The following is a 57406-nucleotide window of genomic DNA, read 5'->3' as shown; positions in this document are numbered from 1 at the left end:
GCATCCGCATCCTTCGCGGTCCGGCCGGCCTCGTTCGGGAAATGGATCATCAAAAAATTGCCGACGCTCGGCGTGACCTTGAGGCCGAGCGCCTCGATCTCGCGTGTAAGCCAGGCGAGCCAGCGCTCGTTGTGCTCGACGGCCTTCGCGATATGCGCCTCGTCCTGGATCGCCGCGATTCCCGCCGCCATGGCTGGCCCGTTGACGTTGAACGGGCCACGGATGCGGTTGACCGCATCGACGATATGGGGCGGCGCCACCATCCAGCCGAGACGCAGGTTGGCGAGGCCGTAGATCTTCGAGAAGGTGCGCGTCATCACCACGTTCTCGGACGTGGCGACGAGTTCGAGGCCCGACTCGTAATCGTTGCGGCGGACATATTCCGCATAGGCGGCATCGAGCACCAGCACCACATGCGGCGGCAGCGCCGCGTGCAGGCGCTTCACCTCGTCGAACGGGATATAGGTGCCGGTCGGGTTGTTGGGATTGGCGAGGAAGACGATCTTTGTCTTGTCCGTCACACGGCTGAGGATCGCGTCCACATCCGTGCGAAGATCCTTCTCCGGTGCCACGACGGGCGTGCCGCCGGCGGCCAGGACGGCAATGCGATAGACCAGGAAGCCGTGCTCGGTGAAGATGCCCTCGTCGCCCGGACCCACATAGGCATGGGTGATCAGCGCCAGAAGCTCGTCCGAGCCCGCGCCGCAGATGATCCGGTTCGGATCGAGACCGTACTTGCCCGCGATGGCCTCGCGCAGCTTGGTGGCTGTGCCGTCCGGATAAAGCTCGAGATGGTCGAAGGTCCGGATCGCCTCCAAGGCTTTCGGCGATGGCCCGAGCGGGGTCTCGTTCGAGGAAAGCTTATGGACCTTGGCAACCCCTGCGGCCTTGCTCTTGCCTGGCACATAGGCGTCGATCTGCATCACGCCGGGGCGGGGTTGGGGACGAACGGACATCATGACTTCCTAGCAATCAACCAATGGGAGAGGCTCTAGCGCAGCTGCTGACTTATTTCACGTGGAAACGTTCGGCATGGCTGCCGATCTCGACGAGCTGGGCGAGGCTGGCTCCCGCCTTGGTGAGAGCGGCCTTGAGCGCCGCGGGCTCAACGGTGCCGGGCACGGCGATGAGTTCGGAGAGGCCGTTGGTATCAGCGGCACTTGCCACCACCTCGCCGCCGAGCTGGGTCAGGGCCTCGTTGGCGCCCTTGTGCCAGCGCTCGAACTGGGCGGCATAGAGCACCACGTCGCGCACGGCCGCATCGGTCAGAGGCTTCGAGATGACGAAGACCGGAGTGCCGGCCGGATGGTCGGGCCGCTCGATGAAGGGCAGGCGCGCGATGATCTTCGGACGGCGCTTGTCGGCGAGCGTGCGCCACCACGCGCCGCTCGTGGCTCCCTGATCGAGCCGGAAGATGCCGAGATCGCCGCGGGAGGCCGCCACCGCCTCGATCACCGCCGCTGCGCTCGGATGCGTGATGTAGGGCACCGTGAAGCCGAAATGGAACCGGGCCGAGTCGCGCATGGGGGCATCGCCCCCGGAAATGTCGGCATGGACCGAGTAGTTGGACTGGACATAGGTGAAGGTGCCGATGATCACCCGCCAAATGCTCTCCACCGTATCGAGCGGGAGCAATCCCTCGTGGCGCTCGGCCAGGGCCTTCATCATCGAGGCCTCCCGACCGGGGCGGAAGGCCGAGCTCAGACCCGCCTTGGAGGCCTTCTTGGACGCGATCAGCCGATCGATGATGGTGCCGCGCTCCATGAGCAGCCGATGCATTGCCTCGTCGATGCGGTCGATCTCCTGGCGCAGATCGGCAAGGGACGGAGCGGACGTCTCAGTGGACATGGGCAGGATCCTTAGGGGTCGGGCGCCCTTCTTTGACGTTTTTAGGCCCCCTTGTCATCCGGGATTGCGCGACGAGGGCTTTGGGCAGGCATGCATGAGAGGAACAGCTTGCGCCCTATCTGGCCCTCGGCCGCAGTTAGCCGCCCACCAGGAAATCGATAACGGTCCTGACGGCCGGAAGCTCACTGCGCCGATGCGGCGTCAGGATCGTCGAGGTCACGCTGCCGGCAGACCAGTCCGGCAGCACCGCTGCCAGCTCCCCGGCTCCAACCAATGGCGCCGACATGGCTTCGGGAAGGCATGCGATGCCAAGTCCGGCAGCCGCAGCCTTCAACAGCACCATGGATTCATCCGCAACCAACCGCGACGCCGGAGTGACCTGAACCTCCCGGCCGTCCTTGTGCGTCAGGCGCCATGTCTTTGATGCGGGTCCTGTCAGCAACCCGTCATGTCCAACGATGTCATCGGGGTGCTCCGGCATGCCCCGGTTGGCCAGGTATTCCGGCGAAGCAACCAGCGTGATCCGCTCCACCGTCATCCGACGCTGCACCAAATCGGAGTCGGGCAGCGGCGCGAAATGGCTCCGGACGGCAATGTCGAAGCCCTCGCGAACCAGATCAACGAAACGGTCGGTGATGTGGAGTTGCAGATCCAGTTTGGGATAAGCGCGCGCGAGAACCGGCAGGCGATCGGCAAGATGAAACTGCGCCACCGGCACGGAAGCGGTGATCCGGACCAGACCCTGCGGCTCCGCCTGCCGCCGCTGCACGACGCCCTCCGCTGCTTCCGCCTCGATGACGGCCGCGCGGGCATGATCGTAGAAATCCCGGCCGACATCGGTCAGCACGAAACTGCGCGAGGTGCGATGGATCAGGCGAATGCCGAGGTCGGCCTCGAGTTCGGCGACGCGCTTGCTGATGGTCGACTTGGGGATGCCCAGTTGCCGCGCGGCAACGGCAAAGCCCCCGTTCTCCACGGCTTGCACGAAAATATGCAGATCGTTGAAGTTGAACCTCATATCGTCGTTCACAATCATGGACTTTGGGTTTCAAAAATACCGACTACAGCCCCAAAGTCTACACTGGCAGGGTAGTGTCGTCACAAACAAGGAGACACACCATGGTCCAGACCCTCATGTACGGCGTCCCGTCAGGATGCTCGTTCGGCTCAATCGTCGCCCTGGAATGGCTCGGGGAACCATATCGGCTCTGCCGCATCGAAATGCCGGCGGTCGTGACGAGCAATGCCTATCGGACGATCAATCCGGCCGGCGAGACCCCGACGCTGGTGACCGCCACGGGCGAGCGGATCAGCGAAAGCATGGCGATCCTCAATCACCTCGGCGCGCGCGGCATCGACAAGGGATTATCCTTCGCGCAGGGCACAGCAGGGTTTGACCGCCTCAATCAGATGCTGGCATTCCTCAACACCAGCTTCTTCGCCGCCTTCGGCCCACTCTGGTATGCCCTCGAGCACGAGGCAGAAGGGCCGGATAGGGATGTCCTGAGAGCCTATGGAGCAGCACAGGTCGCGAAAGCGCACGCCAACCTCGAAGCCATGCTCGGGGATAAGGAATGGCTGCTGGGTGATCGGCGCACATTGGCGGATGCGTATTTCATCGGCATCGCCCGCTGGACCAAGTATCACGACGTGGTCGACCGGCGCGACTACCCAGGCTTGCAGCGGCTATTCGAGCGGCTGGAGGCGGATCCGGCGGTGCGGTTCGCGCATGCCATCGAACGTGGCGAAGCCCCTGTCGGCACCGGCGGGTTCCAGGGAGAGGTCTCGTTGAACGACATCCTGCGCCAGCAGGCGCTCGCGGCCTGATCGAGAATGGAAAGCCCGCCTCTCACCAGGAGGCGGGCTTTTCGCAAAATGTGAGGTCGTTGGGGTGGTCCTTCATAGGACCCCTCAGCTCCCGGAGCGCGATGCTCGTTGACGTGACAGCCTTACCGCAGTACCCGTCGTTCGGAGAAACGAACATTTCCGTTTAACGATGTCCTTTGCGCCCCTGTCCTCCGAACCGCGAAGCCAGGTCGACGATCCGTCGAGCCTGGTCATGCGCTTTGGCGCGGACGAGCCCCTGATGATGGATTCAGGCGTGGCGCTTGCTCCCTGGCAGATCGCCTACCAGACCTACGGCACGCTGAACGCGGAAAAATCCAATGCTGTGCTGATCTGCCATGCGCTCACCGGCGACCAGCATGTGGCGAACGACAACCCGGTGACGGGCAAGCCCGGCTGGTGGCTGACCATGGTCGGGCCCGGCAAGCCGGTGGACACCAACCGCTTCTTCGTGATCTGCGCCAACGTCATCGGCGGCTGCATGGGCACCACGGGCCCGGCCTCGATCAACCCGGCGACGGGTGAGCCCTATGCACTGGATTTCCCGGTCGTCACCATCCGCGACATGGTGCGGGCGCAGGCGGCGCTGATCGACAAGCTCGGGATCGAGAGCCTGTTCTGCGTCATCGGCGGCTCCATGGGCGGCATGCAGGTGCTGCAATGGGCGGCGAGCTACTCAACCCGGGTCTTTTCCGCCCTGCCCATCGCCGCCGCCGCCCGCCATTCGGCCCAGAACATCGCTTTCCATGAGGTCGGTCGTCAGGCGGTGATGGCAGATCCGGAATGGCGCGGCGGACGTTATCTAACGGAAGGAACGCGTCCCTCGAAGGGCCTCGCCGTCGCGCGGATGGGCGCGCATATCACCTATCTGTCCGAGATGGCCCTGCACCGGAAGTTCGGACGCAATTTCCAGGACCGCAGCGCGCCGACCTTCTCCTTCGACGCCGATTTCCAGATCGAGAGCTACCTGCGCTACCAGGGCATCTCCTTTGTCGAGCGGTTCGATGCCAATTCCTATCTCTATGTCACCCGGGCGATGGATTATTTCGACATCGCGGCGGAGCATGGCGGCTCGCTGGCAAAAGCCTTCAAGGGATCGGCCACGCGCTTCTGCGTGATCTCATTCACCTCCGACTGGCTGTTCCCGACATCGGACTCGCGCGCCATCGTCCACGCGCTCAATGCAGCCGCGGCCTCCGTCGGTTTCGTCGAGGTGGAGAGCGACAAGGGCCACGATGCCTTCCTGCTCGAAGAGCCGGAGATGTTTGCGGCCGCGCGCGGCTTCATCGACGCGGCCGCGCGGGTGCGGGGGATCGTATGACGCTGTCCACCCTGCCCGCAGCCGATCTTGAAACCGGCCATCGCCTCGATTTTCTGATGGTCGCCGACATGGTCCAGCCGGGCTCGCGCGTGCTCGATATCGGCTGCGGCGACGGTTCGCTTCTCGCCATCCTGCGCGACCGCAAGGGCGTCGACGGGCGCGGCATCGAGATCTCGCGCGAGGGCGTGAATGCCTGCCTCGCCAAAGGGTTGCCGGTGGTCCAGGGCGATGCCGACACGGACCTTGCCGATTATCCGGACGACGCCTTCGATTACGTGATCCTCTCGCAGACGATTCAGGCGACGCGCCAACCCAAGGTGGTGCTGGAGCATCTTCTGCGCATCGGCCGCCGGGCCATCGTGTCCTTCCCGAATTTCGGCCATTGGCGCGTGCGCGTCGATCTCGTTCTTCGCGGCCGGATGCCGGTGACCGAGAACATGCCCTATTCCTGGTACGACACGCCCAACATCCATTTCTGCACCATCCGCGACTTCGTGGAACTGTGCCGCGAGGTCGGCGCGCAGATGGAGAAGGCCGTGGCCCTCAATGCCGGTGGCCAGCCCATGCGCGTAACCCTGCCCTGGTGGGTGTGGAACCTGCTCGGCGATCAGGGCGTGTTTTTGCTGAAGCGGCGGTAACGTCTCAAGCACTGTCATTCCGGGGCCGCGCAGCGGAGCCCGGAATCCATAGCCGCCGACATTGCAGTAAGAAGAGCAATGCCGCTCAGCCTTTCTTGAAGCGTCGTGTTTATGGATTCCGGGCTCGGCTCTCACGAGCCGCCCCGGAATGACAGTGGAGGATTTCCCTACCCCTCCCCCTCCGCCAGCGGATGCAAATCCCGCACCATGCTCTTCAAGCGCTCATCGAGCACATGGGTATAGATCTGCGTCGTCGAGATGTCGGAGTGGCCGAGCAATTCCTGCACCACGCGCAAATCCGCCCCGTTCTGGAGCAGATGGCTCGCGAAGGCGTGGCGGAGCACATGGGGGCTGATCTTGTCGGCGCGCAGGCCCGCCGCCCCGGCCACGACTTTCAGGTCGCGGGCAAAGGACTGGCGGGTGAGATGACCACTCTCGCTGTCGGCCGGAAACAGCCAGGGGCCGGCAGCCTTTGTCTGCTCCTCCTGCAGGGCGAGATAGGCGCGTGCGGCGTCCCGAGCGGCATCGGTGAGCGGAACGAGCCGTTCCTTGGCGCCCTTGCCGCGCACCACGAGGAACCGGTCGCGGGTCTTGGCGGCGCTGCGCGGCAGGGCAACCAGCTCGGAGACGCGCAAGCCCGTGGCATAGAGCAGTTCCAGCAGACAGGCCATGCGAGCGGCGCGCAGGCGCTCGCCGGGCGTGGCTTTCGGGTGCTGGACGCCCTCATAGGCCACCTGCAGCAGGCGGTCGACCTCAGTGACGGAGAGAACTTTTGGGAGCGCCCTCCCCCGCTTCGGCGCGGAGACGGCTGCCGTCGGGTCGGCGGGGGCATAACCCTCCACGTAGAGGAACTTGTGGAACTGGCGCACGGCAGAGAGCCTGCGGGCGGCCGAAGAGGCCCTCAGGCCGCGCTCCTCAAGGCTTGCCATGAAGCCCCGAATGGTGGCGGAGGTCGCGTTGTCGGGCTGACCGCCCGCTTCCTTCAGGTACTCGAGGTAATCGTCGAGATCGCGCCGATAGGCATCGAGCGTGTTCTTGGAGGCGCCGCGCTCGGCGGCGAGCATGTCGAGAAAGAGACTGGCGTGGCGCGCGCCGCTCATGAAGAGGAAGGCACCCGGCTGGTGGGAACCGGCACCGTGATCTCGCGCGGATCGGGATCGACGAAGGTCGCAAGCGCGAACATGGCGGCGAAGCCAAGGCCTGCGAGAATGGCGACGACGAGGAGAAACCGAAACAGGGTGGGCACGGGAGCCTCTTGAAACGTTAAGTCGCTAGAACCATGCCACAGCCTTGAAGGCAAGCCCCTCGCATCGGCTAAGTTTGGCAGGGATAGGAGGATAACGCCCTTGTGACAGGGCGCCGCGCCCGTGCTAGGACATGGCACATGAACAATATCAGCCGCTTCAATTCGCTCGATGAAGTCGGCGGGCAAGACCAGGCAAGCCAGCGCGGCCATCCCATCAGCCGCCAGCTCGGCACGCGATCGCTTGTGCTCGTCGGGCTCATGGGCGCCGGAAAGAGCACCGTGGGCCGCAGGCTCGCGCAGACGCTCAAGCTGCCTTTCCGTGACGCCGATCACGAGATCGAGACCGCGGCCGGCATGACCATCCCGGAAATCTTCGCCATCCATGGCGAGGATCATTTCCGCGACGGCGAACGCCGCGTGATCGCCCGCCTCCTGCAGGAAGGCCCGATCGTGCTCGCCACCGGGGGCGGCGCCTTCATGAACCAGGAGACCCGGAGCCGCATCGCCGAGCAGGGCCTCTCGCTCTGGCTCAAGGCCGACCTCGACATCCTCATGCGCCGCGTCCGCAAGCGGACGACCCGCCCTCTCCTGCAGAACCCGGACCCGGAAGGCACCATGCGTCGCCTGATGGAGCTGCGCTATCCGGTCTATGCCACGGCGGACATCACCATCGACTCCCACGAGGCGCCGCATGACCGGGTGGTCGCCGACATCGTCAAAGCCTTGGGCGAGTGGTTCGAGAAAGAAAGACAAGGGAGCGCCGCACCATGACGAGCGCAGCCGCCCGGATGGAAAGCCCATCCTTGATCACGGTTCCGGTCCCGCTTGGCGACAGGGCCTATGACATCCTGGTCGGGCGCCACCTGATCGGGACGGCAGGAACGCGGATCGCAGGCTTAGGCGCCCGCGCAGCCGCCATCGTGACCGACGAGCACGTCGGCCCGCTTTATGTCGAGGCGCTGGTAAAGTCCCTGGAAGCGCAAGGTTTGCGCACCTCCGTGATCACGCTTCCTCCCGGCGAGGCCACCAAATCCTATGCCAGCCTGGAACAGGTCTGCGACGCGGTGCTGGCCGCGAAGATCGAGCGCGGCGATCTCGTAGTGGCGCTGGGCGGCGGCGTGATCGGGGATCTCGCGGGCTTCGCGGCAGCAGTCGTGCGTCGGGGCGTGCGCTTCGTCCAGGTGCCGACCACCTTGCTCTCCCAGGTCGATTCCTCGGTCGGCGGCAAGACGGGCATCAACTCCCGCCACGGCAAGAACCTCGTCGGCGCCTTCCATCAGCCGAGCCTCGTTCTCGCCGACACCGCCCTCCTCGACACGCTCCCGATCCGCGAAATGCGCGCCGGCTATGCGGAGGTGGCGAAATACGGCCTGATCGACGACGAGCGCTTCTTTGCCTGGTGCGAAGCGAACTGGCAGGGCATCTTCGCCGGCGGCCCCGAGCGGGACGAGGCCGTGGCGCAGAGCTGCCGCGCCAAGGCCGATGTGGTGGTGCGCGACGAGCACGAGAACGGCGACCGGGCGCTGCTCAATCTCGGCCACACCTTCGGCCATGCGCTCGAAAAGATCACGCGTTACGATTCCGCACGCCTTGTCCACGGCGAAGGCGTCGCCATCGGCCTGTGCCAAGCATTCCGCTTCTCGGCCTCGCTTGGTCTCTGTTCATCGGCGGATGCAGAGCGCGTCGAGGCGCATCTGTCGGCCACGGGACTTCCCACGCGTCTCGCCCATGTCCCCGGGGGCTGCGGCACGGTCGACGAGCTTCTCAACGCCATGGCCCAGGACAAGAAGGTGAAGGGCGGTGCCCTGACCTTCATCCTGGCCCGCGGCATCGGGCAGAGCTTCATCGCTCCTGGCATCGAGGCCGACAAGGTCCGCGCCTTCCTGGAAAGCGAACTTAAACCGTCACGGTCATGATCGAAGAATCCTCCGGCGATCTCTGGTTTGCGGCCTTGGTCGTCATCTTCTGCCTTCTGCTCTCCGCCTTCTTCTCGGCCGGCGAGACGGCTTTCACGGGTGCATCGCGCTCCCGCATGCTGGTTCTGGAAAAGGGCGGCGACCGGCGCGCCAAGCTGGTGAACCGCCTGCTCGAAATCCGCGAGCGCTTCATCGGTACGGTTCTGATCGGCAACAACATCGTCAATATCGGCGTCTCCGCCTTCGCCACCAGTGTGCTCGTGGCGATCTTCGGCGACGAGGGCGCGATCTACGCCACAATCATCATGTCGGTCCTGGTGATCGTCTTCGCCGAGGTGCTGCCGAAGACCGTCGCTATCTCTTCGCCGGAGACCGTGTCGCTTTTCCTTTCGCGGCCGATGTCATGGGCCGTGGCGCTGCTGGGGCCGCTGGCGATCGCCATCGAGCGGCTCGTGAAGCTCATGCTGCGGCCCTTCGGCATCAGGATCGGCGAGAACACGCCGATCCTATCGGCCAGCGAAGAGATTCGTGGGCAAGTGGCCCTGCTGCACAAGGAAGGCGGCGTCGCCAAGGTGGAACGCGACATGCTCGGCGGTCTCCTTGACCTCGAAGACCTGACGGTCTCGGAGGTCATGGTCCACCGCACCAAGATGCGCACCATCAACGCGGATCTGTCCTCGGAAGAGATCGTGCGCGAGGTGCTCTCCTCGCCCTATACCCGCATGCCGCTCTGGCGCGAGAGCCAGGAGAACATTGTCGGCGTGCTCCACGCCAAGGACCTGCTGCGCGCACTCGACGCGGTCGGGGGCGATGCGAGCAGGCTGAAGGTCGAAGCGATCGCGCTGGAAACCTGGTTCGTACCGGATACCACCTCCCTGCGCGACCAGTTGAAGGCCTTCCTCGCCAAGAAGACCCATTTCGCGCTCGTCGTCGACGAGTACGGTGAGGTGATGGGTTTGGTGACGCTTGAGGACATCCTCGAAGAGATCGTCGGCGATATCAAGGACGAGCACGATCTCTCGGTCCAAGGCGTGCGCCCGCAGCCCAACGGCTCGGTCAATGTCGACGGCTCCGTGCCGATCCGCGACCTCAACCGCGCCATGGACTGGAACCTGCCGGACGAGGAGGCCACCACCATCGCGGGTCTCGTCATTCACGAAGCGCAGACGATTCCCGACACGGGCCAGATCTTCACCTTCCACGGTTTCCGCTTCCAGGTGCTGCGGAAGTCGCGCAACCGGATCATGGCACTCAGGATCATGCCGCTTACCCAGGTCCGTGCCAGGGCGGAGTAAGTTCAGGATTTCAGAAAATCCAGCAGCGCCGCGTTCACGGCATTGGGCTCTTCATGCTGGACCCAATGAGTGGCATTCTCGATCCAGCGAATATCGCCTGACTGGCATAAGGCGAGACTTGCTTCCGCCAAACCCTTCTCCAAAAAACGGTCGCGACTTCCCCAAACAACAAGTGTCGGGGATCGAACAGTTGAATCCTTCATGTCGGGCTTGAATGGCAGCGCCCGATACCAATTGAGCATGGTCGTGAGCGCGCCGGGCTGCGACCAGGCTTTCTCGTATCGAGCGATATCCTCGTCCGAGAACGTACCGCGACGGCTCGTGCGCAGGAGCGCATCCTTGAGGCTACGATAGCCGTCGGCCGAGAGCATGGCCTCGGGCAGCCGCGGAATCTGGAAGAGGCCGACATAGAGGCTTTTCAGCATCTGGCTCGGATGCGAGCGCATATAGGATCCGGCGACGCTCGGATGGGGTGCGTTGAGGACGACGAGCTTTTCAACGCGATCGGGATAGCGCGAAGCCGTCCACCAGGCGACGAGCCCGCCCCAATCGTGGCCCACCACGGAAAATGTCCTGTGCCCGAGCGTATCCGCCAATCCGACCCCATCCTTCGCCAGCGTATCGAGATCATAGGCACGCCGGCCTTCGGGCTTGTCGCTCAAGTTGTAGCCGCGCTGGTCCGGCACGAGCACGCGAAAGCCGGCGTCAGCCAGAGGACCGATCTGATAACGCCACCCCCACCAGAACTCGGGAAAACCATGGAGCAGGATCACGAGCGGACCATCCGCAGGCCCCGCCTCGACTACATGAAGCGTCACGCCATTGACCCGGTGGCGGGCGCCCGGTGTCTGCGGATCGAAGGTCTGCCTCATGCGTGCGCGGACACTCTCACCCGCTTCGGAGGAGGCTCCTCGGTGGCCATGAACTGCGCCTTGGCCAGCTCCGCGAACCTGCCGCCCTTCGCGACGAGTTCCTCGAAGGTGCCGGTCTCGATCACGCGTCCCTGATCGAAGACGAGAATGCGGTTGGCGTTGCGGATCGTGGCGAGACGGTGGGCGATGACGAAGGTGGTGCGTCCCTTCATCACTTCGTCCAAAGCCCTTTGCAGCTTCTGCTCCGTGGCCGCATCGAGCGCGCTCGTCGCCTCGTCGAGGATGAGGATCGGCGGGTTCTTCAGCAATGCGCGGGCGATGGACAGGCGCTGGCGCTCGCCACCCGAGAGGGAACGCCCGCGCTCGCCGATGATTGTGTCGAGACCTTCCGATTGGCGCGAGATGAATTCGATCGCCTGCGCCCGTTCCAAGGCCTCGATCATCTCCGCGTCGGTGGCGTCGGGCCGCCCGACCTGCAGGTTCTCACGGATGGTGCGGGCAAACAGCATCGGCTCCTGGAACACCACGCCGATGTTGCGCCGCAGGGACGAGAGCGTGACATCGCGAATGTCGAGATCGTCGATGCGGATCGAGCCCGATTGCGGATCGAAGGCGCGATGCAGAAGGCCCAGCGTCGTCGACTTGCCGGAGCCCGTGGACCCGACCAGCGCCACGTTCTCACCCGAGCGAACGGCAAAGGACACATCCTGCACGGCCGGGCGCTTGCCGTCATAGGAGAAGCTCACATTGTCGAAGACGACGTCGCCGCGATAGCGCTCCACGTTCCTGGCATTGGAGCGGTCGTGAACGACGGGAGCCGTGTCCAGGATCTCGAAGAATTCCTGCAGCTTCGGCGCCTGCATGAAGAGCTGGTTGATGAAGCTCACCGCCTGCTCCAGCCGCCCGATCAGCATGGTGGCCATGCTCATGAACATGACCACCTCGCCGATGGTGGCCAACCCGTGCAGATGCAGCCAGGTGCCAAGGAGAAAGATCGCCGTGACGGTGATCGTCGCCGAAGCGCGGGACGCGACGGAGGCCAGTGCCCACCAGGATAAAACCGGATTCTGCGCCTGCAGCAATTGCTGAATGATGGTGCGCAGCGAGCGGCTCTCGGCCTCGACGCGAGTGAAGGACTGGATGACCGGCACATTGCCGAGCGCGTCTGACGCATGTTCCGCGAGGCTCGAATGATAGCGCTCGACCGAACCCTGCAGGGTTTCCGTCTTGCGCAGCACGATGGCAGTAAGAAACGCGAACACTGCCACGAGCGCGACGAGGAGAAGCCCCAGGCGCCAGTTCAGGAACACAGTCAGCGGCAGGAGGACGACGAGCGCGATGATCGCCGAGAAATGCTCGCGGAAGAAGCCGAGCCAGAGCCAGGACATGGCGCCCGAGCCTTCCAGCATCACCTTCAGCACACGGCCGGAATGGGTCGAAGTGTGGAAGGCGAGCGGCAATTCGAGCACGTGCTCGAAATAGTTCGCCACCACGGCGAGTCGACGGCGGTGCGCGAGACGGTCAGCATGCAGCGCCACGAGCGCGCCCGCTCCGATGGAGAACAATCCGAACGCCACCCAGGCGAGAATGAGCGGCGTGAGAACGCTAAAAGTCACGGGCGGAGCGCCCGGTATCTGAGCGCGTGTGAGCACATCGATGATGCGCCCGAACAGGATCGGCTCCGCGAAAGCCGAAATCGCGAGACCAATATTCGCCAGGGCCAGCAGCACGCCGACCCTCATATCGGACCCGAGCTGGCCCAGAACACGGATATAAAGCCTGATCAGCCGCATGGGGATCTACCTGCGAACGTGACGACGGGCATTCCGTCTCCGATCAAGATTTACGCACTTCACCCCGCTTGAAAAGCCGGAACCTTTCGGATTGCCTCTCATCATGCCCGGCCCCGGGCCGGCTTCAGGCTCCGGCGAAAACGCCCGATCCATTTCGGTCCGAGCTTCGATTGCGAACGCCCGTTCGGTCGCGACCGGGGACGGGCCAGAAGAATGGCCCCTTCCTTGGTCTTGCGGATGTGGAGCGTTCGGGTGTGAAACTCCTCAAGGCCGGGCCGGTGTCCAATTGACAGAACGCTCGCACCCTTCAATTCGTTCTCGAACAGCGCCAGCATGGACGCCTGGTTCTCCTCGTCGAGCGCGGAGGTCGCCTCGTCCATGAACACCCATCGGGGCTTGTGCAGCAACAAGCGGGCAAACGCCACACGCTGCTGCTGGCCGAGCGACAGGCTCTTGTCCCAGCGCTCATGCTTGTCGAGCATCTCGACGAATTCGCCCAGTCCGCAGCGATCGAGGGCCTCCCTCAATTGGGCATCGTTGAAGGTTTCGGGCGAGGCTGGATAGCTGATGGCCGCCCTCAGTGTGCCCAGAGGCAGATAGGGCCGCTGCGGCAGGAACATCATTTCCTCGGGCCTGGGGATGCGGATCCGGCCCGATCCCCAGGGCCAGAGACCGGAAATGGCGCGAAACAGCGTGCTCTTGCCAGCGCCCGACTCGCCCATGATCAGCACCCGTTCGCCGGGCTGGATCTCCGCCGTTGCATCCTCGATGAGGATGCTGCCATCGCTGAGCGCAATCGAAACGGCTTCGAAGCTGAGGTAGTCCTTGGGGTGAGGCCCGATCTCGATCTGGCGGGTCTCGGCCGCAACCTCTTCGAGATCGATGGCGGCCTGCCGAAAGGTGGCAACGCGCAGGACGGCGGAACGCCAATCGGCGATCTTCGGGAAATTGTCGACGAAGTAGCGCAAGGCCGATTGCACCTGATTGAAGGCGCCGACCACCATCATCATCTCGCCGAACGAGAGGCGTCCCGAGAAATAGTCCGGCGCTGCCGCCAGGATCGGCACCACGATGGCCAGCCAGCCGTAACCGGAGGTGATCCAGGTCAGGCGGGCAAGACCGCTGGAGAGGCGCCGGGACGCCGTGAGGACGGCCTCGACGAATTCATCGAGGTTGCGGCGCTCGTCCGGCTCTCCGTTGTAGAGAGCGACGCTCTCGGAACTCTCGTTCACGCGCACGAGCGCGAAGCGCAACTCGGCCTCGCGGGCGTAGCGGAGCGTGTTGAGGCGGATCATCGGGCGACCGACGAGCCAGGTGAGACCGGAGCCGATACCGGCATAACCGACGGCAACCCAGACCATGTAGCCGGGGATCGTGATCTCGCGTCCGCTTAAGGTGAAGCTCACTGGTCCGGACAGTGCCCACAGGACACCGATGAAACTCACGAGGAGGAGGAAAGCCTGCAGCATGCCGACCCCGAGCTCCGTCGAGAGCTCGGAAAAGAGACGGCAATCCTCCTGCATCCGCTGGTCCGGCTGGGCGCTGCTTTCGCCCATGAAGCCGAGCTGGTAGGCCCGGTTCGGCTTGAGCCAGATGTCGAGCAGCACCTGCGTCAGACGCTGCCGCAACCGGATCTTGAGACGCTCCTGCAGCCAGGTCTGCGCCACCACCAGCGCCAGGAGCACGACGACGATGACCAGGAAAACAAGAAGCTGATGGAGGAATGCGGAGGTATCGCGCTTCTCGACCGCATCGAAGAAGGCGCCGTTCCATTCGTTGAGCCGGACCTGGCCGACCATGTTGCAGACGAGGATGACGAGAATGGCGGCCGACAGCCGCAGCATCGGCCAGCCCTTGCCGTGCCGGAGCATGTCGCGAAAGAGCAGATACAGCTCGCGCACGATGCTCGGGGCCATCTCATGAGGATGCGGAGGCTCCGGATGATGGGCAGCCGCATTAGCGGCTTCTTTCGCCAGCGTGTTGCCTTGCCCGGGACCGACTTCCTGTTCACTTCCTGTCGCAGGGGGCGGAGGCAGCTGCCTGCCCAGTTTGGGGTCGAAATCGGGCATGTGTCGAGACGCGCACTCTTTTCAGCTTGGGAGTTCCTCAAGCTAAAGCGCGCTCGCTCGGCGAATGTTCCAAACGCTGCCGTTCTGGACCCTGAGACTGATCAGCGCTTGTCGGATGCCAGCGCGAGGACCCAGTAAACCTTGTACTTGGAATTCGGCGCATAGGCCGTCGCAATACCGATCCGTGTCGCTTTCGCGTCGAGAAGGACGCGGTTGTGCTGCGGACTCTCGCGCCAGCCCGAGAAGGCCTCGGCCAGCGTGTGGTAGCCCGCGGAAAGGTTTGCCGCCGGTGCGGCAAATCCCCTCGCAGCCAGCCGGGCCTTGAAGGCCTCGGCGGAACTCGGCTTGTCGGCCCTCGCCATGGCATCGGCCTCCGCTTGGGCGGCAGCCTGGAGATCGGGATCGAGGGTCAGGGGCCGCAAGCCATTGTTGCCGCGATAGGCGCTGATCATGTCGCGCGCCATGGCGGCATCCACCTCGGCACTGGCATTGGCCATGGAGACGTAAAAGCTCGGAGTCTGGCTGCGCTGGACAGGCTTCTCGCTCTGGCAGGCGGTGAGAGCGAGGGCGGGAAGGATCAAGAGGATAAGACGCTTCATGCAGGCGTCTTATCCTTGAGAAGGGTTAAGGTTTCGTCCTCTTTCTCCTCCGCCTTCAGAGCCTTGTCCTGCGGTTCCTCTTCCGGTTCGAGGGCTGGGGCCGGCATGGGAACGCCGATTCCGGCTTTGCGCAGGCCGCGGAAGATCTCGAAATAGATGTCGCTCGAGACGCGCCCGGCCGCATCGATATCGTCCACAAAACAGATGAGATCGAAATCGATGGTGTTTTCCGTCACCTTCTTGAACAAAACCCGCGGCGGCGGCTCGCTCATCACCTCTCGATGGGCGAGCGCAGCCTTGCGCATGATCTCCGCCACCTGATCCGGATCAGACGCGCGGGGAACCGGAACCGAGACGAGCACGCGCCCGACGCGATCGTTGCGCACGCGGTTGCGCACGATGCCGGAGATCAGGTTCGAGTTCGGCACGATGATCATTGAGCGGTCGAAAGCCTGGATCTCGGTGGAGCGCACATTGATCCGGCGCACATAGCCCTCGCCGTCGCCGACGACCACAAGATCGCCGACGCGGATCGGACGCTCCCAGAGCAGGATAAGACCCGAAATGAAGTTGTTGACGATGGATTGCAGGCCGAAACCGATACCGACCGAGAGCGCACCGGCCACGATAGTCACTCGCTCTAGGCTGAGGCCGAGATAGGTAAAGGCCATCACACCCGCGATAATGATGCCGACATAGCCCGCTGCGGTGCTGATCGAATTGCGCAGGCCCGCATCCAGTTCGGTCGCCGGCAGGAAGGTGTTGTTGAGCCAGCGCTGGATCACGCGCGTGATGGCGAAGCCCGCGGCGAACAGCAGGGCCGCAATGAGGATCGACGACAGGGAGATCGTGACGTCGCCGACATTGAAGCCGAAGAACACCGCCCGCAGGGAACCCGTCACATCGGCCGATTCGATGCCCCAGGGAGCCAGCACCAGCAGGATGCCAACGATGATAAGGGCGAGCCGCGCAACGCCGCTGCCTAGAACGCCGATTTGCTCCAGGGAGCGACGGCGCAGACCGGTATTGGCCTGCAGCGCCGTGGCAAGCTTGGTCTGACCGCGCAGGGAGCCGCCGATGAACTCGTCGGCAAGTGCGACACCCAGGACCAGCAGCGCGATGACGATGGAGATCCAGACCGCCTGATCGACCAGGAAGGAGGCCAGCGCCACATAGCCGCCGAGCACGCTGCCGACGATGAGGGCCACGAGGAACCATCCCAGGCTGCGCAGAGGTCCGCCAATGTCCACATCCTGGGCAACGTAGGGCCCGAGGCAGGCTTCATCCTGCGTTTCGCGGGTTGCGAAGCGCCGCAGCAGCTCGGCGAAGATCAGAGCGGCCGCCAGGGCGAAGATCGCTCGAGTGATGACGGTGACGGGCAAGGCCGCGGCAATGGCAGTGTTGAACGCCTCAATCACTTTGCCGGCGACCATGACGGTCGCCAGGGTGACCGAGAAGCTCATGATTCGCGTGGCAGAGACATCCCTGACCGGAATCAGCCGCCAGGGGGTATGGTCCGGCGCCAGGATGGCATCGATCAGGGCGCGCACGAAGGCGATGAAGGCGAGGCCGCTCAGGAGAGCTTTGACGACCTGCTCCAGCCGCGGTGGGACGACATCGGCGGAATCGAAGGCCACCCAGACGATCCAGCTGCCGGCGATGGCCGGACCGGCTCCCAGGATCAGGACGCCAAGAGCGGCCAGAAGACGGCTGCGTCGCGCGGGATCGGTAATGGCGGGATCGCGCTTGACGAGACGTGGGGCAATCGAGCGTCGCCCGGCATAAAGCGCGATGGCCGCGCCGATGGCGAGGCCGAGAACAAGCAGGACGCCGAGCGAAGTGTTGCGCTGGAGCTGCTCCAGGGCGTCGCCCAGGACGATCCCCAGCGCCCGCAGTTCCCGCGGAACGGCCTGCACCACGTTCATCCACAGGTTGGGGCTGACGATCCCGTCGCTCTGCTCGAACAGGGCGCGGGTAAAGCCCGCCCGGCGCAAATCGCCGATCTGGGTGTTCAGCTGCTCGGCCTGGACGAGCAGGGCGCGCCCGAGTCGCTGGGTCTCGTCGAGCTCCGCCACGGCCGCCTCGCGCTCGGCGCGATCGCGGGCAACGTCGGCGCTCTCCTCGGGCTGACCCTTGTCCGGCTTCGGCCCGAGCTGGCTCAGGCGCTGCTTGCTGGCCTCGAGCTTCGGGGTCTGTTCGTCGATGACGGCGCGGATCTCGCCGATAATCGGTTCGATCTGCACGCGAATGTTCTGCAGATCCGCGTCGGACATGGTCCGGCCCTGGATCGCCGCTTCCTTCTGATCGAGATCGGCCTTGAAGCCGTCGAGCTTGGCGCGGGCAGCCTTCGTCTCGGCCGAAATTGAGGTGGCGGGTGCGGCCGCTACAGGGGCAGGAGCAGCTTGGGGCGGAGCGGCGGCCGGGGTTTGAGCCTGAGGCTGGGTATTGGGGGAGGTCTGAGCCTGCTGTGCATAGGACGCGCCGCCTGCTGCAATGCTCAACGCAATCACAGCGGCCCCGAAGAGCCGCTTCATGCCAATACTCGTCATTCAGTCTACCCTAGAGCACCGGATCGATCCGGTGCTCCCCTTTTGAAGAAGCGCGTTGTTCCAGGCCGAGGATCGGCTCCGCTTTTGCAGCGCAATGCGTCGGCGGGCCGGTTCTTTGCGAATCATTACGGCGAAAAGTCGCCGCCCGGCCAACGAAGCGCAACAAAAAAGCCAGGAGAGGATGATGGCCTCTCCCGGCCTCCCTAAGGGAAAAAGCGTTACGGCTTCGGCGCTTCGTTGGCCGAAGGCTGGGCCCCAGGCGCAGGATAGGCCGGGTTTGCAGGGGAGACGCGGTCGGTGGGATTGGCGGACGAGCCAGTGGTCGAACCCGTCACATTGGCGCGGGCCGCATCGGTTCCGGGATGGTCAGGTGACGTGGAACCGACCCACAGCATATAGCCGGAAATCGCGACGCCCGCGAGCAGAAGCGCCCCGATCAGAACACCCAGGACCGGGCGGCCCGGGGGCCCTTGTCGGGCGCGATCGTCAGGAATCTGTGGAGCCATCTCTAGCCTCTTTAAAAGGTGGTTGGTCGGGCGAGCAGCGAGGCTCGGCATTGTCAGGGCAACGCGAGATGAAAGAGCGGGTTCCTGGCTGTCTCGCCACCCTGCCGGTCGGAGGTTCCCGGTCCGTCCCATCCCCGGGATCAAATGAAGCGTTTCTCCGTTGTTCGAGACGGGCCACCGACGACAGTCAGAGACGAGGGGCCGATGGGTCGAACGCGCTTCGGGGACACGCGATGTCGCAGGCCGGATACCTTCCCGCATTGCTTGCCGTCAGTCATGTTTTCGCCGCTTTCAAAACCTTTGGGTAATCTCTGATTCAAGGAGATATCATGCAGGACAATCGCATCAGCCTGGACGGGACTTGGGAATTTTTGCATGTGGCCGACGACCGTCTGTCGGGCCCGGCGGAGGTTCGCCAGATCACGGTGCCGAGTCCCTGGCAGGCCCAGTTTGCGGATCTGCGCATGCGCGCCGGCATCGGCATCTACCGCAGGACGATCGAGATCGACGAAGCCTGGCTGCATGACAGTGTCTGGATCCGCTTCGGCGCCGTCTTTCACAATACGAAGGTCTTCATCAACGGTGAGATGGTCGGCCACAACGAGGGCGGGTTCCTGCCCTTCTCGTTCGATGTGACGGCCTACCTCAAGCCGGGCGCGAACGAGATCAAAGTCCGCGTCGACAGCCCGACCGACAACCCGGCCGAATTCCCGGACTCGCCCTTCGCCGAAATCCCGTTCGGCAAGCAGAGCTGGTATGGTCCGCTCTCAGGCATCTGGCAGTCGGTCTGTCTCGAACGCCGCATCTCCGATCACATGAGCCGTGTCCGCCTCGTTCCCAACCTGACGACGGGACGGGTGACATCGGGCGTTTTCTTCGCGCGTCCGCTGACGGACGCAACCCAGATCCGCATCGAGGTCACGGATCCGTCGGGCGATGTGGTGCTTGATGAGATGCACGAGACACAGGTCGGCGTCACCTCCATGCCGTTCGAGTTCACGCTCGACGATGTGCGCGCCTGGTCACCGGACCATCCCAACCTCTATCGTATCCGCCTCGAACTCAGGCGCAACGGCGAGGTGAGGGACGAAATCGCGGATCATTTCGGCTTCCGCTCCATCGAGACGCGCAACGGCAAGTTCTATCTCAACGGCGAACCGCTTTACCTGCGCTCCGCTCTCGACCAGGACTACTATCCGGACACGATCTGCACAGTGCCGTCCGTAGAATTCCTGGAAGACCAGTTCCGCAAAGTGAAGGAACTGGGCCTCAACTGCCTGCGCTGCCACATCAAGGCGGCCGATCCGCGCTATTACGAAGTGGCGGACCGGATGGGCGTTCTCATCTGGACCGAGTTGCCGAACGGCGGCATGGCCACCGACCGCTCACGCGGTCGCAAGGAGAAGCTCCTGAAGGGGATCGTCGACCGCGACGGAAACCATCCCTCGATCATCATCTGGACGATCATCAACGAGAACTGGGGTGTCGATCTCGTCAACGACGCGGATCACCGCGACTGGCTCAAGCGCACCTTCGCCTGGCTGAAGGCCTACGATCCGACGCGCCTCGTGGTCGACAACTCACCGCTCGCTCCGAGCTTCCACGTGGAATCCGACATCGCGGATTATCACTTCTATGCGGCCTATCCCGATCATCGGGCGCAGTGGGATATCTTCGTCGACGAATTGTCGAGCCGTGCCTCGTGGCTCTATTCGCCCCATGGCGATGCGGTCATCACCGGGCGCGAGCCGCTGATGTGCTCCGAGTTCGGCAATTGGGGCCTGCCCTATCCGAAGGACCTGCGTGACGAGAAGGGCGAGGAGCCTTGGTGGTTCGAGACCGGGCACGATTGGGGCGAGGGCGTGATGTATGCCCACGGCGTCGAGAACCGCTTCTCGGACTGGAGCATGGATCGCGTCTTCGGCGATCTGCGCCGCTTCGTCATCGCGGCGCAGTGGCAGCAGTTCCGCGCCTTGAAGTACGAGATCGAGTCGATGCGCCGCAAACCGAATCTGGCGGGCTACGTCATCACCGAGCTGCATGACTGCCATTGGGAATCGAACGGTCTGCTCGACATGCGCCGGAACCCGCGCGTGTTCCACGAACTGTTTCACATCATCAATACGGACACGGTGATCGCGCCGAAATGGGAGCGCGCTTCCTATTGGTCCGGCGAAACGGTTGCCCTTGAGCTCTGCATTGCACACGGAGCCGGACAGCCCCTCGAGGATTGCCAGCTGGAGATCTCGGTCTGCAGCGAGACCGAACGACTGCCGCTTCCCGTTATCAAGGCACCCGACGTCTTCAACTTAGGGCGTGTCGAAATCCCCCTGCCGGCGGTCGATGAGCCGTCGCTCCGGCGCATCAGCTTCGATCTGCGTGCACCCGGCGGCAAGCTCATCGCACACAACCACCACGACATCGCCATTCACTCCAAGCGCACCAAGCCGGTTCATGCGCGCGAACTGGTATGGTCGCCGGATGAGGATATCCGCGAGCGCTTCCGGGCTCTGGGCTACAACATCGCCCGTGCCTTCGAGGAATCGACCCTGATCGTCTCCCGTACGCACAACAAGGCCATTGCCGATCATGTCCGCGCGGGCGCTAAGCTCCTGCTTCTGCCGGAAGAGGACATGACGCTTTATCCGTTCTTCCCGCATTGGCAGGCCGTGCGGGTGCAGGCGCGCGCCGGCACCCTCTGGTCCGGCGATTGGGCATCGTCATTCGGCTGGCTGCGTCGCTCGGGCCATTTTGCCCGCTTCCCCTCCGGCCCCCTCCTCGACGAGACCATGGACCGGGTGCTGCCGGATTACGTGATCGTGAACTGCAATCTGCTCGACTTCCAGGCGCGCGTGTTCGCCGGTCTCGTGGTCGGCTGGATTCACAAGCCGGTGGCGCTCGGTGTCGAACGCTCCTATGGGCGCGGACGCATGGTCACTTCGACCCTGCGACTGTTCCGGGACCAGCCCCTGGCCGATCCGACCGCAACCCTTCTGACGGATGCGTTGGTGGAGCTGGCCGTGGAATCCCGCGCTGCGCGCCTGGAAGAGGCCGTCCGGGCAGCCGAGGCCGCAGCGTAAAATCCTCAATCTCGTTTCATGAAAAGAGCGGCGCGGAGACATCTGCGCCGCTCTTTTTCTTAAGCAATGTGCGAAAGCTCGGGAGCACAGTCTCTTACGAGACCCTGGCCGCCGATGGCGACATGACCTTCACCGAGGTGGTGTCAGCACCGACAGGCAGGGATTCGTTGATGCGCCGGAAGGTGGCAAGCGCCTGACCGACGATCTGGTCCATGTTGTAGTAGCGATAGGTGGCCAGACGGCCGACGAACCACACGTCGGGCGTCGCCAGGGCGAGCCGCTCGTATTTCTTGAACAGTTCCTGATTTTCCGCCTTCGGGATCGGATAATAGGGATCGCCCTCGGCGGATGGATACTCGTAGGTAAGCGCCGTCTTGGCATGCTCCTGACCCGTCAGGTGCTTGTACTCCGTGATGCGGGTATAATCATGGGTCTGCGGATAGTTCACCACACCCACGGGCTGGTGCCAGGCCTTGTCGAGCGTCATATGCTCGAAGCGCAGCGAACGGTAAGGCAGCTTGCCGAACTGGAAATTGAAGTATTCGTCGATCGGCCCGCAATAGATGACGCGGCGATGGGGAACGACGTTCTTCACATCGTCGTATTCGGTCTGCGTCATCACATGGATATTCGGATGCCTGAGCATCTTCTCGAACATCCGCGTGTAGCCGTGCTTCGGCATGAACTGGAACTCGTCCGTGAAGTAGCGATCGTCGCGGTTCGTGCGTGTCGGCACACGTGAGGTCACGGACTTGTCGAGTTCCGAAGGATCGAGCCCCCATTGCTTGCGGGTATAGCCACGGAAGAACTTTTCGTAGAGCTCTCGTCCGACGACGGAGACCACCACATCCTCCGATGTCCTGATCTCGCCGATCTTTTCCGCCCGTTCGGCAAACCAGTCCTGAAGCTGCTCCGACGTGAGGTTCAACCCATAGAGCTTGTTGACCGTATCGAGATTGATCGGGATCGGCACGAGCATGCCGTCGACTTCCGCCAGCACCCGATGCTCGTAGAAGCGCCATTCCGTGAACCGGGAAAGGTAGTCGAGGATCTGCTTGGAATTGGTGTGGAAGATATGCGGGCCATATTGATGGATCAGCAAGCCATCATCGTCGTAGCGGTCATAGGCATTGCCGCCGATATGAGGACGGCGATCGATGAGAAGGACGCGCTCGTTACGCTCGGTGGCAAGACGCTCCGCCAGGACGCTGCCTGCAAAGCCTGCGCCGACAATCAACCAGTCGTACATTCCAGATCACTCCGCAGGCGTCGCGACATAAACAGGAAGAGAGGAAGCAGGATGATCGGTTGTCGTGTCGCCGGTGGCATCTAGCATGAGCTTGTGCATGGAGGCCCAGGTCTTGTCCCAGGATCCGGCCGCCAGATGGCGGTCGACTTTGGCGAGCCACGCCTCCTTCGGCCGGGCCAAGATGGCCTCGGTCTTGGCAACCACCTCCTTTGCGTCCTTGGCGATCTCGACGAGGCCTTTTTCGCCGTAAGGCCGCACCACATCGGTGATCGGCGTCGAGACGACCGGAACGCCGGCCGCCAGGAACTCGGGTGTCTTGGTCGGGCTGATGAACTTCGTCGCCTCGTTCAGCGCAAAATTCATGAAGCCGACATCCCAGCCCGACAGGTATTGCGGCAGTTCATTGTAGGATTTTCCGCCGAGCCAATGAATGTTGGGCCGCTGCGGCAGCGTCGAAGGGTCGATCTTCACCACTGGACCAATCATGACGAACTGCCAGTCGGGGCGCAGATCGGCGACTTGAGCCAGGAGATCGATGTCCATGCGCTCGTCGACGACGCCGAAGAATCCAAGGCGGACATGCGGAATATGCGTCTGATCGTCGGGATCTCTGTCGATCGAGCGCGCTTGAGAGAAGTGCTGGAAGTCGATGGAGGACGGGAAACCGTGGACACTGCGGTGACGATGGCGCTTGGCCTCGTAAAGGCTCATGCCGCCGGTGAAGACCAGATCGCAGCGGGCGAAGAGCGCATTTTCCAGATCGAGCAATTGCTGCGATGCGCCTCGAAAGAGCGAGAGCTCATCCATGTTGTCGTAGACGCACAGATCACATTCGAGATCGCTCGTGAAGGCCATGGCCATCGGCGTGTAGTACCAGAACACGCGCGATTTCGTGGCTTCACGGCCAATGAGCTCCTCGATCAGGTCATGCTGCTCGGCGATAATGTCGTCATGCAACAGCCCCTCCGGCAGAACCGGCACGGCGATCGTGACGTCCTGCGGCCGCTCGCTCACATCCATATGCGGCTTCACGCCTGCCTTGAAGATCGGCTCTTCGATGAACAACACGTCGTAATGCTTGACGGCACGGCTTAAGAGATGCTGCGGGCGCTGCCAGACGAAATCCCAGCGAAGATGAGAGAAGCAGACGAGGAGAGGTTTTTCCGAATCGGCTTTGGCAGGGGAACGAAAGGCACGGGACTGCGTCATCAAACGCTCATGCATAGCGCGATCCTCAAATACATGGGTCTGTCACGATCGGACGAAAAAACCGGTCCAGGGTGAATTAGGCGATGTTTTAAGTGAAGCGCTCCAGCGAAGGGTCGCGGTCGCAATCGATTACACAACGCAGACGATGCCATTTGGTTCCATCTACGTTCATCTTCATGAACAGCTATTCATGGCTATAGCTGCCATCACTTCTTTTCGAGCATCAGTGTTCCCTGCTTCTGGATGAAGGTCTTTGCCTTCTCCGCAATCATCGCCAAAATCCAGGGTAATTGCACTTCAACGCGGACCTGATCTTGCATCACCTCAAGGTATCCGTTGACGTTCTGGCCCATGGCGCCGACGCGGAAATCCATACGGTTTCCGCTCCAGGTTTCTTCGATGGAAGCGACCTTGTCCCCGAACTGGGATTTTAGACCTGTCATGCCGCCGTGAAGCCTCCGCATCGCTTCAGCCTGGCCGAGATTGTGGGGAATGGAAACGATCAGTGGCTTGGCCATTGTGGTGCTCCGCTTTTCATCGACAAGCGAGGCAGTGCGGCTCGGGTTCCCGAGCACCGACCCCAAAAGTGAAGAGCACTTTTGGGATGGATCCGACGCTCATTTTTAATTGGCGCATCGTTCTCGCGGACCCGGAGGGCCGCGTCAGCGAAAACCGGAACCACTTTCCGCTGGCGTGGCCCTTCGGGTCGCTGGCGCGACCCTCTGCGTCCGCACGAGGCACTACAGCATTTCCACCTTGATCGCGCGTATCGCGATGGTCTCCTGCTCGAACCGACGCTCCAGATCGGCGCGGTAGCGTTCCCACCAGGGATGATCGAGTTCGCGCGCCATGACCTCGAACACGACGATATCGTCATGAGATGTATGGCCGCCTTCTTTCCAGACGCCTTCCGCCGGCGCACGGGTGAAGCTCGTGATGCCACCGAACCGCTCGGACAACTCCGTGCGAACCCGTGCATAAACCGCGCGGTCGAGACGGCGGCCCCGATTGTCGGCAAGCGGCAGAAGAATCTGAACCAGATGCATTGGCATCCCCTGAAGCGCCAGCAATTGGCAGGAAATAGTTCAGGGAATGAAAAAGGCGAGTTCTTCGCTTCGCGTCACGCCTGCAGGGCGGCAAACAGCTCGCTATCCGATTTGGACCATTCGTCGTCGATCCGATAGCGGCTCGTCGGTTTCGAGACGCGCCAGGGGCACGCCATGGACGCATGGATCGCCTCGGAGGGACGAAGCCGACGTGCCGTACCATCCGCCTGCATTTCATCAATCACGACGAAGCCGAAGATGGTGAGCCGTGTAGCCATGACCTTGGTTGCATGATCGCCCGCCTCGATCGGTAACGAGCCCGCGGCATAGACCGCATCCATCAGACTTCGTTGATCGCGATGAGGATTGACTGACGAGCGTGCGCCCGGAAAGCGGATGACGTTCGTCGGCTGAGACGATCTCGATTCCATGTAAGCAACCCTTGGTCCCGAATCGGGCCAAGAATCGCCGGAAGGGATTAAGAAGCGCCTAATCGAGCCGATGCAAAGACACGTAGCCCGTGCCGGCGGCCGTCAGTCCGAGAGCCAGAGCAGGACCCTTGGCGAGGTCGATGATTCGCCGATGGGCAAAGGGGCCGCGGTCGTTCACCCGGACGACCACCGAGCGGCCATTGGTTTCATTCACGACCTTGAGTCTCGTACCGAATGGCAAGGAGCGGTGAGCCGCCGTCATGTCATTGGAATTGAAGCGCTCGCCACTGGCTGTTTTCCGACCGTGGAAGCCCGGCCCATACCAGGAAGCCGTGCCGCGCTGAAAGGCTTTGCTTGTCTCGAAATTCGCTTGTGAGATGGATCCTGTGGTGGCGGGATCGTTGGAGGCGGTCGTATTGCACGCCGCGATGAAAAGTAGTGGCACCATTGCAGATGTGCGGGTGAGGATGTTCTTCAAGGTCTCACTCCCCTTGCGTTTTGCTTGGAAGTGAAACTGAGCCTTAAGAAGGCAAGAATAAGGCGGTGGAAATTTTTCTACGCTCGCTCATCCTTCAGAGAGAGGGAATAATTCGAAATACTAGCCTGAGAAATTTATTATCTGCGCTGATATAGCCTGAATAATGTTTCTTTTCCGCAAAGGAAAACCATCACTATTTGATGATTTCGAACCGCTGCCTCTGGTCGAAAAGCCAAGGTGATCTAGTTTAGTCCGCTATCGTTCTGCCGGCCGGGCCGCGCGAGCCGTGATCTGGAGTGCCGCGAAGGCGAAATCGCATGCTTGGCGCCCGGCGATGGGCGCACTAGCGCATCGTGCGGACCCAGAGGGCCGCGTCAGCGAAAAGTGGACCCGGTTTTCCGCGCCGAACGATGCGCCCTTCAAAGAGTGGAGCATCGGATTGAATCCCAAAAGTGGGTCCACTTTTGGGTCCGATACTCTAGCTCGCGAAAGCTTCCTGAACGTCCCGCGGGGTGGCCGTGACAAGCCCGAGCCTGTCGCGGCGCAGCCAGCGCCACAGCATCAGCAGAGCCACGACCGCAAGGGCGCTGGCGAGCCCGATCCAGATGCCGACTCCGCGAAGGCTGGTGCCGAAGGCCAGGATGGCGCCGAGCGGCAGACCGATTCCCCAATAGCCGAAGGCCGCGAAAAACATCGGAACGCGGGTATCCTGCAATCCGCGCAGCATCCCGGCGCCGACCGCCTGCGCGCCGTCCGCCAGCTGGAAGATGGCCGCCAGAACCAGGAATGAGCGCGCCAGATCGACGACGAGCGCGTTCTTGGGGTCGCTCACGTCGAGGAAGGCGCCGATCAGGAGATGGGGCGCGAACAGCATGAGCGACGCCGTCACGGCCATGAAGCCGGTGCCCAGTGCAAAGGAGGTCCAGCCGGCGCGGGTGACGCCTTCTGCATCCTGTGCGCCATAGGCCCGGCCCACGCGCACCGTCACGGCCTGCCCGATTCCGAGCGGGACGGAGAAGCAGAAGGAGGCGATCTGCAGGGCGATCGCATGAGCCGCCAGCTCGCTCTCGCCGAGACGGCCCATCAGCATGGCGGCCGCGTTGAAGATCGTCACCTCGAAGGTGAGCGTGAGGCCGATGGGAAGGCCGATCTGCCAGAGGGTACGATAGCGCGGCCAGTCGGCCCGCCAGAAGCGCCCGAAGATATGATAGCGCTTCAGTCGGGGATGAAAGGCAATGACGAGGGCAAGCGCCACGAACATGAAGGTGCTCGAGATCACCGTGCCGAGACCGGCTCCGATCAGCCCGAGGGCCGGCAGACCGAAGGAGCCGAACATCAGCGCATAGGCCGCGGCGAAGTTGACCGGGATGGCGAGCAGGCCGATGAACAGGGCCCAGCCGGGCCGCTCCAGGGCCGCCAGGAACGAGCGCAGCACCAGGAAGAGCAGGAAGGGCAGAAGACTCCACTGAAGCGCCCGCACATACTGGCCGGCGCTATGCGCAAGTCCGGGCTCCTGCCCGATCGCCAGCAGGAGCGTCTCGCCATTCCACATCACGATCCAGATCGGGATGGCGACGGTGGCCGACGCCCAGAAACCCTGGCGCACCGTGCGCCGGACCTCGCGCACGGAATGGCGCTTGCGACCGAGCTCCTCGGCGATCATCGGCGAGGTCGCATTGACGAGGCCGATGCCGAAGATCAGGAAGGCGAAATAGACATTGGTGCCAAGCGCACCCGCGGCCAGCGCCTCCGATCCCATCCAGCCCATCAGGATGACGTCGGATGTGATCAGGGCCGTCTGCGCAAGGGTTGCAAGCACCAGCGGCCAGCCCAGAGTCAGGGTCGCGCGCAGCTCTGCCAGCCAGGCGGCTCGCTCAAAGGTCGAATCTCTCGAAATCATGATGCTGGGCTTGTAACCAACCCCAGGCCGGAAAGCCACACCCGCCGGGCCGGGGCCGGAAGTCTCCCAGATCGAGGAACCTGAGCGGAAGTGCACCCGTTCCCCTCAGCGCTCACGTTTTCGTGTTGTTTTTCCGGAGTTTTCGATGGCGCAGCCTGCGCTCTCAACCGAGATCGATTTTGCCCTGCCGCCGGTCCTGCACAACGAGCAGGGACAGATGCGCACGGTCGGAATCGAGATCGAGTTCGTGGGCCCTTCCGCCGAGAAGACCGTGCAGGCACTGCAGGAGGCTCTGGGTGGGCGTCTCATCGAGGAAGACCCGCATGCCTTCGCGTTGAAGGAATCCGCTATCGGCGATCTGACGGTGGAACTCGACAGCCGGATCCTGCACCCGGGCAAGCAGGCCGGAACGCAAAGGGGCGTCCTGCCCAAGATCGCCGCCCTGTTCGGCTTTGCGGCGCGCTATCTCGTTCCATGCGAACTCGTCACGGCGCCGATCGCCATGGACCGACTGCAGGAACTCAACCGGGTCCTGACGATCCTGCGCGGGGTCGGCGCCAAGGGCACGCAGGATGCGCCATTCTATGCCTTCGGCCTGCATTTCAACCCGGAAATCCCGCGCCAGGATGCGGCGACCCTCGCGGCCTTCATGAAGAGCTTCGCGCTGCTCAATCCCTGGCTCCGGCGCGAGGCCTCACCGGATACGACCCGCAATCTTCTGGGCTTCGCCGATCCGTTCCCGGCCGAATACGTCCGCAGGATCGCGGATCCGGGATACTGGCCGGACATCCCCGCCTTCACCGACGACTACCTCGCCTTCAATGCGTCCCGGAATCGGGATCTCGATCTTCTGCCGCTCCTGCATCATTTCGATGCGGGGCGGGTGCGTGCGGTTCTGCCGAACGAGAAGATCAACAGCCGCCCGACTTTCCATTATCGTCTGCCCGATGCACGCGCGAGCGATCCCGGCTGGAGCATCGCACCGGACTGGAACCGCTGGGTCTGCGTCGAGCGGCTGGCAGGCGACCGGGGGAAACTGGATGCGGTCGGCTCTGCCTACCTGTCGTTCGAGGGCGAGGACAAGAGCTGGGCCAACGTGGTGGAGCAGATCGTACGGTCATGACGAGCCCCCTGATCGGCGTCACAACATCGAGGCAGGGTGGATGGCGCAGCTACCTGATGCATCGGCTGGCGCTCTATCGCGCCGGCGCGCGCTCGGTCCGGCTCGTGCCGGGGGATCCGATGCCCACAGAGCCGCTGCAGGGCCTCGTGATCGGCGGCGGCGACGATATCGGTGCGGAGATCTATGGCGGAAAGGTTCTGCCCGACGTGCGCATCGATCCAGAACGCGACAAGATGGAGCTCGGCCTGCTCAAGGCCGCACTTCCCGCAGGACTGCCGATCCTCGGCATCTGCCGCGGATCGCAGATGATCAACGTGGCGCTCGGCGGCACCCTGCACACGGACATCTACGAAGTTTATGTCCAGGCGCCGAAGATGCGCACCGTCCTGCCGCGCAAGACCGTGTCCATCGCGCATGGCTCACGATTGGACCGAATCTTGAGCTGCAATCCCTGTCAGGTGAACGCACTCCATCACCAATCCGTCGACCGGCTCGGACAGGGTTTGAAGATTGCCGCCCAGGACGAAATCGGCATCGTGCAGGCCATCGAGAGCGAGGGCGCGCCGTTCCTGCTCGGTGTTCAGTGGCATCCGGAGCTTCTGGTCTGGAAGAAGCCGCAGCAGCGATTGTTTGCGGCTCTCACCGCCGCGGCGCGAGAGGTTGTAGCCCCTCTCTCCGCAACAGTCCTCACATCGTGACTACCGTGCTCGCCGCGAGGCGCGCGGAAACAATGGGATCACCTTGTTGTCGCTCTGCGCATTGAGGTGGCGCTGGATGGCGACATGCAGGTCGCGGCTGACGATGGGCTTTTGCAGCAGCGGGAACTCGCTGTCCTCGCCGGTGACGACTGGATTGCCCGTAATCAGCAGTACCGGCAGGTTCGGAAGGACCTGCCGCACTTCGCGTGCCAGCATGACACCGTTCATCGTGCCGGGCATGGCGACATCGGCGAGCACGATCGCGGGCCTGCGCGTGTTCAAGGTCTTCACGGCCTGCGCGGCATCGGTGGCGATGCTCGTCACATAACCGAATTCTTCCAGGGTCGATTGCAGCGCGAGCGCAACTTCGAGCTCGTCGTCCACCACGAGGACTTCCGTGTGGTTCTGTACGCTCTCGTCGGGCGCCTCGTCCTCGCTCAGCGGACCGGGCGGCAGCAGGGTGGCTGCATCGGCGCGCGGAATGTAGAGAATGATGGAGGTCCCCGTTCCATCCCGGCGCACCTCCGAGGCGCCGCCGAGCCCCTGCAGGAAATGCAGGCTCTGGCGCAGGGACAGCCAGGACGAGAGATCGAGATCCCGCAGGGCGAAGGCCTGTTCCAGTTCGGTCTCCGGTGCCTGGCGTGCCTCCTCGGGACCGGTGCTGCGGATGGTGAGCTGCACGAAATCGCCCTCGCGCGCCAGATCGGGCAGCGAACCCTTTTCGACCTGAACGTTGCGGGCTTCGAGCGTGATGGTGCCCCCTTGAGGCAGGGCGTCCCGAACATGGGCACTCAAGGTCACGATGGCGGTCTGGATATCATCGGGATTGGCCTCGATGGACCAGAGATCCTCCGCGAGAGAGAGGCGCAGTTCGACCGTGTCGCGCAACAGCGAACGGCTCATCAGTTCGGCCACGGAACTGACCTGTTCGGCAATGTTCACGTATTGCACCTTCGACTCGCCCTGGCGGGCAAAGGCGGTCGATTGGGCGAGGAGCTTGGCGGCCTGATCGGAGGCCACAAGGGCCGAGAGCAGTTTTCGTTGCAGGATCGGCTGATCCTTCAGCTGGCGCGCCGCCGCATCGATATTGGCGCTGATCACCATGAGCCGGTTGTTGAGGTCGTGGGTGATGCCGTCCCGCAGCCGGTCGACGGCCTGCGCCTTCTGCATGCGGCGCAGCGCATCGTCCTCGTCGGGTGCTGGCATGTCCTCGAAAGCGGAGAAATCAGCGAATGGAGGAAACGACGCGACAGGTGGCTCGAACGGAGCCACGGTCACATCGTCGAACACGGAATACTCGTCGGAGAGATTCTCCTGCTCTCCGGGATCCCGCCTGACCTGACGTCCGATCACGAAGGGAAACCCGGCGGCGAGCAGCAGAAAAAGCCCCGCCGAGGCAGCAACGAGGGCTGAATTCCTGACATAGGCAGCCGCCGCCAGCGCGAAACCCGACATGATCAGGGCGCAGGACAGGCTTAGCAGGGACAGCTTCAACGACACAGGCAGCAGATGCATAAGGCTTTTCTAAAATATGATTTGACCTGGCAGCCCCCAGACGCCACTTGCACGACTTATCTTATGTAGCACGAGCGGGCGGCAAGCGAGGGAACCTCGCGATAAAGTGTTATTGTTCCAAAAGGAGATAATTGTGCGGCTTTCTGATGTCCCTGGCTTGACGCAACTGACGCTTGCATTGGCTATGATGGCTCCATTCCTCCCGACGGCAGGCGCCCAAGAACCCAAAGAGCAATCCATCGAGCGCCGCGTGAACGAGCTTCTTGGGCAGATGACCCTGGAGGAGAAGGTCGGCCAGCTGAATCTTGTCTCACACGGTCCGCCGCTGCGCTGGGAGGACATCTCCGAGGGCAAGGCCGGTGCCCTCCTGAACTTCAACAGCGCCCAGGATGTGGCACGCGCCCAGGCCCTGGCACGCCAAAGCCGCCTCAAGATCCCGCCGCTCTTCGGCCTCGACGTCCTGCACGGATTCCGCACCCAGTTTCCGCTTCCTTTAGGGGAGGCTGCCGCCTTCAGCCCGCGCATCTCCCGGCTCGCCTCCGAATGGGCCGCGAAGGAGGCGTCTTATGTTGGGGTGAACTGGACCTTCGCGCCCATGGCCGACCTGTCACGCGACAGCCGCTGGGGTCGCATCGTCGAAGGATTTGGCGAGGACCCCACGCTCGGCGCTGCGCTGACCGCCGCTCGCGTCGAAGGCTTCCGCAAGGGCGGCCTTGCCGCAGCCGCCAAGCATTTCGCGGGCTACGGCGCGCCGCAGGGCGGACGCGACTACGACACCACCTATATCCCGCGCGCAGAGATGTACGACACTTACCTGCCGCCGTTCCGGGCGGCTGTGGAGGCGGGCACGGCGAGCTTCATGGCCGCCTTCAATGCCTTGAACGGCGAGCCTTCGACGGCCAACCCATGGCTGCTGACGGATGTGCTGCGCACCCAATGGGGCTTCGACGGCTTCGTCACCTCGGATTGGGTCGGCATCGGCGAACTCATCAACCACGGCATCGCGGCGGATGGCGCTGAGGCGGCCCGCAAGGCGATCCTCGCCGGCGTCGACATGGACATGATGGGCCTGCTCTACATCAAGCACCTGCCCGACGAGGTGCGCGCAGGACGCGTGCCGGAGAGCGTGATCGACGAATCCGTGCGGCGCGTGCTGCGCACCAAATTCCGCATGGGCCTGTTCGACCGTCCGGATATCGATCCGACCCGTCTGGATTCGGCCTTCCCCTCGCCGGAATCGCGTCAGGTTGCCCGTGAGGTCGCCCGCGAAACCTTCGTGCTGCTGCAGAACCGGGACAATGTGCTGCCGGTGCCGCCAAGCGTACGCTCCATCGCCGTCGTCGGACCGCTCGCCGACGCGCCACACGACCAGATGGGTCCTCACGCCGCGCGCGGTCACAAGGAGGACAGCGTTACGATTCTCGAAGGCATCCGCCGCCGCGCCCAGACCGCTGGAATATCGGTCAAGCATGCGCCGGCCTGCGACCTGTTCTGCCGTAATACGGATGGAGTACCGGCAGCTCTCGAGGCCGCGAGGCAATCGGATTTCGTGATCGCCGTCTTCGGCGAGCCGCAGGAATTGTCCGGCGAGGCCGCCTCTCGCGCCCATATGGAGCTCAACGGCAAGCAGATCGAAGTACTGGAGGAACTCGCCAAGACCGGCAAGCCGGTCGCTCTCGTCATCATGGGTGGCCGCCCGCAGGTGCTGGGACCAGTGGCGGACCGTATCCCGTCGATCCTGATGGTCTGGTATCCGGGCACGGAGGCAGGCCCTGCCGTGGCCGATGTGCTGTTCGGCGATGTGAGCCCGAGCGGCAAGCTGCCAGTCACGTGGCCACGCGCCACGGGACAGATGCCGCTCTATTACAACCGGCTTCCCACCGGACGCCCCACTCTGCCGAACAACCGTTTCACCCTGCACTACATCGACGAGGCGATCACGCCGCTCTATCCTTTCGGCTGGGGCCTGAGCTACACGCAGTTCGCCTATTCCGGTGCGACGCTGGCACGTAAGCAGCTCGATGAGAGCCAGGTGCTGGAAGTCTCGGTCAACGTGAAAAACACGGGCGCACGGGAAGGCCAGGAGGTCGTGCAGCTTTATACCCGCGACCCGGTAGCAAGCCGCAGCCGTCCCTTGCGCGAGCTGAAGGCCTTCGAGAAGATTGCGCTCAAACCCGGTGAGACGAAGCAGGTGACCCTGCGCGTGCCCGTCGAGTCGCTCGGCTTCCACCTCGATGACGGCACCTATCTCGTCGAGGCCGGCACCATCCAGGTCTTTCTCGGCGGTTCTTCGCTGGCGGATCCCGTCGGCGAGGCCGAGATCCTCAGGACCTTCCGCATCCCGCCCATGGATCGGCGCGCCTCGGCTTCAACCACCGTCGCGCAATAAGCAATAAGCAGGAACGCAGAAGCTGCCCGGTCCCCGGCGTCCGGGCAGCCTTTCGGTCTATTGAATCTGAGCAGGGATCAGCGCTAGAGCGTCGGACCCAAAAGTGGACCCACTTTTGGGATCTGATCCGATGCTCCGCTCTTTGAAGAGCGCATCGTGCGGAAAACCGGATCCACTTTTCCGCACGATGCGCTAGGCTGAAGCTTATGAGCGCTCAGTCGACGAATCCGGAACACCGCGATTTCACGATCCGGTCGGTGAAGACCATCGCCGCTTCCGAACGAACAGGAGTGGCCGATACGCTCCTCGGCATGGCTCTCACCTTCGTCGCAGGCGCCATCAATGCCGGGGGTTTTCTGGCCATCGGCCAGTATACCTCGCACATGTCGGGCATCATCTCCGCCATGGCCGACAACATGGCTCTTGGCTCTGTCGGCCTCGTGGGGCTCGGCCTTGCGGCCTTCCTGCCCTTCGTCCTCGGCGCGGCCTGTTCGGCCATGCTGATCAACTGGGGGCGACGCCATCACCTGGGCAGCCGCTATGCCATGCCGCTGATGCTCGAAGCCTTCCTTCTTCTGGCTTTCGGATTGTTGGGCTGGCTCGCTCATCCATCTCCTGGCTTTGTCGCAATCGCCGTGCCTCTGCTCTGCTTCATCATGGGCCTTCAGAACGCCACCGTGACGAAGATCTCGGGCGCACGCATGCGCACGACCCATGTGACCGGCATCGTGACGGATATCGGCATCGAACTCGGCAAGCTGCTCTACTGGAATCGCAATCCGCATAATCCGGACCGGGTCCTGGCGGATCGTGACAAGCTGCGCCTGCTCGTCCTCCTGTTTGCATCCTTTTTCATCGGCGGCGTCATTGGCGCTATCGGGTTCAGCCAGATCGGCTTTCTGTTCTCGCTGCCCCTTGCTCTCCTCCTGCTGCTGCTTGCGGGACCGCCCCTCGCTGAGGATGCTGCGGCCCTGACCCGGCGAATGACGAAGAGCTGACCCGCCATTGGCGGGCATGCCGGGGCCCCTAGATTCCCGATATGCTAGAGCGAGCACCAGCCTCCTCACAGCGAACCGACTCTGCTCTCGATGCACGCCGGACGGCACGGCTTGTCGGCGCGGCGTTCCTTCTGGTGCTGGCTCTCTGGATGATCCAGTCCTATCTGATCGCGCTCGGCTGGGCCGCGATCATCGCCATCAGCGTCTGGCCGCTCTACCGCCGAATCCAGGCCCGTCTCGGCGGATCGCGCATGGCGGCACCGCTGCTCGTCACGGCAAGTCTCGCTGTGCTTCTCCTGATTCCCGTCGCTCTTGTACTTACTGAAATCGGCCGGGAAGGTCAGTTCGCGATGCGATGGCTGACGGAATTGCAGCAAAACGGCGTGCCCGTGCCGGATTGGGTTCATGGCCTGCCCCTCATCGGTCGGCATCTCGACGCTTGGTGGCAGACCCACTTGGCACGGCCTCACTCCGCCGAGCAGATCCTGAACGACATCGACAGGCAGACCGTGACCGGATGGTCAAGAACGCTCGGCGGCGCGCTGCTGTCGCATCTCTTTCATGCTTGCCTCACCTTCCTGACGCTCTTCATCCTGCTGCGCAGCGGCGACCGGATCGGCGGCCATGTGCTCGCCATCATCGACCGCTGGTTCGGGGATCCCGGTGAACGTCTGGCGGAGGGCATGGCGGCCGCCGTGAGGGGAACGGTCAACGGAACGATCCTCGTTGCCGTGGGCGAAGGCATCTTGATCGGCATCGGGTACATGATAGCCGGCGTGCCGAACGCCGCCCTGTTCGCGGTTCTCACCACCGCCTTCGCCATGCTGCCCTTCGGGGCATGGTTCGCCTTCAGTGCTGCTGCCATTGTGTTTGTCCTCACAGGTGGCACCATCGTCGCGGCGGCCGCAATCATCGGATGGGGCGCTATCGTCATGCTGATCGGCGACAACATCATCCAGCCTGCCTTGATCGGCGGCACGGTCCGCCTCCCATTCCTGTGGACCCTGCTCGGCATTCTCGGTGGCCTCGAAACCTTCGGTCTGATCGGCCTTTTTCTCGGCCCCGTTCTGATGGCCGCGCTCCTGACGATCTGGCGTCAGCAGAGTGGATCCGTCGCGGACCATCCTTCCTGAGGGAAGCCGGTCATCGTGAGGAACATCCGTGACGGCGAGGCGGTTCACCTCTGACAGAAGGAGCCGCATCCATGCCCACGACCCGCCAGAACCCCGTCGAGACTTTAGCCCGTCTCGGCTATGGTGCGCGGGGCGTGGTGTACGGGCTTGTCGGCGGACTGGCCCTTCTCGCCGCCATTGGATCGGGGCGCGGGACTGGAGGCAGCCGCAGCGCTCTGCAGACTCTCCTCGCTCAGCCTTTCGGCAAAGTCTGGCTTGTTCTCATCGCCCTGGGTCTCTTCGGTTTCTGTGTCTGGCGTATTCTGGAAGCGCTGACCGATGCCGACCATCGCGGCTCGGACATGAAGGGGTGGGGCGTCAGGGGCGCCCATCTGGCCAGCGGTATCATCTATGCCGGTCTTGCCATTTCCACCCTGAATCTCGCCCTCGGCCGGGGCTCCGGCGGCGGTGAGGACCAGGCCGCCCAGGAATGGACGGCCTGGCTGATGAGCCAGCCCTTCGGCCAATGGCTGGTCGGTCTCGTCGGAGCTGCCGTGGCAGGGACAGGCCTCGCCTTCATCTGGAAGGCGTGGCGCGGCGATGTAACGGAACGTCTGTCGCTGCCTGTCGACAAGAGAAATTGGATCGCCGCTCTCGGCCGCATGGGCTTTGGCGCCCGCGGTGTCGTCTTCCTGATGATCGGCGGCTTCCTGATCCTGGCCGCCCTTCACGCTTCGTCTTCGGAAGCCCACGGCCTCGGCGGTGCCCTCCAGGCCCTGCAACAGCAGCCCTATGGCTGGGTGCTGCTGGCCCTCACGGCCCTGGGCCTCTTCGCCTTCGGCCTTTTCGGCCTCGTCCAGGCCCGCTACCGCCACATCGACGCCCCCGATCTCGACGACGCCAAAGCCGCCGTCGCACGGGTGGGACGATAAGGAATGACATTTGCCGAAAAACTGGCGATCCCGGGAAGACTCGAACTTCCGACCTTCGGTTTAGGAAACCGCTGCTCTGTCCTGCTGAGCTACGGGACCGCTTGAGACCACGGGATGTAGCATGGTCGGCATGGTCATTCCAGGGGGTTGAAGGCCTGGAAAGCTGCCCCACACGCGACGACGAAGATCCCGCGGAATGTCCGAAGGAACTCCACTTGGCCCGACCGGTTGTGAAGGAACCGGAGGCATATCATGGCGCAGACGCTTCGCGATTTTCTGAAACAGGTCGAAAATCTTCCCCCCGACACCCTTCTTTGCGTCGCCGAGGTGGATGAGGCGTTCGCCACCCATGTGGCCGAGATCGAGATCATCGATGATGCGAAGGCGCAAAATCGTAAAGCGGAAGGCACCGAAGCCGTCGAACTGGGCAATGGCCGCCAGAGGGTCGTGGTGATCCGCTGGTAGGGACCTGAAAAGTCCGCTCCTCTCCTGCAGAAACCAATCGATCTTGGCCGCAACGTTTGACCCGGATGGCCATTGATCCCCGGCAAACGACGATCCGACCGCATGCTATCGCCTGCCTCGCCGTTGCCCGATCGAAACTTTCAACCCGTTAGGACGACACGATGGTCAAGGACATTCCCGGCACCCGGACGAACCCTGAAGGACTCGCAGGCGGCAAGCAGGGTAGCGCGACCCATTAGGAGAGCCGCGATCACAACAAACACAACAATCCGGGCCAGGGTGGGCACAAGCCGCAGCAGCCCAATCCGGCACAGGAAAAGCATTGATCCGGCGCGACCAAGCGTAGCCGTTTTATGCGAGACGGGTATGATCCTGTCCCATGATGGGATCGACCCTGCGGATTTTCCTGGGCGCGAGCCTCGGGACCGTTTTGGTGGTCTCGCCGGGCTGGGCCCAGCCTGTTTCGCCGCAAGCAAAGACAGTCTGCACCGCCGAGGCGCAGCCTGATCGGCTGCAAGACCTTTCCTCGGAGGGCGATCTCATTCTCGTCTCGGGCGGCCTGGCAAAGCTCGCCGGTCTCCGGCTGTCGGATACGCCGCCCTATCGCGATCAAGCCCTGGCTTGGCTGCGGGCCCGCTTCAATGAACCGGTCCTTGTTCACGCCGTGGCCGGTCCCGACCGCTGGAACCGGAAATCCGTCCGGATCCGATCCCTGGACAGGACCTCGCCGCTCGATTGGAGCCACGGCCTGATCGAAACAGGTCTGGCGATCACCGATGCCGGCCTGGATGAAGTCTTCTGTCAGCCCGAATTGCTCGCCCTCGAGGCCACGGCCCGCGAACGACGCCTTGGTCTTTGGGCCGATGACCGCTATAAGCCGATGGATGTCAATCAACCCGAGCGTCTGCGGGACCGAATCGGCAGCTTCGCGCTGGTCGAGGGTCGCGTCAGAAGCATCGGCGAGCGTAGGCAACGCACCTATTTGAACTTCGGGGGGCACTGGGCAGAAGATTTCACGATCATCATCCCGAGGAGAACCTGGAAACAGATGTCGGACCGCGGCATGGGCGCCGAGGCGCTCAAGGGTCAGCGGATCAGGGCCCGAGGCATTTTGCAGTCTTGGCAAGGGACAGCTCTTTCCATTGTCATACCGGATATGATCGAGCGTCTTGAAGGCGGCCGTCTGCCACGATGAACGAGCATGAGCACAACACGTCAGACAGGTAGCGCATCGTGCGGAAAAGTGGTCCCGGTTTTCCGCTTTAAACGATGCGCTCTTCAACGGCAGGAGCATCGGATGAATCCCAAAAGTGCGTCCCACTTTTGGGTCCGATGCCCTAGCCTCCGGATCCTCGCCGGTGTCACGCTCGCAGCGCTCCTTGCGGGCTGCACAGGCTTTGGCGGAGACATTTCACTGCCTGCCAATGCGCCGCGGGTGATCGGCCCGGACCGGGACCGTGACCATATCCGGCTCGTGCGGGCCTTCGGCGGCGAAGGCCGGGCTCCGCAGCTCCAGCAGATGCTCACCGATGTGACGAACCGGCTCGTCATGGCCACCGACAGGCCCGACGAGGCCTTTCAGGTCACGATCCTCAACTCGCCGGTGGTCAACGCCTTCGCCCTGCCCAACGGCCGCCTTTACGTCACGCGCGGGCTCCTGGCGCTCGCCAACGATACCTCCGAGGTGGCGGCCGTGCTGTCGCATGAGATCGCCCATGTCACCCTCCGCCACGCCTCTCAGCGTAGCGAGCTGCAGGCCCGTTCGGACCTGATCGAGCGCGTGGCCGAGAATGTGCTGAACGACGCCGAGGAGGCCGCCATGGCGCAGAGCCAGGCCCGATCGACTCTGGCGAGCTTCTCGCGCACACAGGAACTCGAAGCGGATCAGACCGGGGTCAAGGTTCTGGCCCGGGCCGGCTTCGACCCTTACGGCGCCCCGCGCTTCCTGACCGCTCTGGGGCGCTCGGGCACGAGTTCGGACACATCGACGGCGGAGCGAAATGCCTCGCATCCGCGCACCGACGATCGCGTCTCCCGGGCACTCCAGGCCGCGCGGCGTACGGGCATGCAGGGAACCGGTGAAACCGGGCGGCTTGCCTATCTGACGGCCCTCGACAGCCTCGCCTACGGCGACGATCCTGCAGACGGCGTCGTGAAGGGCCGCCGCTTCATCCATTCGAGGCTCGGCGTTGCCTTCGAGGCACCGGACGGCTTCACCCTGGAAAACACCTCTCAGGCCGTACTCGGCTCCTCAGGTGACGGCGAGCGGCGCCTCCTGTTCGACGCGGCCGATACGCCGGAGGGGCAGAGCCTGGAAGATGTGCTGCGCTCGACCTGGACGGATACGGTCGAGCCCGGGACCCTGACGACCGGGATGGTGAACGGTCTGCCTGTGGTGACCGCCCTGTCCAACGGCAAGGAATGGACCTTCCGCCTCTCGGCCATCCGGATCGGCAATACCACCTATCGCCTCATCATGGCGACCCGCGGGAACAGAGGAGACCTGGAAGGGATCTTCCAGCAGACCCTGAACAGCGTCCGTCAGGTGCAGCCCGACGAGGCCCGGCGGATCAGGCCCCTGAAGCTGCAGGTCGTCACCGCTCAGCGGGGCGACACGGCACAGACTTTGGCCGCCCGGATGCCGGTCGACCGGGCGCTTGAGAAATTCCTGCTTCTCAACGGTCTCGATCGGAACGCCGCACTCAAGGTGGGCGAGCGCTACAAGATCGTCGTGGAATAGCCTTTTCGGCTCCCGAAAAAGATCGGCGAGGCGGATACCCGCCTCGCCCAAAAATTCCGACATCGAGATCCGGGGGAAGTCCGGCGCCCTACACGAAGGCGCCCGAGGCCTGCGGGTACTTTTCCACCAGGGCGCGCTTGAGCTTCTCCAGAGCGCGGTTCTCGATCTGACGCACGCGCTCCTTCGAGATCCCGAGCCTGTCGCCTAGGAACTCCAGGGTCACCTGCTCGTCGGCGAGGCGGCGGGCACGCAGGATCCGCAATTCGCGCTCGTTGAGAACTTCCAGCGCCTGCTGCAGCCAGAGCACTCGGCGCTCGGTATCGATCACGTCACTGACGCTCTCGTCCGGCAGCGGGCTGTTATCGACGAGGAATTCGACGCGCTCAGCGGAATTTCCCGGATCGGCGTCCAGGACCGGGGCATTCAGGGACGTATCGGGAGCCGAGAGACGGGCGTCCATCAAGGCCACATCGGCCTTCGATACGCCGATCGCCTCGGCGATCTTCTCATGCACGTCGGAGGAGATGCGCTCCTCTCCGCCACGGGTCAGGCGAGCGCGCAGGCGGCGCAGATTGAAGAAAAGTGCCTTCTGAGCGGAACTCGTTCCACCGCGAACGATTGACCAATTGCGAAGGATGTAATCTTGCACGGAGGCACGGATCCACCAGGTCGCATAGGTCGAGAAGCGGACTTCGCGCTCAGGCTCGAACCGGGCAGCGGCCTCGAGAAGACCGACATGGCCTTCCTGGACGAGGTCGGCCATCGGCAGGCCGTAATGACGGAAGCGGGCTGCCAGCGCGATGACGAGGCGCATATGGGCAGCAGTCAGTTGGTGAAGCGCCGCTTCATCGCCGGCCTCTTTCCAGCGCACGGCAAGAAGGTGCTCCTCTTCTCTTTCGAGAAAAGGTGCATTCATGGCTGCGCGGACAAACCGGCGGCGAACCCCTGAGATTTCTCCCATTGTGTGCTCTCCCTTGGCAGAGACACAACGAGCGAGGCCGCAAAAAGTTCACTCCCAACAGCCAAGTTTCGCAAAATAGATTCCCGCCTTTGAAAAACAAGGCTTTGGCCATAAAAAAGCCCGGCACAGGGCCGGGCTTTTTGGGTGATCGAGTTCGACCCTTCGATCAGGCGGCCTCTTCCTGAAGGTCGTCGCCCTCGGCATCAGCCTCCGCCTCGGCACCCTTGGCCCGGCGCGGGGACTTGGCAAGGCTCTGCTCGATGAGCTTCAGAGCTTCCGTATCCGTGATCTTGTTGACGGCCGCAATCTCGCGCACGACGCGATCGAGAGCGGATTCGTAGAGCTGGCGCTCGCTGTAGGACTGCTCGGGCTGAGCCTCGGAGCGATAGAGGTCGCGCACGACTTCCGTAACGGCAATCAGATCGCCGGAATTGATCTTGGCCTCGTATTCCTGCGCGCGGCGCGACCACATGGTGCGCTTCACGCGAGCACGACCTGTCAGCACGTCCAGAGCCTTTTGGATCAGAGCCGGTTCGGCAAGCTTGCGCATGCCGACACTGGAGGCTTTACCGGTCGGAACCCGAAGGACCATCTTGTCCTTATCGAAAGAGACCACGTACAGCTCCAGTTTGAACCCCGCGATTTCCTGCTCTTCGATGGCCGTGATGCGGCCGACACCGTGAGCGGGATAAACGATCGCTTCACCGGACTTGAACCCAAGGCGCTGGGCGGACTTCTTGGCGGTTGTCATGCGAGAGAGGCCTCCTTGCATGGTCCTCGCTTGGCAACGAGGAAGCTGTAGTTCCACTGGGCAGGGTCCCAAGGGAACGAGGATAAGATGTGAGCGTCACGGAACTTGACTATTCCGCTCGTCTCCCTGATGTAAGCCAGCGGCTACAAACGCCCATGCCCTTGACCAAGGCAGCAACGCTCCCTTAAGTCAAAGGACGCGAATCTTTGCTTCATTATGTGAACCGCCGGTCTGCAGAGACGGTGCACGGCTTGAGCGCAAGCGACGGCATTTGCGGACCCTATCACAGTCCGGCCGAAAAAGCAAAAATATTTCAAAGCAAAGCGTTAAAGAGAGCCGAGTTTCGCCTAGATTTGGACCTTGGTCTTTCTCGTCCAGACTTTAGTCACCCTCGCCCGGATTGGCCGTGAAATAGGCCTCGAACTTGCCCGCAACGCCATCGAATTCCTTCGCATCGGCGGGCGGATCCTTCTTGATGGTGATGTTGGGCCAGCTCTTGGCCAAGTCGGCATTAAGCTTCAGCCATTGTTCGAGGCCCGGCTCCGCATCGGGCTTAATGGCTTCCGCGGGGCATTCCGGCTCGCAGACGCCGCAATCGATGCACTCGTCAGGATGGATGACGAGCATGTTCTCGCCCTCGTAGAAACAGTCGACCGGGCACACCTCCACGCAGTCCATGTATTTGCACTTGATGCAATTTTCAGTGACGACGTAGGTCATGAACGGTCCTTCGAGGGTCTACTCTGGAATATAAACAATCGTCGCCGCTCTAGCTCTTGTCGCTGTCGCTGACAAGCGCCGCGTTGTCCTGGTTGAGGTCTATGTAGAGCTGCCTTGCTTCCAGTGCAGGACCACGGCGCTCGCCGAGACCTTCGACCCGGACCACAAGAGTGGTCCGGGACAGTGCTATGGTGACCACGTCACCGATGGCCACCGCCTTGGCGGCGTTGTCGGTACGCTGGCCGTTGAGGCGGACGAAGCCGCTGGTGACCAGCTTGGCCGCCAGCGTCCGGGTCTTCGCGAAGCGCGCGAACCACAGCCACTTGTCGAGCCGCTGCCGGTCCTCACGCATGCGCTTAAAACCTCACTTCTTGTTGTCCTCGAGCTGGGCCTTGAGAGCCATCAGCTTGGCGAAGGGCGAGTTCGGGTCCGGCTGCTTCTCGCGCCGCTCCTGCCCGCCGTCGCGCCGGTTGTCGGGGCGCGGTCCACGACGCTCATCACCGCGGCCGGGACCGCGCGGCGGCCGGTTCTGCGGACGCCCGCCCTCCCCTTGCGCCTCCCGGCGCTCGGGACGCGGACGGCGTTCGCCTCCCTGCTCGCCCTGACCCTCGCCATGGCGCGGGCGACGGTCGCCGCGCTCCTGCCGCTCGCCACGCTCGTGACGGCCGCCACGCGAATCGCGGCCATGACGGGCTTGGCCGCCCTCGTGGTGACGGCGGCCCTGGCGCCAGACCTCGATCATCTCGGGCTCGGCAGGGATTTCGGCGACAGCGGCCTCGGTGGACGCCTCAGCGGGAGCCAGGAACTGGCCTTCCGGCGAGGCCACGGCCTCGGCAGCGCTGGTCGCGACTTCCTGCTCGGAGACGGCCGCCTCAGGAGCCTCGACGGCGACAGCGCCGATCTCTTCGGTCCCGACAGCCGTCTCGGCGGCCTCGGCCGGAGCTTCCGGCGCCGGAGCGGCGGCTTCTTCCTCTGCGGGAGCGGCCTGGGGCTCGATGGCCTTCGGCGCCTCGACCAACGGCGCGGTGATGGCGGGGCCAGGGCGGCGCTCCATCACGTAGCCGAGGGACTTGAGGATCGTGGCGAAGTCCTCGCCGGCACAGCCCACGAGCGAGGTCATGGACACGGTTGGAACGAAGCTCTCGCCATCGGCGGTACCCGCCGGCGGCTCGCCGGGGGTGATTCCAGGGCGGTAGGCGATGGCGGGGCGGATCAGATCGGCCAGCCGCTCCAGGATATCGACGCGCACGGCACGGCCGCCCAGCACACGGAAGCCCGCGGCGCGATAAAGCCCATGGGCGATCTCCTGGTCGACCGGGATCGAGGTGCGGCCCGACTGAGCAAGATGGGCGATCTCGTCGATGCCCTTTTGATCGAGGCCTCCGTTCTGCAGCGCCCAGAGCTGGGTCGCCAGAACACGAGGGGCCGGCTTCAGGAGAGCAGGAAGGTAAAGGTGATAGGCGCCGAACCGGACACCGGCCTTGCGCAAGGCGCCGCGGGCATCCTGGTCGAGGCTGCGCACGTCGTTGAGAACCTTCGCGCGCTCCAGCACACCAAGGGCCTCACCGATCTGGAATCCGATGCCGCGGGCAAGGCCCGTCAGCTCCGTGCTGTCCTCGAGCTGCAGCAACGGACCGAGCAGGCGCACGATATAGGCCTTCAGCCAGGCGCGCAGGCGGTTGTCGACCTTGTCCCGGGCCGGGCCCGTGAGATGCTCGTCCGAGAGGATGCGCACCTTGGGATCGAACAGCTTGTCGCCGGCTTCCAGCTTGGCCACCGGGTCGCCCATCCAGCGGATCGTGCCGTCGTTCGACAGCACGAGCATGGCGTCAGGCGTCTCGGCAAACCGGTCCGCCCGCGCCTCGATCTCGCCGGCCAGCGCCTTGCTGGCAGCATTGCGCAGGGTCTTGGCCTCCGTCGTGTCGGCCTGGGGATCGGGCACGAAATGGAAGCCGTGCAGGTGACCGATGTGCTGACCCTCGACAGTGACGTCGCCGGTGGTCGTAATTTCCGCTTCGAGCATCTTGTTCTCTCTCAAGCGCCGCATGAGAACGCTCGTCCGCCGGTCGATGAACCTTTGGGCCAGACGTTCATGGAGCGCATCCGATAGCTTGTCCTCTACCTGACGCGCAACATCCTGCCAATGCTCTGGATCCTTCAACCAGTCGGGACGGTTAGCGACGAAGGACCAGGTCCTGACCTGGGCGATGCGGTTGGAGAGGGTGTCGATATCCCCATCGGTCCGGTCCATGGCGGACAGATGGCGGGCAAACCAGTCGGCCGGGATGGCCCCATCCTTCATGAGGAAACGATAGAGCTGGCCGACGAGATCCGCATGGGTCTGCGGAGACACTTTGCGATAATCCGGCACCTGGCAGATCTGCCAGAGCCGTTCCACGGCATATTGGGAGCGGGCCATGGCCTGGATGTCGTCTTCCCGCGCGAGAACCTCGAGGGCCGTCGCGTCCTCGCCCGTGGGCGCCCGCACGAGACCGTGCTCCCTCGGCTGCTGGCCAAGCGAGTCACGCAGACGGGCGAGCGACGAGAAATCGAGATCCGGGTTGCGCCACTGCAGGATGCGAACCGGGTCGAAGACATGATTTTCGAGCGCCTCAACGGTTTCTGCGTCGAAAGGCGGGCACCGGCCCGTGGACCCGAAGGTGCCGTCGCGCATGTAGCGGCCGGCGCGGCCGGCGATCTGGGCGAGCTCCGGGTTGTTCAGCTTGCGGAACTGAAATCCGTCGAATTTCTTGTCGGACGCAAACGCCACATGGTCCACGTCGAGATTGAGGCCCATGCCGATGGCATCGGTAGCGATCAGGTAATCCACGTCCCCGTTCTGGTAGAGCTCGACCTGAGCGTTGCGAGTCCGGGGCGACAGCGCTCCCAGCACCACCGCAGCACCACCGCTCTGACGGCGGATCAGCTCCGCGATGCCGTAGACCTCTTCCGCCGAGAAGGCCACGATGGCCGAGCGGCGGGGCAGGCGCGACACCTTCTTCTCGCCCGCGAAGGACAGTTTCGACAGGCGCGGCCGGGTGACCACGTGAACGCCCGGGATCAGCGCCTCGATCAGCGGGCGCATGGTGGCCGAGCCGATGAGGAGGGTCTCCTCGCGTCCGCGCTGGTTCAGAAGGCGATCGGTGAAGACGTGGCCCCGATCGAGGTCGCTCGAGAGCTGGATCTCGTCCACGGCCACGAAGGCGAGATCGAGATCGCGCGGCATGGCCTCGACGGTGGAGATCCAGTAGCGCGGCCGGTCCGGCTTGATCTTCTCCTCGCCCGTGATGAGAGCGACGTTGTGGTGCCCCGCCTTCTCCACCACGCGGTTATAGACCTCGCGGGCGAGCAGGCGCAGGGGCAGGCCGATCATGCCGCTGTCGTGGCCAAGCATGCGCTCGATGGCGAGGTGGGTCTTGCCGGTATTGGTGGGGCCGAGCACGGCGGTCACGCCGCGCGACCGCGCCTGCGGGGGAAGGGAACGACGGGCCATGCCTGGATGACGGGTAATGCTTAAAAGGTCCCGGATTGTGAGCCGAGAGGCTGCAGGACCGGAGACCGGCACGAGCAGACTTCTCTTCCAAGCAGCCTAAAGCCCATCGGGCGGCTGCGGTTAGCCCCTTATATGGTGCCAGAGGCTTCTTTCGCTACCGAAAACGGCATGAATGCCTAAGGATTTTCGGGACTTACTGAACGGCCTCGGCCTTGATGGTCTCATCGGCCCTCTCCGCCTTGCGGGTCGGCGGCGACTTACCGTCTTCCTCCAGCGACCAGAGGGAGGCCTGCATCTCGCCCATGCCGATCATGGTGCGCACCGAGACCTTGAGCGGGAAGAGCAGGCGCGGCCCCTCGATGGGCGCCAGCCACACGGACATGTCCTTGTTCTCCTGCATGAACTTGGTCGCCGGGCGCTCGCTCCGGTGGCCGGAGATCGGCACGTAGCGGGCATTGCAGACGAGGACGGGCCCGGAATAGCCCGGGACCTCGACCTTCTTCGTCTCCGCATAGGAGAGAACCACGTTCATGCGCGATGCACCGTCGAAGACGGGGATGGTCCGGTCGCAATTGGCCGGATCGGTGAGGGTCTTCGAGGCCACGGCCGGCATGAGCAGCGCGCTCATGGGATCGACCACGCCCTTTTTGTCGGCCGCCTTGACCGGAACCCGGTCGGGCTTCGGCTCAAGCGGCGGGTCGATCTCGACCTTGGCCACCCGGCCGCTCTTGAGCCCCATCTGGACGCTGCGCTGATTATCCGATGTCTTAGAAACAACGGCGAACTTGGTCGAGCGCGGCGGCGCTTCTCCGGCCAGGGTGCCGGACGCGCTGGCCTCCCCCTTACCGCCGGTCAGGATCATGGCGAGTCCGGTCAGCTTCGCATTTCCCTGCATCTCGTATTTCGACCCGTTGAAGGACGACAACAGGTCCGCCTTGCCCAGAGGCAAGCCGGCCAGCGTGAGGTCGTAGCTCACCTTCAGGGTCTGAGGCTTGGCGGGTTGGGCTTGCGCGAGCGAACCCGATCCGGCGAAAGCCAGGGTCACGAGAGCTGAGGCGATGAGGCGCATAAGGCTTTTCCGTTAGTCTATTCCGTTGCATCGCACGAGATTCAGAATAAATCATGACCACGGTGCTTCAAAAAAACGAGATGCGGCGTCGCACTATTCTTGACGTCCTCCCCTTTTTTGGCCTATAGGCTCGCACCTTCCAAGGACTTCCGGTGTCCGGCCGCGTGGGATCTGCGATCAGCAAACCCACGAATTCGAGGCCGCGACCCTTTATTGACGAATAGGATTGAACCCATGTCGCGCCGTTGCGAACTGACCGGCAAGGCCGTGCTGAGTGGCCATCTGGTGAGCCACTCGAACCGCAAGACGAAGCGGAAGTTCCTGCCGAACCTCTGCAACGTCACGCTCCAGTCTGACACCCTGCAGCGCTCCGTGCGCCTGCGCGTTTCCGCCAATGCGCTCCGCTCGGTCGAGCACCGCGGCGGCCTCGACGCCTTCCTGGCCAAGGCCAAGGCTGGCGAGCTCTCCACCACCGCCCTGGCGGTGAAGCGCGAGATCGAGAAGAAGCTCGCCGCTGCGAGCTAACCTCGATCGCCGAAAAATTGGCTTTGCGGGCGGCCCTGGTGCCGCCCGTTTTGCATTGTGTTAAGGCTTAAGCATTCGCCTGGACGAGGCTTCTCATGACTCAGATCGACCGCCGCGACTTCCTCATTGCCCTGACGGCAATGACCCTGATTGTCCTCTCGTCGAATATCCTAGTCCAGTATCCCTTCCATCATCTGGGTCTGGGCGACTACCTGACCTGGGGCGCCTTCAGCTATCCGTTCTCATTCCTGGTCACCGACCTGTCGAACCGGCGCTTCGGCCCCAAAGGCGCACGTCGGGTGGTTTATGCCGGCTTCGCACTGGCCGTGGTGCTCTCGGTCATCTTCGCGTCACCCCGTATCGCGATTGCCTCGGGCGCAGCCTTCCTGGTCGCTCAGCTTCTCGACATCCAGATCTTCTTCCGCCTGCGCGGCCAAGCCTGGTGGATGCCGCCCTTCGTGTCGTCCGTGATCTCGTCGGGCCTCGATACGGCAATCTTCTTCTCGTTCGCCTTCTATTGTGGCGTGGTGCCTGGCCTCGGCCTCACCATCAGCGACGCGCTCGGTCAATTCGGCATTGCGGATCAGTGCATTGTCCTGCCTTGGACGAATCTGGCGATTGCCGACTATCTGGTGAAGCTCGCGCTCGCCGCCATTGCGATTGCTCCTTATGGAGCGGTTCTGCGACTCATGCGCTATGAGGCGAAGCATCACCACCAGACGGCTTAAGGCACCCCGGGGCCCAACGAATCGGGCCCCTTTTCACTTCGATCAGAGAACCTCTTCCGCATAGGGCGGGTGAGGAATGGCCTGATGGGCCGCGCGCAACGCGGCGGACCAGCGCTCGCGCAGATCCCGGAAATAGGGCTCGTCCTCCTGGATGCGGTAGGTTACCTGCGCCTTCAGGGCATCGCGCTTGGCCACGACGATATCGATCGGCAACCCGACGCCCAGATTGGACTTCAACGTCGAATCCATGGAGATGAGTCCGAGCTTCAGGGCCTCTACGAGACTCGTGCCATGGGAGATCGCCCGGTCGAGGATCGGCTTTCCGTATTTGGGCTCGCCGATCTGCAGGAAGGGCGTATCGACAGTGGCCTCGATGGCATTGCCGGCCGCGTAGATCTGATAGAGGCGCATCGGGGCCGCCCCAATCTGTCCACCGAGCAGCATGGTGACGTCGAAGGTCATCTGACGCTTTTCCATCTCGACCCCGTCGACTTCGTAGACATGGCGGACGGCGCGCCCGACGAGCTGGGCTGCCTTGAACATGCTGGAGACGCTCAGAAGCGTCTCGACCTCTCCGGTCTCGGGGTTCTCGATGCCGTCGGACAACAGCGACATGACCGACTGGCTCGCGGAGAGATTCCCGGCCGTGGCGAGGGTAATGACGCGCTCGCCCGGCTTCTCGAACAGGTGCAGTTTGCGGAAGGTCGCGATGTTATCGACGCCGGCATTGGTGCGCGTATCGGCGATCATGACGAGACCATCCCGCACGAGGATGCCGACACAATACGTCATGGGGGTTCCTCCAGGAGCCTTCTGGTCGAGTTGCTCGGTTGTCGGGACCATTCTCACGCCTGTACTTGACGGGCGCCTTCGATCCTTAAACGAACGTCGAGCGCTTCACGGGTGATTCCGTAATAGCTTCCTCGAACCGGGGCTGCATCAAGATAATCGAGCCCGATGGCCAACCGGACGTAATGTTCCGTTGCGGAAACGGCATTGGTAGGGTCGAAACTGACCCAGCCGAGATCCGGGACATAGGCCTCCGCCCAGGCGTGCCCCGCCTCCTGCTCGGCCTCGCCGGGCTTGTGGAGATAGCCTGAGACATAACGGGCCGGAATTTTCAGGGATCGCGCCGCGCTCAGAAAGACGTGGGTGAAATCCTGGCAGACCCCGTGGCCCGCCGCGAAGGCATCGGCACCCGTGGTCGTGGCGCTCGTAGCCTCCGTGTCGAAGCGCAGGCGCTCAGGGATAGCATTCAGAAGAGCATGAGCCTGATCGAGAGGGCTGGTGAAGCGGCCGGCCGTCAATTCCGCAAATTCGTGGATAGCGGCATCCGGCCGGGTCAGGGCTGTCTCGCGCAGATAGAAGATTTCCGGGAAACGCTCGACCCCTCCCCGGATGATTCCGGCGGTGTCCGTCGTCTCGATCTCGCCGGCCACATGCAGGGTGATCTGGCTCACGGGACCCTGCACGGACAAGCTGTGGACAATATTGCCGTACCAATCCTCCCGGCGCATCAGCCGGCCATCGCCTTCGAGGTCGATATTCCAGGACAGGACCGTCTGACTGTCGCAGCCGCGCGGCGTCAGCCGCAGGAGCTGGATCGCCGACTTGGCGGGCTCGCTGTAGTGATAGACCGTCTCGTGGGTGATGCGGATGCGCATGGGTCAGCCGAGATATTGGTTCGTGATGGCGTGCCCGAGCCGGTTGTTCTCGGCGAGGAAGTCCTGCAGAAACTCATGCAGGCCGTGCTGGAAGATATCCTCGATATTCTGATTCTCCAGGCGGGCGTGAGTTGCCCTCGCCTGTCGCTGCGCGGGACCCGACGTGCCGTAGCGTTGCGAAATGTCGTCGAGATGGCGCGACAGGAATGCGTAGCAGGCGGCGAGCGAGCGCGGCATCTCCTCGCGCAGGATCAGGAGATCGGCCACGAGCCAGGGTCTCAGGTTCTGGTGATAGACCCATTGATAGCTCACCAGCGCCGAGACCGAGCGCAGGATGGCGGCCCATTGGTAATAGTCGATGCCGCCGCCCACCGCCGCGTCCTGCGGCAGCAGCACGTGATACTTCACGTCGAGCACCCGCGCGGTGTTGTCGGCGCGCTCGATATAGACGCCGAGCCGCGAGAACCAATAGGCATCGTTGCGCAGCATGGTCCGCATGGCGGAACCGTCGTAGCGGAGCGAGGCCTCCTTCACGAGGTTCAGGAAGCGGGGAAGATCCTCGACCTTAATGCTCTTGGCCTTGTAGCGGCGCAAGTCGAGCCAAGCGGAATTGATTGCCTCCCACATCTCCGATGTGAGCGCAGAACGCACGGAGCGGGCATTCTGCCGGGCCGTGTCGAAGCAGCATTGGATGCTGGACGGGTTCGCCTCGGAGAAGGCGAGGAATTCGATCACGTTCTCCGGCGTGGCATCGCCATAGACGGCGCGGAACTGATCGATGCCGCCGGCGGTGATCAGGGCGGATTCCCATTCATTGGTCTCGACGCCGTTATAGGAGATCGGCATCGATGCCATGCGATAGGCGACATCGAGGATGCGCGCCGTGTTCTCGGCCCGCTCCACATAGCGGGAGAGCCAGTAGAGGCTGTCGGCATCACGACTCAGCACGCGAAACGCTCCCGCTCATTCGCTCAACACCCAGGTATCCTTGGTCCCGCCGCCCTGGCTCGAATTGACCACCAGTGAACCCTCCGTCAGGGCCACACGGGTCAGCCCGCCCGGCACGAGCCTGACACCGTCGCGGCCGGTCAGAACGAAGGGACGCAGATCGACGTGGCGCGGCGCAAGACCTTTCTCCGTGAAGATCGGACTCGTCGAGAGAGCCAGCGTCGGCTGCGCGATGTAATTGTCGGGCGACGCCAAAATCCGGCTCTTGAAATGCGCGCGCGCTTCCGTCGTCGCATGCGGTCCCACCAGCATGCCGTAGCCGCCAGAGCCGTTGACCTCCTTCACGACGAGTTCGTGCAGATTGTCGAGCACGTAAGAGAGCGCCTCCTGCTCGCGGCAGCGCCAGGTCGGCACGTTCTTCAGGATCGGCTCCTCGCCCATGTAGAAGCGCACGATATCGGGCACGTAAGAGTACATGGCCTTGTCGTCGGCAACACCCGTTCCCGGCGCATTGGCGATGGCGACATTGCCGGCGCGATAGGCAGCGATCAGGCCCGGCACGCCGAGCGCAGAATCAGGCCGGAAGACCAAAGAATCGAGGAAGTCATCGTCGATGCGGCTGTAGATCACATCGACGCGCTTCGGCCCCTCGGTCGTGCGCATATAGACCATGTCGTCGCGCACGAAGAGATCGCGCCCTTCGACCAGTTCCACGCCCATGCGGTCGGCGAGGAAGCTGTGTTCGTAATAGGCCGAGTTGAGAGAGCCGGGGGTGAGGAGAACGACGGTCGGATCCCACGGGCTACTCGACGGCGCGACGGATTTGAGCGTGCCCAGGAGTTCATCGACATAGTTCTCGATCGGCCGGATGCGCTGCATGCCCACGAGCTCGGGGAAGAGGCGCATCATCACCTCCCGGTTCTCCAGCATGTAGGAGACACCGGAGGGCGTGCGCAGATTGTCCTCGAGCACGTAGAAATCCTGGTCGTCGACCCGGACGATGTCGATGCCGGCCACCTGCACGTAGATGTCGCTGTTGAGCGACAACCCGTGCATCTGCGGGCGGTAATAGGGATTGAGATAGACAAGTTCCGGCGGAATGATCCCGGCACGCAGGATTTCCCGCTGCCCGTAGATGTCCTTGAGGAACATATTGAGCGCCTTGACGCGCTGTTCGAGGCCACGCGCGAGGCGGGACCATTCCTGGCCGGACAGAATCCGCGGGATGATGTCGAAGGGGATCAGCCGTTCTTCGGCTTCCGCATTGCCATAGACGGCAAAGGTAATGCCGACCCGGCGGAAGAAGAGTTCCGCCTCCTCGCGGCGGTGTTCCAGCAATTGCGGCGGTGCCGATTTCAGCCAGTCCTGGAGGACGCGGTACGCATCTCTGCTATGGCCGTCATGGCCGCTCATTTCATCGAAGATCGCCTGTGCCGCCACCGGGTCTCCTCAAGCCTCTCGAAACGGACACCCGGCGCAAAGATTGGCATCGGGCCCACATGAAGAGAGCTTAGTTGCCTAAAACATAGGGCTTCAAGCAGGACGAAGGGATAGAGGCGGGCAAAGAATGATGAGAAAGAGGGCGAATGCCCACCAGGGAGGCAGGCTCAGCCCGGAAGCGAGAATTCGAGCAACAAGGTTCTCTGCAGGGAGCTGAAATTGTTGTCGGAGATCAGGGAGAGGACGATATCGCCGCCTTCCCGATGGACCGCGAGGCCTTCCATATTGTCGACCTGATGCGAGGCTTCGCTCTCGTAGAGGATCTCCCCGTCGATGCGGGCTCCCGGCCTGATCGCGCTCGCCTCGACCCGCCGAAGACGGCAGCCGAAGCCGCCGAAGAGCGAAAAGCGGCGCTCCAGGATGACAACTTCCCCATTGGGCAGGAAGGCGAGATCGGTCACGTCGAAGCCGCCCGAGAGAACAATCTGGAAGGCACCCTGCCGCGGGCCGGTCAGGATGAAGCCGCTGCCGCCTTCCGCGATGCCGACGAGTGCTCCGTTCAGGGGCGAGCGCTGGGGTGCAATGCCGAGGGCTTCCAGGCCGCCGTTGTTCGGCAGGTCCCTCAGCTCCTTCGGCACGGGAATGGGAACGCCGCGAATGATGCTTCCCGTCCCGGTGCGCTCGAACCGGATCACCGCATGGTTTCGCTCGACGCCGACGAAGGCGGTGTTGCCTGCAAGCGCAAAGCTCTCCGTGTCGTAATAGCGCGAGCGCCGCATGGGGACGCCGTTGGCCAGAATGAGCGGAGACAGCACCGGGCCCGATAGGCCCGAGAGCCGCCCGTCCGATGTCTCGACCCGCGCTTTCAACAATTGCGCGTTATCGGCGAGCGCGATGATCTCCTGGCCATTGGCCGAGCGCCACAGACCGGAGAAGCCGCCGAAGGCCGAGACCCGCGACCGCAAGTCCACGCCGGAGCGGAACATCACGGCGCCGAAGCGCGAGCGGTCAGGATCGGTGGTGGAGAGCCGGCTGATCGGCTGCGCCTCCACATCGATGGAGGTCGCGCCGCGGAAGGCCTGCGGGCGCTGCGCCAGGGCGACGCCGGCACAGGCCATGGATGCGGCAGCGGCACCGCCGCCGATGAGAAAGTTGCGCCGGCTGAGCCTCAAGCGACGGCTCTGCGGCGGGGCACACCGCGGGAGGGCGGCGCTGCGTTCTCCTCGAACAGCTCCGCGAGCTTTTCGGTCATGACACCGCCAAGCTCCTCCGCATCGACGATGGTCACGGCGCGGCGGTAGTAGCGCGTCACGTCGTGGCCGATGCCGATGGCGATGAGTTCCACGGGAGAGCGGGTCTCGATCTCCTCGATGATGAAGCGCAGATGCCGCTCGAGATAATTGCCGGGATTGACCGAGAGCGTCGAGTCGTCCACTGGCGCGCCGTCCGAGATCACCATCAGGATGCGGCGCTGCTCGGGCCGCCCGAGCAGGCGCTTATGCGCCCAGTCGAGCGCCTCGCCATCGATGTTTTCCTTCAGCAGGCCCTCGCGCATCATCAGGCCCAAGTTCTTGCGCGCACGCCGCCAGGGCGCGTCCGCCGACTTGTAGATGATGTGACGAAGGTCATTCAGGCGGCCGGGATTGGCCGGCTTGCCGTTCTGCAGCCATGTCTCGCGCGCCTGCCCGCCCTTCCAGGCGCGGGTGGTGAAGCCGAGGATTTCCACCTTCACGCCGCAGCGCTCGAGCGTCCGGGCGAGAATGTCGGCGCAGGTGGCCGCCACCGTGATCGGGCGCCCGCGCATGGAGCCGGAATTGTCGAGGAGCAGCGTCACCACCGTGTCGCGGAAATTCGTGTCCTGCTCCTGCTTGAAGCTGAGAGGCTGGAAAGGATCCATGACGATGCGCGGCAGGCGCGCAGGATCGAGCGTGCCCTCTTCGAGGTCGAACTCCCAGGACCGGTTCTGCTGCGCCATCAGGCGACGCTGCAGACGGTTCGCGAGACGGCCGACCACGCCCTGCAGATGGGCGAGCTGCTTGTCGAGATAAGCGCGAAGCCGCGTGAGCTCATCCGCATCGCAGAGGTCTTCCGCGTGGATGATCTCGTCGAATTTCTGGGTATAGGCCTTGTAGTCGGGTCCCCGCGCCTCGTTGGAACGCGACGGCGGACGCCAGGATTCGCCGGCATCCTCGGAATCCGCTTCCTCAGATTCCTCGGGCAGCTCGCCGGAAGGACCGTCGGCCTCTTCCGTGGCGCCGTCCTCCATCTCGTCGCTGGAATCCTCGCTGATTTCCACCTCGGCCCGGTCGCCCTGGGCTTCCTGCTCGGATTCGCCTTCGCCCTGCTGCTCCTGCTCCTCGGATTCGTTCTCGTCCTCGTTCTCCTCATCCTCGGAATCCATGGCCGCCTCGTCGGCCATGTCGAGGGAGGAGAGCAGGTCGCGGATGGAGCGGGCGAAGCTGCGCTGGTTCTCGATGTTCTTGAGCAGGCCATCGAGATCGCGCCCGGCGCGGTTCTCGATGAAATCGCGCCAGAGATCGACGATCTTGGCCGCCGACGCGGGCGGCTTCGCGCCGGTCAGACGCTCGCGCACCATGAGGGCAAGCGCATCCTCGAGCGGCGCATCGGCGCGGTCCGTGATCTCTTCGTACTTGCCGCCGCGATGATAGCGGTCCTCCAGCATCGCCGAGATGTTGGAGGAGATGCCGGCCATGCGTCGCGAGCCGATGGATTCCACGCGCGCCTGCTCGACCGCATCGAACACGGCGCGGGCGGCTTGGCCCTCGGGGGCGAGTTTCCGGTGAAGGGCGGTGTCATGGCATGCCAAGCGCAAGGCCATGGCATCGGCATTGCCGCGCAGGATCGCCACATCCTGCGACGTCAGCCGACGGGGCGGCTCCGGCAGGCGCGCCTTGTCCTGGCCCATGAGCACCGGACGGTCGGACGCGAAGGCGACCTCGAGATCGGGCTTGCGGGCGATCGCCTTCATGGTGCCGGCAATGGAGCGCTTCAGCGGCTCCGCCGGCGCTTCCTTCTTCTCACCTAGCTTGCGGTTCGAGATGGACATCTCACCTCTCCTGTCATTCCCGCCTTTGTCATCCCCGCGCAGGCGGGGATCCATAAACACAGGCCGTCTTCCAGCCTTTCAGCGTTAGCGGTTATGGATTCCGGGCTCGGCTGCGCCGCCCCGGAATGACAGGGTTAGTTTTACGACAGCACCATATTCACGGCGCTCTCCGGCAGTTCCTTGCCGAAGGAGCGCTGGTAGAACTCGGCCACGAGGGCACGTTCCAACTCGTCGCACTTGTTGAGGAAGGTGACGCGGAAGGCGAAGCCTGTATCGCCGAAGATTTCGGCGTTCTCGGCCCAGGTAATCACTGTGCGCGGACTCATGACGGTCGAGAGATCGCCGTTCATGAAGGCCGAGCGGGTCAGGTCCGCCACGCGCACCATCTTGTTGACGATGTCGCGGCCATCCGAGTTCTCCTGATAGTGCTTCGCCTTGGAGAGGACGATGTCCACCTCCTTGTCGTGCGGCAGGTAGTTCAGCGTCGTGACGATGGACCAACGGTCCATCTGGCCCTGGTTGATCTGCTGCGTGCCGTGATAGAGCCCCGAGGTGTCGCCGAGGCCGACCGTGTTGGCGGTGGCAAAGAGGCGAAAAGCCGGGTGAGGCCGGATCACGCGCTTCTGGTCGAGCAGCGTGAGCTTGCCCGATTGCTCCAGCACGCGCTGGATCACGAACATCACATCCGGGCGGCCGGCATCGTATTCGTCGAACACGAGGGCCACGTTGTTCTGCAGCGCCCAGGGCAGGATGCCGTCCTGGAAGGCGGTAACCTGCTTGCCCTCCTGCAGCACGATGGCGTCCTTGCCGACGAGGTCGATACGGGAGACGTGGCTGTCCAGATTCACGCGCACACAGGGCCAATTCAGGCGAGCCGCCACCTGCTCGATATGGGTCGACTTGCCGGTGCCGTGATAGCCCGTGATCATGACGCGGCGGTTGCGCGCGAAGCCGGCGAGGATGGCAAGCGTCGTATCCCGGTCGAAGAGATAATCGGGGTCGAGATCGGGCACATGCCCCTCGGCCTGCGAGAAGGCGGGAACTTCCAGATCCGAGTCGATGCCGAAGACCTGTCGCACGGACACCTTCATATCGGGCAGAAGGGTCGCTGTCTCGGTTTGTGCCGTCATAGGGGCCTCTCGGTCTCTTTCGTGTGTCGTGAAGATGTCATGGGCTTCTTAACCCCCATGACGGAATGGCGCAATTTCCTAATGAGCTGGTCAGCCCTGCCTGAAAGGATATGGTTTCAGCACAGGCCGGCGCTTTTCAGGGCATCGTGCGCCTTGATGATGTCACGCAGGCGCTCCTCGAAGGAGCGGTCGCCCCCATTGGCATCGGGATGGAACCGCTTCACCAGGGCCTTGTACTGGGCCTTGATGGCGGGGCCGTCGGCGGTCTCGTCGAGGCCGAGGATGTCCAGCGCCCGGCGCACCGCGCCCGTATAGCGCGGACGCTTCGGCTCGGGCCGGGCCCGGCTGGTCCGAGCCTGAGTGAAGTCCTCGCCCTTGAGGACCCCGAGGGGATCGAAATAGCCCCAGTCCCGCGGTTCGGCCTTGGCGGTATGCTCCTCGCCATGGCCGGAAGCGTTCATGCCCATGGTCCAGGTCGGGCGATGGCCGATGATGGAATCCTTCTGGAAGGCCGCGACGGCGGAATCCGACATGCCGGCGAAATAATTGTACGAGGCGTTGTACTCGCGCACATGCTGGAGGCAGAAACGCCAGTACTGGCCCTCCCGGTCCCGCCCCTTGGGCGCACGAAATTCCCCCGCCGCCTTGCAGGAGGGGTGCTCGCACACGGGTCCCTTGGCCTCCTGCGGCTCCTCGCAGGAAGGCTTGATCCGGATGCGGTCGAAAAGAGGCGAGTTGAGATCCATGATTCAGTGATTATGAGTGGCTTGGGGCCTTGAGCCAAGGCCTGAACGCTTTTCGCCGCAGACCCGTTCAAAAAGGTTTTACAAAACAGCATGACCCTTCAGCACTGGATCACACACACTTTGCAGGAGAGCCTGCAGCCGACCGAACTGACCGTCATCGACGAATCAGAAAAGCATCACGGCCATGCTGGATGGCGGGAAGGCGGAGAAACTCATTTCCAGGTTTATATCGTATCGGAAGCCTTCTCCGGCAAGAGCCGAGTCGAGCGTCACCGCCTCGTCAACGACACCCTGAAAGGCGC

52 protein-coding genes and 1 tRNA gene (2 of these 53 only partly in view) are annotated in these 57406 nt (G+C 63.4%); 19 read left to right on the top strand and 34 right to left on the bottom strand.

All coding sequences use genetic code 11. The features are described from left to right. From hisC to JO965_RS02465, 3 genes are all read right to left on the bottom strand, one after another. On the bottom strand, positions 1–956 hold the 5' portion of the coding sequence (gene hisC, locus JO965_RS02475; RefSeq protein ID WP_203444033.1) for a histidinol-phosphate transaminase. The gene continues 145 nt to the left of window position 1, outside the view; the window shows 956 of its 1101 coding nt (coding positions 1–956); the start codon lies at positions 954–956; its stop codon lies beyond the left edge, outside the window. 52 nt (positions 957–1008) lie between these two features. Next, positions 1009–1848 (bottom strand): chorismate mutase, encoded by an 840-nt coding sequence (locus JO965_RS02470; RefSeq protein ID WP_203442141.1) that lies wholly within the window; start codon positions 1846–1848, stop codon positions 1009–1011. 136 nt (positions 1849–1984) lie between these two features. Beyond that, a complete protein-coding gene (locus JO965_RS02465; RefSeq protein WP_246776721.1) occupies positions 1985–2884 on the bottom strand; it encodes a LysR family transcriptional regulator in 900 nt (299 codons plus the stop codon). A gap of 83 nt (positions 2885–2967) precedes the next feature. Between JO965_RS02465 and JO965_RS02460 the strand changes: the two genes are divergently transcribed. The 3 genes from JO965_RS02460 to metW all read left to right on the top strand — a co-directional run bounded on the left by JO965_RS02460 (position 2968) and on the right by metW (position 5652). Next, the gene (locus tag JO965_RS02460; RefSeq protein WP_203442140.1) at positions 2968–3675 is read left to right on the top strand and encodes a glutathione S-transferase family protein; all 708 of its coding nucleotides are present in this window, start codon (positions 2968–2970) and stop codon (positions 3673–3675) included. Positions 3676–3844: 169 nt separating this feature from the next. Continuing rightward, positions 3845–5014, top strand: coding sequence for a homoserine O-acetyltransferase (locus tag JO965_RS02455; protein ID WP_203442139.1), 1170 nt, complete (start codon positions 3845–3847; stop codon positions 5012–5014). A 56-nt stretch (positions 5015–5070) separates the two neighbouring features. Beyond that, the gene (metW, locus tag JO965_RS02450) at positions 5071–5652 is read left to right on the top strand and encodes a methionine biosynthesis protein MetW (RefSeq protein WP_371826900.1); all 582 of its coding nucleotides are present in this window, start codon (positions 5071–5073) and stop codon (positions 5650–5652) included. A gap of 167 nt (positions 5653–5819) precedes the next feature. Here metW and xerD read toward each other — a convergent pair whose 3' ends face one another. Both xerD and JO965_RS02440 read right to left on the bottom strand, forming a co-directional pair. Then, on the bottom strand, positions 5820–6752 hold the full coding sequence (gene xerD / locus JO965_RS02445; protein ID WP_203442137.1) for a site-specific tyrosine recombinase XerD: 933 nt from the start codon (positions 6750–6752) through the stop codon (positions 5820–5822). Further along, on the bottom strand, positions 6749–6898 hold the full coding sequence (locus JO965_RS02440) for a histidine kinase (RefSeq protein WP_203442136.1): 150 nt from the start codon (positions 6896–6898) through the stop codon (positions 6749–6751). Before JO965_RS02440 ends, xerD begins: the two co-directional genes overlap by 4 nt. A 138-nt stretch (positions 6899–7036) precedes the next feature. Here JO965_RS02440 and JO965_RS02435 point away from each other — a divergent pair, with 138 nt between their 5' ends. The 3 genes from JO965_RS02435 to JO965_RS02425 are packed head-to-tail and all read left to right on the top strand — an operon-like array spanning position 7037 to position 10109. Beyond that, positions 7037–7669, top strand: a complete 633-nt coding sequence (locus JO965_RS02435; protein WP_203442135.1) for a shikimate kinase — start codon at positions 7037–7039, stop codon at positions 7667–7669. Next, positions 7666–8814 (top strand): 3-dehydroquinate synthase, encoded by a 1149-nt coding sequence (gene aroB / locus JO965_RS02430; RefSeq protein ID WP_246776720.1) that lies wholly within the window; start codon positions 7666–7668, stop codon positions 8812–8814. Before JO965_RS02435 ends, aroB begins: the two co-directional genes overlap by 4 nt. Next, positions 8811–10109, top strand: a complete 1299-nt coding sequence (locus JO965_RS02425) for an HlyC/CorC family transporter (protein WP_203442134.1) — start codon at positions 8811–8813, stop codon at positions 10107–10109. Before aroB ends, JO965_RS02425 begins: the two co-directional genes overlap by 4 nt. A gap of 2 nt (positions 10110–10111) precedes the next feature. Here JO965_RS02425 and JO965_RS02420 read toward each other — a convergent pair whose 3' ends face one another. From JO965_RS02420 to JO965_RS02395, 6 genes are all read right to left on the bottom strand, one after another. Continuing rightward, the gene (locus JO965_RS02420) at positions 10112–10981 is read right to left on the bottom strand and encodes an alpha/beta fold hydrolase (RefSeq protein WP_203442133.1); all 870 of its coding nucleotides are present in this window, start codon (positions 10979–10981) and stop codon (positions 10112–10114) included. Beyond that, positions 10978–12774, bottom strand: a complete 1797-nt coding sequence (locus JO965_RS02415) for a glucan ABC transporter ATP-binding protein/ permease (RefSeq protein WP_203442132.1) — start codon at positions 12772–12774, stop codon at positions 10978–10980. Before JO965_RS02415 ends, JO965_RS02420 begins: the two co-directional genes overlap by 4 nt. Positions 12775–12875: 101 nt before the next feature. Beyond that, a complete protein-coding gene (locus JO965_RS02410; RefSeq protein WP_203442131.1) occupies positions 12876–14843 on the bottom strand; it encodes an ABC transporter ATP-binding protein/permease in 1968 nt (655 codons plus the stop codon). 101 nt (positions 14844–14944) lie between these two features. Then, positions 14945–15442: a CAP domain-containing protein gene (locus JO965_RS02405; protein ID WP_203442130.1), complete on the bottom strand. Its 498-nt coding sequence runs from the start codon at positions 15440–15442 to the stop codon at positions 14945–14947. Next, positions 15439–17991, bottom strand: a complete 2553-nt coding sequence (locus JO965_RS02400) for a DUF3772 domain-containing protein (RefSeq protein WP_246776719.1) — start codon at positions 17989–17991, stop codon at positions 15439–15441. Before JO965_RS02400 ends, JO965_RS02405 begins: the two co-directional genes overlap by 4 nt. Positions 17992–18209: 218 nt before the next feature. Further along, entirely contained in the window at positions 18210–18497 is a 288-nt protein-coding gene (locus JO965_RS02395) for a hypothetical protein (protein WP_203442129.1), read from the bottom strand. A gap of 329 nt (positions 18498–18826) precedes the next feature. Between JO965_RS02395 and JO965_RS02390 the strand changes: the two genes are divergently transcribed. Next, entirely contained in the window at positions 18827–21577 is a 2751-nt protein-coding gene (locus JO965_RS02390) for a glycoside hydrolase family 2 protein (protein ID WP_203442128.1), read from the top strand. Between the two features lie 94 nt (positions 21578–21671). Here the strand turns inward: JO965_RS02390 and glf are convergent, their stop codons facing one another. From glf to JO965_RS02355, 7 genes are all read right to left on the bottom strand, one after another. Next, entirely contained in the window at positions 21672–22826 is a 1155-nt protein-coding gene (gene glf / locus JO965_RS02385; RefSeq protein WP_203442127.1) for a UDP-galactopyranose mutase, read from the bottom strand. 6 nt (positions 22827–22832) lie between these two features. Next, positions 22833–24035: a glycosyltransferase gene (locus JO965_RS02380; RefSeq protein ID WP_246776718.1), complete on the bottom strand. Its 1203-nt coding sequence runs from the start codon at positions 24033–24035 to the stop codon at positions 22833–22835. A 206-nt stretch (positions 24036–24241) separates the two neighbouring features. Next, positions 24242–24553 carry a polyhydroxyalkanoic acid system family protein gene (locus tag JO965_RS02375; protein WP_203442125.1) on the bottom strand — a complete coding sequence of 104 codons (312 nt, stop codon included), beginning with the start codon at positions 24551–24553 and terminating at the stop codon, positions 24242–24244. A 222-nt stretch (positions 24554–24775) separates the two neighbouring features. Then, positions 24776–25081 carry a hypothetical protein gene (locus tag JO965_RS02370; RefSeq protein WP_203442124.1) on the bottom strand — a complete coding sequence of 102 codons (306 nt, stop codon included), beginning with the start codon at positions 25079–25081 and terminating at the stop codon, positions 24776–24778. 74 nt (positions 25082–25155) lie between these two features. Next, positions 25156–25512: a hypothetical protein gene (locus JO965_RS02365; protein ID WP_203442123.1), complete on the bottom strand. Its 357-nt coding sequence runs from the start codon at positions 25510–25512 to the stop codon at positions 25156–25158. Between the two features lie 58 nt (positions 25513–25570). Continuing rightward, positions 25571–25990: a septal ring lytic transglycosylase RlpA family protein gene (locus tag JO965_RS02360; protein ID WP_246776717.1), complete on the bottom strand. Its 420-nt coding sequence runs from the start codon at positions 25988–25990 to the stop codon at positions 25571–25573. 478 nt (positions 25991–26468) lie between these two features. Next, a complete protein-coding gene (locus JO965_RS02355) occupies positions 26469–27890 on the bottom strand; it encodes an MATE family efflux transporter (RefSeq protein ID WP_203442122.1) in 1422 nt (473 codons plus the stop codon). 145 nt (positions 27891–28035) lie between these two features. Between JO965_RS02355 and JO965_RS02350 the strand changes: the two genes are divergently transcribed. Both JO965_RS02350 and JO965_RS02345 read left to right on the top strand, forming a co-directional pair. After that, positions 28036–29013, top strand: a complete 978-nt coding sequence (locus JO965_RS02350) for an amidoligase family protein (RefSeq protein ID WP_203442121.1) — start codon at positions 28036–28038, stop codon at positions 29011–29013. Continuing rightward, positions 29010–29711, top strand: a complete 702-nt coding sequence (locus JO965_RS02345; protein ID WP_203442120.1) for a gamma-glutamyl-gamma-aminobutyrate hydrolase family protein — start codon at positions 29010–29012, stop codon at positions 29709–29711. Before JO965_RS02350 ends, JO965_RS02345 begins: the two co-directional genes overlap by 4 nt. Here the strand turns inward: JO965_RS02345 and JO965_RS02340 are convergent, their stop codons facing one another. Next, positions 29712–31226, bottom strand: a complete 1515-nt coding sequence (locus JO965_RS02340) for a response regulator (RefSeq protein WP_203442119.1) — start codon at positions 31224–31226, stop codon at positions 29712–29714. Between the two features lie 133 nt (positions 31227–31359). On the opposite strand from JO965_RS02340, the gene JO965_RS02335 reads away from it, so the two are divergent. From JO965_RS02335 to JO965_RS02320, 4 genes are all read left to right on the top strand, one after another. Then, positions 31360–33615 (top strand): glycoside hydrolase family 3 N-terminal domain-containing protein, encoded by a 2256-nt coding sequence (locus tag JO965_RS02335; protein WP_203442118.1) that lies wholly within the window; start codon positions 31360–31362, stop codon positions 33613–33615. Positions 33616–33821: 206 nt separating this feature from the next. Continuing rightward, the gene (locus JO965_RS02330) at positions 33822–34613 is read left to right on the top strand and encodes a YoaK family protein (protein ID WP_203442117.1); all 792 of its coding nucleotides are present in this window, start codon (positions 33822–33824) and stop codon (positions 34611–34613) included. Between the two features lie 41 nt (positions 34614–34654). Beyond that, positions 34655–35746, top strand: coding sequence for an AI-2E family transporter (locus tag JO965_RS02325; protein WP_203442116.1), 1092 nt, complete (start codon positions 34655–34657; stop codon positions 35744–35746). 71 nt (positions 35747–35817) lie between these two features. Then, the gene (locus tag JO965_RS02320) at positions 35818–36657 is read left to right on the top strand and encodes a DUF1206 domain-containing protein (RefSeq protein WP_203442115.1); all 840 of its coding nucleotides are present in this window, start codon (positions 35818–35820) and stop codon (positions 36655–36657) included. Positions 36658–36679: 22 nt separating this feature from the next. Here the strand turns inward: JO965_RS02320 and JO965_RS02315 are convergent. Further along, a tRNA-Arg gene (locus tag JO965_RS02315) sits at positions 36680–36756 on the bottom strand. 153 nt (positions 36757–36909) lie between these two features. Between JO965_RS02315 and JO965_RS02310 the strand changes: the two genes are divergently transcribed. From JO965_RS02310 to JO965_RS02300, 3 genes are all read left to right on the top strand, one after another. Beyond that, positions 36910–37122: a sugar phosphorylase gene (locus tag JO965_RS02310; RefSeq protein ID WP_203442114.1), complete on the top strand. Its 213-nt coding sequence runs from the start codon at positions 36910–36912 to the stop codon at positions 37120–37122. Positions 37123–37501: 379 nt separating this feature from the next. Next, positions 37502–38317 carry a thermonuclease family protein gene (locus tag JO965_RS02305; protein ID WP_203442113.1) on the top strand — a complete coding sequence of 272 codons (816 nt, stop codon included), beginning with the start codon at positions 37502–37504 and terminating at the stop codon, positions 38315–38317. Positions 38318–38419: 102 nt separating this feature from the next. Next, complete coding sequence (locus JO965_RS02300) at positions 38420–39862, top strand: M48 family metalloprotease (RefSeq protein WP_246776716.1); 1443 nt, start codon at positions 38420–38422, stop codon at positions 39860–39862. An 88-nt stretch (positions 39863–39950) separates the two neighbouring features. Here the strand turns inward: JO965_RS02300 and JO965_RS02295 are convergent, their stop codons facing one another. From JO965_RS02295 to JO965_RS02270, 6 genes are all read right to left on the bottom strand, one after another. Beyond that, the gene (locus JO965_RS02295) at positions 39951–40823 is read right to left on the bottom strand and encodes an RNA polymerase factor sigma-32 (protein WP_203442112.1); all 873 of its coding nucleotides are present in this window, start codon (positions 40821–40823) and stop codon (positions 39951–39953) included. A gap of 166 nt (positions 40824–40989) precedes the next feature. Beyond that, complete coding sequence (locus tag JO965_RS02290; protein WP_203442111.1) at positions 40990–41574, bottom strand: CarD family transcriptional regulator; 585 nt, start codon at positions 41572–41574, stop codon at positions 40990–40992. 381 nt (positions 41575–41955) lie between these two features. After that, positions 41956–42294, bottom strand: a complete 339-nt coding sequence (gene fdxA / locus JO965_RS02285) for a ferredoxin FdxA (RefSeq protein ID WP_203442110.1) — start codon at positions 42292–42294, stop codon at positions 41956–41958. A gap of 49 nt (positions 42295–42343) precedes the next feature. Continuing rightward, complete coding sequence (locus tag JO965_RS02280; RefSeq protein WP_203442109.1) at positions 42344–42646, bottom strand: RNA-binding S4 domain-containing protein; 303 nt, start codon at positions 42644–42646, stop codon at positions 42344–42346. A gap of 12 nt (positions 42647–42658) precedes the next feature. Beyond that, a complete protein-coding gene (locus JO965_RS02275) occupies positions 42659–45787 on the bottom strand; it encodes a helicase-related protein (RefSeq protein WP_203442108.1) in 3129 nt (1042 codons plus the stop codon). A 193-nt stretch (positions 45788–45980) separates the two neighbouring features. After that, positions 45981–46856 (bottom strand): DUF3108 domain-containing protein, encoded by an 876-nt coding sequence (locus JO965_RS02270; protein ID WP_203442107.1) that lies wholly within the window; start codon positions 46854–46856, stop codon positions 45981–45983. Positions 46857–47090: 234 nt separating this feature from the next. On the opposite strand from JO965_RS02270, the gene rpmB reads away from it, so the two are divergent. Further along, positions 47091–47381 (top strand): 50S ribosomal protein L28, encoded by a 291-nt coding sequence (rpmB, locus tag JO965_RS02265; protein WP_009493402.1) that lies wholly within the window; start codon positions 47091–47093, stop codon positions 47379–47381. 95 nt (positions 47382–47476) lie between these two features. Further along, positions 47477–48109: a queuosine precursor transporter gene (locus JO965_RS02260; RefSeq protein WP_203442106.1), complete on the top strand. Its 633-nt coding sequence runs from the start codon at positions 47477–47479 to the stop codon at positions 48107–48109. 42 nt (positions 48110–48151) lie between these two features. On the opposite strand, the gene JO965_RS02255 is transcribed toward JO965_RS02260, so the two are convergent. From JO965_RS02255 to JO965_RS02220, 8 genes are all read right to left on the bottom strand, one after another. Continuing rightward, on the bottom strand, positions 48152–48901 hold the full coding sequence (locus JO965_RS02255) for a peptidase (protein WP_203442105.1): 750 nt from the start codon (positions 48899–48901) through the stop codon (positions 48152–48154). A gap of 53 nt (positions 48902–48954) precedes the next feature. Further along, positions 48955–49773 (bottom strand): transglutaminase family protein, encoded by an 819-nt coding sequence (locus JO965_RS02250; protein ID WP_203442104.1) that lies wholly within the window; start codon positions 49771–49773, stop codon positions 48955–48957. Positions 49774–49776: 3 nt separating this feature from the next. Further along, positions 49777–50721 carry an alpha-E domain-containing protein gene (locus tag JO965_RS02245; protein ID WP_203442103.1) on the bottom strand — a complete coding sequence of 315 codons (945 nt, stop codon included), beginning with the start codon at positions 50719–50721 and terminating at the stop codon, positions 49777–49779. A 15-nt stretch (positions 50722–50736) separates the two neighbouring features. Continuing rightward, positions 50737–52134, bottom strand: a complete 1398-nt coding sequence (locus JO965_RS02240; RefSeq protein ID WP_203444027.1) for a circularly permuted type 2 ATP-grasp protein — start codon at positions 52132–52134, stop codon at positions 50737–50739. A gap of 194 nt (positions 52135–52328) precedes the next feature. After that, positions 52329–53333, bottom strand: a complete 1005-nt coding sequence (locus tag JO965_RS02235; RefSeq protein ID WP_203442102.1) for an esterase-like activity of phytase family protein — start codon at positions 53331–53333, stop codon at positions 52329–52331. Beyond that, a complete protein-coding gene (cobT, locus tag JO965_RS02230) occupies positions 53330–55228 on the bottom strand; it encodes a cobaltochelatase subunit CobT (RefSeq protein ID WP_203442101.1) in 1899 nt (632 codons plus the stop codon). Before cobT ends, JO965_RS02235 begins: the two co-directional genes overlap by 4 nt. A gap of 140 nt (positions 55229–55368) precedes the next feature. Next, a complete protein-coding gene (gene cobS / locus JO965_RS02225) occupies positions 55369–56358 on the bottom strand; it encodes a cobaltochelatase subunit CobS (RefSeq protein WP_203442100.1) in 990 nt (329 codons plus the stop codon). Between the two features lie 116 nt (positions 56359–56474). Beyond that, on the bottom strand, positions 56475–57104 hold the full coding sequence (locus JO965_RS02220) for a J domain-containing protein (RefSeq protein WP_203442097.1): 630 nt from the start codon (positions 57102–57104) through the stop codon (positions 56475–56477). 90 nt (positions 57105–57194) lie between these two features. On the opposite strand from JO965_RS02220, the gene JO965_RS02215 reads away from it, so the two are divergent. Next, positions 57195–57406, top strand: partial view of a BolA family transcriptional regulator gene (locus tag JO965_RS02215; protein WP_203442096.1) — the 5' portion only. It continues 55 nt past the right edge of the window; 212 of the gene's 267 nt are visible here — the first part of the coding sequence; the start codon lies at positions 57195–57197; the stop codon falls past the right edge of the window.

The organism is Microvirga sp. VF16 (assembly GCF_016864375.1).
GTDB lineage: Bacteria > Pseudomonadota > Alphaproteobacteria > Rhizobiales > Beijerinckiaceae > Microvirga.
Note: the sequence above shows the minus strand (reverse complement) of the source record. Positions and strands in the feature narration are given on the sequence as shown.

Coding starts and splice junctions, on each gene's coding strand:
- JO965_RS02470 (WP_203442141.1), bottom strand. CDS start 1,848: ATGTCCACTGAGACGTCCGCTCCGTCCCTTGCCGATCTGCGCCAGGAG.
- JO965_RS02465 (WP_246776721.1), bottom strand. CDS start 2,884: ATGATTGTGAACGACGATATGAGGTTCAACTTCAACGATCTGCATATT.
- JO965_RS02460 (WP_203442140.1), top strand. CDS start 2,968: ATGGTCCAGACCCTCATGTACGGCGTCCCGTCAGGATGCTCGTTCGGC.
- JO965_RS02455 (WP_203442139.1), top strand. CDS start 3,845: ATGTCCTTTGCGCCCCTGTCCTCCGAACCGCGAAGCCAGGTCGACGAT.
- metW (WP_371826900.1), top strand. CDS start 5,071: ATGGTCGCCGACATGGTCCAGCCGGGCTCGCGCGTGCTCGATATCGGC.
- xerD (WP_203442137.1), bottom strand. CDS start 6,752: ATGAGCGGCGCGCGCCACGCCAGTCTCTTTCTCGACATGCTCGCCGCC.
- JO965_RS02435 (WP_203442135.1), top strand. CDS start 7,037: ATGAACAATATCAGCCGCTTCAATTCGCTCGATGAAGTCGGCGGGCAA.
- aroB (WP_246776720.1), top strand. CDS start 7,666: ATGACGAGCGCAGCCGCCCGGATGGAAAGCCCATCCTTGATCACGGTT.
- JO965_RS02425 (WP_203442134.1), top strand. CDS start 8,811: ATGATCGAAGAATCCTCCGGCGATCTCTGGTTTGCGGCCTTGGTCGTC.
- JO965_RS02420 (WP_203442133.1), bottom strand. CDS start 10,981: ATGAGGCAGACCTTCGATCCGCAGACACCGGGCGCCCGCCACCGGGTC.
- JO965_RS02415 (WP_203442132.1), bottom strand. CDS start 12,774: ATGCGGCTGATCAGGCTTTATATCCGTGTTCTGGGCCAGCTCGGGTCC.
- JO965_RS02410 (WP_203442131.1), bottom strand. CDS start 14,843: ATGCCCGATTTCGACCCCAAACTGGGCAGGCAGCTGCCTCCGCCCCCT.
- JO965_RS02405 (WP_203442130.1), bottom strand. CDS start 15,442: ATGAAGCGTCTTATCCTCTTGATCCTTCCCGCCCTCGCTCTCACCGCC.
- JO965_RS02400 (WP_246776719.1), bottom strand. CDS start 17,991: ATGACGAGTATTGGCATGAAGCGGCTCTTCGGGGCCGCTGTGATTGCG.
- JO965_RS02395 (WP_203442129.1), bottom strand. CDS start 18,497: ATGGCTCCACAGATTCCTGACGATCGCGCCCGACAAGGGCCCCCGGGC.
- JO965_RS02390 (WP_203442128.1), top strand. CDS start 18,827: ATGCAGGACAATCGCATCAGCCTGGACGGGACTTGGGAATTTTTGCAT.
- glf (WP_203442127.1), bottom strand. CDS start 22,826: ATGTACGACTGGTTGATTGTCGGCGCAGGCTTTGCAGGCAGCGTCCTG.
- JO965_RS02380 (WP_246776718.1), bottom strand. CDS start 24,035: ATGACGCAGTCCCGTGCCTTTCGTTCCCCTGCCAAAGCCGATTCGGAA.
- JO965_RS02375 (WP_203442125.1), bottom strand. CDS start 24,553: ATGGCCAAGCCACTGATCGTTTCCATTCCCCACAATCTCGGCCAGGCT.
- JO965_RS02370 (WP_203442124.1), bottom strand. CDS start 25,081: ATGCATCTGGTTCAGATTCTTCTGCCGCTTGCCGACAATCGGGGCCGC.
- JO965_RS02365 (WP_203442123.1), bottom strand. CDS start 25,512: ATGGAATCGAGATCGTCTCAGCCGACGAACGTCATCCGCTTTCCGGGC.
- JO965_RS02355 (WP_203442122.1), bottom strand. CDS start 27,890: ATGATTTCGAGAGATTCGACCTTTGAGCGAGCCGCCTGGCTGGCAGAG.
- JO965_RS02350 (WP_203442121.1), top strand. CDS start 28,036: ATGGCGCAGCCTGCGCTCTCAACCGAGATCGATTTTGCCCTGCCGCCG.
- JO965_RS02345 (WP_203442120.1), top strand. CDS start 29,010: ATGACGAGCCCCCTGATCGGCGTCACAACATCGAGGCAGGGTGGATGG.
- JO965_RS02340 (WP_203442119.1), bottom strand. CDS start 31,226: ATGCATCTGCTGCCTGTGTCGTTGAAGCTGTCCCTGCTAAGCCTGTCC.
- JO965_RS02330 (WP_203442117.1), top strand. CDS start 33,822: ATGAGCGCTCAGTCGACGAATCCGGAACACCGCGATTTCACGATCCGG.
- JO965_RS02325 (WP_203442116.1), top strand. CDS start 34,655: ATGCTAGAGCGAGCACCAGCCTCCTCACAGCGAACCGACTCTGCTCTC.
- JO965_RS02320 (WP_203442115.1), top strand. CDS start 35,818: ATGCCCACGACCCGCCAGAACCCCGTCGAGACTTTAGCCCGTCTCGGC.
- JO965_RS02310 (WP_203442114.1), top strand. CDS start 36,910: ATGGCGCAGACGCTTCGCGATTTTCTGAAACAGGTCGAAAATCTTCCC.
- JO965_RS02305 (WP_203442113.1), top strand. CDS start 37,502: ATGATGGGATCGACCCTGCGGATTTTCCTGGGCGCGAGCCTCGGGACC.
- JO965_RS02300 (WP_246776716.1), top strand. CDS start 38,420: ATGAATCCCAAAAGTGCGTCCCACTTTTGGGTCCGATGCCCTAGCCTC.
- JO965_RS02295 (WP_203442112.1), bottom strand. CDS start 40,823: ATGGGAGAAATCTCAGGGGTTCGCCGCCGGTTTGTCCGCGCAGCCATG.
- JO965_RS02290 (WP_203442111.1), bottom strand. CDS start 41,574: ATGACAACCGCCAAGAAGTCCGCCCAGCGCCTTGGGTTCAAGTCCGGT.
- fdxA (WP_203442110.1), bottom strand. CDS start 42,294: ATGACCTACGTCGTCACTGAAAATTGCATCAAGTGCAAATACATGGAC.
- JO965_RS02280 (WP_203442109.1), bottom strand. CDS start 42,646: ATGCGTGAGGACCGGCAGCGGCTCGACAAGTGGCTGTGGTTCGCGCGC.
- JO965_RS02275 (WP_203442108.1), bottom strand. CDS start 45,787: ATGGCCCGTCGTTCCCTTCCCCCGCAGGCGCGGTCGCGCGGCGTGACC.
- JO965_RS02270 (WP_203442107.1), bottom strand. CDS start 46,856: ATGCGCCTCATCGCCTCAGCTCTCGTGACCCTGGCTTTCGCCGGATCG.
- rpmB (WP_009493402.1), top strand. CDS start 47,091: ATGTCGCGCCGTTGCGAACTGACCGGCAAGGCCGTGCTGAGTGGCCAT.
- JO965_RS02260 (WP_203442106.1), top strand. CDS start 47,477: ATGACTCAGATCGACCGCCGCGACTTCCTCATTGCCCTGACGGCAATG.
- JO965_RS02255 (WP_203442105.1), bottom strand. CDS start 48,901: ATGACGTATTGTGTCGGCATCCTCGTGCGGGATGGTCTCGTCATGATC.
- JO965_RS02250 (WP_203442104.1), bottom strand. CDS start 49,773: ATGCGCATCCGCATCACCCACGAGACGGTCTATCACTACAGCGAGCCC.
- JO965_RS02240 (WP_203444027.1), bottom strand. CDS start 52,134: ATGAGCGGCCATGACGGCCATAGCAGAGATGCGTACCGCGTCCTCCAG.
- cobT (WP_203442101.1), bottom strand. CDS start 55,228: ATGTCCATCTCGAACCGCAAGCTAGGTGAGAAGAAGGAAGCGCCGGCG.
- cobS (WP_203442100.1), bottom strand. CDS start 56,358: ATGACGGCACAAACCGAGACAGCGACCCTTCTGCCCGATATGAAGGTG.
- JO965_RS02220 (WP_203442097.1), bottom strand. CDS start 57,104: ATGGATCTCAACTCGCCTCTTTTCGACCGCATCCGGATCAAGCCTTCC.